This window comes from Bacteroides sp. NSJ-39 (assembly GCF_014287315.1).
GTDB lineage: Bacteria > Bacteroidota > Bacteroidia > Bacteroidales > Bacteroidaceae > Bacteroides > Bacteroides finegoldii.
Window position 1 is genome coordinate 173,015 of record NZ_JACOOB010000006.1, and the last position, 57,671, is coordinate 230,685.

The 57,671-nt window shown below is 47.8% G+C and carries 56 protein-coding genes, 1 tRNA gene, 1 pseudogene and 1 riboswitch (2 of these 59 running past the window's edge); of the genes and pseudogenes, 32 read left to right on the forward strand and 26 right to left on the reverse strand.

The window, feature by feature from the left end:
* Positions 1–629 carry the 5' portion of a DUF3843 family protein gene (locus tag H8S63_RS09250; protein ID WP_186926651.1) on the reverse strand. The gene continues 373 nt to the left of window position 1, outside the view, so the window shows 629 of its 1,002 coding nt (coding positions 1–629); it begins with the start codon at positions 627–629; its stop codon lies beyond the left edge, outside the window.
* A gap of 2 nt (positions 630–631) precedes the next feature.
* Positions 632–1,237: a Holliday junction branch migration protein RuvA gene (gene ruvA, locus H8S63_RS09255; protein WP_186926588.1), complete on the reverse strand. Its 606-nt coding sequence runs from the start codon at positions 1,235–1,237 to the stop codon at positions 632–634.
* 218 nt (positions 1,238–1,455) lie between these two features.
* Here ruvA and H8S63_RS09260 point away from each other — a divergent pair, with 218 nt between their 5' ends.
* The 4 genes from H8S63_RS09260 to nrdG all read left to right on the forward strand — a co-directional run bounded on the left by H8S63_RS09260 (position 1,456) and on the right by nrdG (position 6,539).
* Complete coding sequence (locus tag H8S63_RS09260) at positions 1,456–2,355, forward strand: diaminopimelate dehydrogenase (protein WP_186926590.1); 900 nt, start codon at positions 1,456–1,458, stop codon at positions 2,353–2,355.
* A 20-nt stretch (positions 2,356–2,375) separates the two neighbouring features.
* A complete protein-coding gene (locus H8S63_RS09265) occupies positions 2,376–3,026 on the forward strand; it encodes a hemolysin III family protein (RefSeq protein WP_186926592.1) in 651 nt (216 codons plus the stop codon).
* 218 nt (positions 3,027–3,244) lie between these two features.
* Positions 3,245–3,435, forward strand: a riboswitch (cobalamin riboswitch).
* A 28-nt stretch (positions 3,436–3,463) separates the two neighbouring features.
* Positions 3,464–5,857 (forward strand): anaerobic ribonucleoside triphosphate reductase, encoded by a 2,394-nt coding sequence (locus H8S63_RS09270; protein WP_186926594.1) that lies wholly within the window; start codon positions 3,464–3,466, stop codon positions 5,855–5,857.
* Positions 5,858–6,047: 190 nt separating this feature from the next.
* Positions 6,048–6,539: an anaerobic ribonucleoside-triphosphate reductase activating protein gene (gene nrdG, locus H8S63_RS09275; protein WP_186926596.1), complete on the forward strand. Its 492-nt coding sequence runs from the start codon at positions 6,048–6,050 to the stop codon at positions 6,537–6,539.
* Positions 6,540–6,835: 296 nt separating this feature from the next.
* On the opposite strand, the gene rseP is transcribed toward nrdG, so the two are convergent.
* The 7 genes from rseP to tsaB form a co-directional block, all read right to left on the reverse strand.
* Positions 6,836–8,191: an RIP metalloprotease RseP gene (gene rseP, locus H8S63_RS09280; RefSeq protein WP_007751456.1), complete on the reverse strand. Its 1,356-nt coding sequence runs from the start codon at positions 8,189–8,191 to the stop codon at positions 6,836–6,838.
* An 87-nt stretch (positions 8,192–8,278) separates the two neighbouring features.
* On the reverse strand, positions 8,279–9,463 hold the full coding sequence (locus tag H8S63_RS09285) for a 1-deoxy-D-xylulose-5-phosphate reductoisomerase (RefSeq protein WP_186926598.1): 1,185 nt from the start codon (positions 9,461–9,463) through the stop codon (positions 8,279–8,281).
* A 19-nt stretch (positions 9,464–9,482) separates the two neighbouring features.
* Positions 9,483–10,343 (reverse strand): M23 family metallopeptidase, encoded by an 861-nt coding sequence (locus H8S63_RS09290; protein WP_186926600.1) that lies wholly within the window; start codon positions 10,341–10,343, stop codon positions 9,483–9,485.
* A 70-nt stretch (positions 10,344–10,413) separates the two neighbouring features.
* The gene (rimM, locus tag H8S63_RS09295) at positions 10,414–10,968 is read right to left on the reverse strand and encodes a ribosome maturation factor RimM (protein ID WP_007751464.1); all 555 of its coding nucleotides are present in this window, start codon (positions 10,966–10,968) and stop codon (positions 10,414–10,416) included.
* A complete protein-coding gene (murA, locus tag H8S63_RS09300) occupies positions 10,965–12,269 on the reverse strand; it encodes a UDP-N-acetylglucosamine 1-carboxyvinyltransferase (protein WP_186926602.1) in 1,305 nt (434 codons plus the stop codon). The genes rimM and murA overlap by 4 nt, the downstream gene beginning before the upstream one ends.
* 23 nt (positions 12,270–12,292) lie before the next feature.
* Entirely contained in the window at positions 12,293–12,904 is a 612-nt protein-coding gene (locus H8S63_RS09305; protein WP_186926604.1) for a DUF4290 domain-containing protein, read from the reverse strand.
* A 93-nt stretch (positions 12,905–12,997) separates the two neighbouring features.
* Entirely contained in the window at positions 12,998–13,687 is a 690-nt protein-coding gene (tsaB, locus tag H8S63_RS09310; RefSeq protein WP_007766672.1) for a tRNA (adenosine(37)-N6)-threonylcarbamoyltransferase complex dimerization subunit type 1 TsaB, read from the reverse strand.
* A 90-nt stretch (positions 13,688–13,777) separates the two neighbouring features.
* On the opposite strand from tsaB, the gene H8S63_RS09315 reads away from it, so the two are divergent.
* The 3 genes from H8S63_RS09315 (at position 13,778) to nadD (ending at position 15,951) form a co-directional block, all read left to right on the forward strand.
* Positions 13,778–14,656, forward strand: coding sequence for a YicC/YloC family endoribonuclease (locus H8S63_RS09315; RefSeq protein ID WP_186926606.1), 879 nt, complete (start codon positions 13,778–13,780; stop codon positions 14,654–14,656).
* Between the two features lie 49 nt (positions 14,657–14,705).
* Positions 14,706–15,272: a guanylate kinase gene (gmk, locus tag H8S63_RS09320; RefSeq protein WP_007766676.1), complete on the forward strand. Its 567-nt coding sequence runs from the start codon at positions 14,706–14,708 to the stop codon at positions 15,270–15,272.
* 76 nt (positions 15,273–15,348) lie between these two features.
* Positions 15,349–15,951: a nicotinate (nicotinamide) nucleotide adenylyltransferase gene (gene nadD, locus H8S63_RS09325; protein ID WP_022276301.1), complete on the forward strand. Its 603-nt coding sequence runs from the start codon at positions 15,349–15,351 to the stop codon at positions 15,949–15,951.
* On the opposite strand, the gene H8S63_RS09330 is transcribed toward nadD, so the two are convergent.
* Complete coding sequence (locus tag H8S63_RS09330; protein ID WP_007751480.1) at positions 15,926–16,984, reverse strand: metallophosphoesterase; 1,059 nt, start codon at positions 16,982–16,984, stop codon at positions 15,926–15,928. The two genes, nadD and H8S63_RS09330, sit on opposite strands and share 26 nt — an antisense overlap.
* 88 nt (positions 16,985–17,072) lie before the next feature.
* Here H8S63_RS09330 and H8S63_RS09335 point away from each other — a divergent pair, with 88 nt between their 5' ends.
* Positions 17,073–17,963, forward strand: coding sequence for a 1,4-dihydroxy-2-naphthoate polyprenyltransferase (locus tag H8S63_RS09335; RefSeq protein ID WP_143865036.1), 891 nt, complete (start codon positions 17,073–17,075; stop codon positions 17,961–17,963).
* Positions 17,964–18,001: 38 nt separating this feature from the next.
* Here H8S63_RS09335 and rfbB read toward each other — a convergent pair whose 3' ends face one another.
* From rfbB to H8S63_RS09350, 3 genes are all read right to left on the reverse strand, one after another.
* Positions 18,002–19,138, reverse strand: a complete 1,137-nt coding sequence (gene rfbB, locus H8S63_RS09340; protein ID WP_007751485.1) for a dTDP-glucose 4,6-dehydratase — start codon at positions 19,136–19,138, stop codon at positions 18,002–18,004.
* Positions 19,139–19,159: 21 nt separating this feature from the next.
* Positions 19,160–20,029, reverse strand: a complete 870-nt coding sequence (gene rfbA, locus H8S63_RS09345; RefSeq protein ID WP_186926608.1) for a glucose-1-phosphate thymidylyltransferase RfbA — start codon at positions 20,027–20,029, stop codon at positions 19,160–19,162.
* Between the two features lie 74 nt (positions 20,030–20,103).
* Positions 20,104–20,598, reverse strand: a complete 495-nt coding sequence (locus H8S63_RS09350; protein WP_007751491.1) for a metallophosphoesterase — start codon at positions 20,596–20,598, stop codon at positions 20,104–20,106.
* 55 nt (positions 20,599–20,653) lie between these two features.
* Here H8S63_RS09350 and H8S63_RS09355 point away from each other — a divergent pair, with 55 nt between their 5' ends.
* The gene (locus H8S63_RS09355; protein ID WP_186926610.1) at positions 20,654–22,804 is read left to right on the forward strand and encodes an RNA degradosome polyphosphate kinase; all 2,151 of its coding nucleotides are present in this window, start codon (positions 20,654–20,656) and stop codon (positions 22,802–22,804) included.
* A gap of 325 nt (positions 22,805–23,129) precedes the next feature.
* Positions 23,130–25,373 carry an inorganic phosphate transporter gene (locus H8S63_RS09360; RefSeq protein WP_007751494.1) on the forward strand — a complete coding sequence of 748 codons (2,244 nt, stop codon included), beginning with the start codon at positions 23,130–23,132 and terminating at the stop codon, positions 25,371–25,373.
* Positions 25,374–25,665: 292 nt separating this feature from the next.
* Here H8S63_RS09360 and H8S63_RS09365 read toward each other — a convergent pair whose 3' ends face one another.
* On the reverse strand, positions 25,666–26,184 hold the full coding sequence (locus H8S63_RS09365; RefSeq protein ID WP_186926612.1) for an HU family DNA-binding protein: 519 nt from the start codon (positions 26,182–26,184) through the stop codon (positions 25,666–25,668).
* A 249-nt stretch (positions 26,185–26,433) separates the two neighbouring features.
* Between H8S63_RS09365 and H8S63_RS09370 the strand changes: the two genes are divergently transcribed.
* Positions 26,434–26,667, forward strand: a complete 234-nt coding sequence (locus H8S63_RS09370) for a DUF4248 domain-containing protein (protein WP_007751567.1) — start codon at positions 26,434–26,436, stop codon at positions 26,665–26,667.
* Between the two features lies 1 nt (position 26,668).
* Here the strand turns inward: H8S63_RS09370 and H8S63_RS09375 are convergent, their stop codons facing one another.
* Positions 26,669–27,193: a hypothetical protein gene (locus H8S63_RS09375; RefSeq protein WP_186926614.1), complete on the reverse strand. Its 525-nt coding sequence runs from the start codon at positions 27,191–27,193 to the stop codon at positions 26,669–26,671.
* Between the two features lie 171 nt (positions 27,194–27,364).
* Between H8S63_RS09375 and H8S63_RS09380 the strand changes: the two genes are divergently transcribed.
* From H8S63_RS09380 to H8S63_RS09415, 8 genes and pseudogenes are all read left to right on the forward strand, one after another.
* Positions 27,365–27,736 (forward strand): SH3 beta-barrel fold-containing protein, encoded by a 372-nt coding sequence (locus tag H8S63_RS09380; protein ID WP_186926652.1) that lies wholly within the window; start codon positions 27,365–27,367, stop codon positions 27,734–27,736.
* Positions 27,733–27,882: pseudogene (locus tag H8S63_RS20325) on the forward strand (molecular chaperone DnaJ); the annotation flags it as partial. The gene H8S63_RS09380 and the pseudogene H8S63_RS20325, both read left to right, overlap by 4 nt.
* A gap of 151 nt (positions 27,883–28,033) precedes the next feature.
* Positions 28,034–28,810: an HNH endonuclease gene (locus tag H8S63_RS09390; RefSeq protein WP_186926618.1), complete on the forward strand. Its 777-nt coding sequence runs from the start codon at positions 28,034–28,036 to the stop codon at positions 28,808–28,810.
* On the forward strand, positions 28,810–29,250 hold the full coding sequence (locus tag H8S63_RS09395; protein WP_186926620.1) for an N-acetylmuramoyl-L-alanine amidase: 441 nt from the start codon (positions 28,810–28,812) through the stop codon (positions 29,248–29,250). The genes H8S63_RS09390 and H8S63_RS09395 overlap by 1 nt, the downstream gene beginning before the upstream one ends.
* Before the next feature lie 37 nt (positions 29,251–29,287).
* Positions 29,288–30,340, forward strand: a complete 1,053-nt coding sequence (locus tag H8S63_RS09400) for a DUF4373 domain-containing protein (protein WP_186926622.1) — start codon at positions 29,288–29,290, stop codon at positions 30,338–30,340.
* Between the two features lie 276 nt (positions 30,341–30,616).
* Complete coding sequence (locus H8S63_RS09405; RefSeq protein ID WP_186926624.1) at positions 30,617–33,823, forward strand: SusC/RagA family TonB-linked outer membrane protein; 3,207 nt, start codon at positions 30,617–30,619, stop codon at positions 33,821–33,823.
* Positions 33,824–33,838: 15 nt separating this feature from the next.
* A complete protein-coding gene (locus H8S63_RS09410) occupies positions 33,839–35,329 on the forward strand; it encodes a SusD/RagB family nutrient-binding outer membrane lipoprotein (RefSeq protein WP_186926626.1) in 1,491 nt (496 codons plus the stop codon).
* A gap of 36 nt (positions 35,330–35,365) precedes the next feature.
* The gene (locus H8S63_RS09415; protein ID WP_186926628.1) at positions 35,366–35,950 is read left to right on the forward strand and encodes a lipid-binding protein; all 585 of its coding nucleotides are present in this window, start codon (positions 35,366–35,368) and stop codon (positions 35,948–35,950) included.
* 208 nt (positions 35,951–36,158) lie between these two features.
* Here the strand turns inward: H8S63_RS09415 and H8S63_RS09420 are convergent, their stop codons facing one another.
* Positions 36,159–36,557, reverse strand: a complete 399-nt coding sequence (locus H8S63_RS09420) for a response regulator (RefSeq protein ID WP_186926630.1) — start codon at positions 36,555–36,557, stop codon at positions 36,159–36,161.
* A gap of 170 nt (positions 36,558–36,727) precedes the next feature.
* Between H8S63_RS09420 and H8S63_RS09425 the strand changes: the two genes are divergently transcribed.
* From H8S63_RS09425 to H8S63_RS09445, 5 genes are all read left to right on the forward strand, one after another.
* The gene (locus H8S63_RS09425; protein WP_007751596.1) at positions 36,728–38,365 is read left to right on the forward strand and encodes an ABC-F family ATP-binding cassette domain-containing protein; all 1,638 of its coding nucleotides are present in this window, start codon (positions 36,728–36,730) and stop codon (positions 38,363–38,365) included.
* A 62-nt stretch (positions 38,366–38,427) separates the two neighbouring features.
* Entirely contained in the window at positions 38,428–38,838 is a 411-nt protein-coding gene (locus H8S63_RS09430; RefSeq protein ID WP_149923345.1) for a DUF6769 family protein, read from the forward strand.
* A gap of 137 nt (positions 38,839–38,975) precedes the next feature.
* On the forward strand, positions 38,976–40,211 hold the full coding sequence (locus tag H8S63_RS09435; RefSeq protein WP_186926632.1) for an efflux RND transporter periplasmic adaptor subunit: 1,236 nt from the start codon (positions 38,976–38,978) through the stop codon (positions 40,209–40,211).
* Positions 40,212–40,270: 59 nt separating this feature from the next.
* Positions 40,271–43,369 carry an efflux RND transporter permease subunit gene (locus H8S63_RS09440; protein WP_055278391.1) on the forward strand — a complete coding sequence of 1,033 codons (3,099 nt, stop codon included), beginning with the start codon at positions 40,271–40,273 and terminating at the stop codon, positions 43,367–43,369.
* 31 nt (positions 43,370–43,400) lie between these two features.
* Complete coding sequence (locus tag H8S63_RS09445; RefSeq protein ID WP_022276319.1) at positions 43,401–44,585, forward strand: TolC family protein; 1,185 nt, start codon at positions 43,401–43,403, stop codon at positions 44,583–44,585.
* Positions 44,586–44,716: 131 nt separating this feature from the next.
* Here the strand turns inward: H8S63_RS09445 and H8S63_RS09450 are convergent, their stop codons facing one another.
* Positions 44,717–46,234 carry an rRNA cytosine-C5-methyltransferase gene (locus H8S63_RS09450; RefSeq protein ID WP_186926634.1) on the reverse strand — a complete coding sequence of 506 codons (1,518 nt, stop codon included), beginning with the start codon at positions 46,232–46,234 and terminating at the stop codon, positions 44,717–44,719.
* A 110-nt stretch (positions 46,235–46,344) separates the two neighbouring features.
* Between H8S63_RS09450 and H8S63_RS09455 the strand changes: the two genes are divergently transcribed.
* The 6 genes from H8S63_RS09455 to H8S63_RS09480 all read left to right on the forward strand — a co-directional run bounded on the left by H8S63_RS09455 (position 46,345) and on the right by H8S63_RS09480 (position 50,566).
* Entirely contained in the window at positions 46,345–46,920 is a 576-nt protein-coding gene (locus H8S63_RS09455; RefSeq protein WP_186926635.1) for a DUF6249 domain-containing protein, read from the forward strand.
* Positions 46,917–47,462 (forward strand): RNA polymerase sigma factor, encoded by a 546-nt coding sequence (locus H8S63_RS09460; RefSeq protein ID WP_007751611.1) that lies wholly within the window; start codon positions 46,917–46,919, stop codon positions 47,460–47,462. Before H8S63_RS09455 ends, H8S63_RS09460 begins: the two co-directional genes overlap by 4 nt.
* Positions 47,449–47,781 (forward strand): DUF5056 domain-containing protein, encoded by a 333-nt coding sequence (locus tag H8S63_RS09465; RefSeq protein WP_186926636.1) that lies wholly within the window; start codon positions 47,449–47,451, stop codon positions 47,779–47,781. The genes H8S63_RS09460 and H8S63_RS09465 overlap by 14 nt, the downstream gene beginning before the upstream one ends.
* Positions 47,782–47,917: 136 nt before the next feature.
* Complete coding sequence (gene cls / locus H8S63_RS09470) at positions 47,918–49,189, forward strand: cardiolipin synthase (protein ID WP_007766774.1); 1,272 nt, start codon at positions 47,918–47,920, stop codon at positions 49,187–49,189.
* 83 nt (positions 49,190–49,272) lie between these two features.
* Positions 49,273–50,067: a thymidylate synthase gene (locus H8S63_RS09475; RefSeq protein WP_007751620.1), complete on the forward strand. Its 795-nt coding sequence runs from the start codon at positions 49,273–49,275 to the stop codon at positions 50,065–50,067.
* 4 nt (positions 50,068–50,071) lie between these two features.
* Positions 50,072–50,566, forward strand: coding sequence for a dihydrofolate reductase (locus H8S63_RS09480; RefSeq protein WP_186926637.1), 495 nt, complete (start codon positions 50,072–50,074; stop codon positions 50,564–50,566).
* A 64-nt stretch (positions 50,567–50,630) separates the two neighbouring features.
* Here the strand turns inward: H8S63_RS09480 and H8S63_RS09485 are convergent, their stop codons facing one another.
* A complete protein-coding gene (locus H8S63_RS09485; RefSeq protein ID WP_055278388.1) occupies positions 50,631–51,110 on the reverse strand; it encodes an Lrp/AsnC family transcriptional regulator in 480 nt (159 codons plus the stop codon).
* A gap of 151 nt (positions 51,111–51,261) precedes the next feature.
* Between H8S63_RS09485 and H8S63_RS09490 the strand changes: the two genes are divergently transcribed.
* On the forward strand, positions 51,262–52,539 hold the full coding sequence (locus H8S63_RS09490; RefSeq protein WP_186926638.1) for an IgA Peptidase M64: 1,278 nt from the start codon (positions 51,262–51,264) through the stop codon (positions 52,537–52,539).
* Between the two features lie 61 nt (positions 52,540–52,600).
* Complete coding sequence (locus H8S63_RS09495; RefSeq protein WP_007751628.1) at positions 52,601–53,137, forward strand: GNAT family N-acetyltransferase; 537 nt, start codon at positions 52,601–52,603, stop codon at positions 53,135–53,137.
* Positions 53,138–53,215: 78 nt separating this feature from the next.
* Here H8S63_RS09495 and H8S63_RS09500 read toward each other — a convergent pair whose 3' ends face one another.
* From H8S63_RS09500 to H8S63_RS09535, 8 genes are all read right to left on the reverse strand, one after another.
* Positions 53,216–53,686: a biopolymer transporter ExbD gene (locus H8S63_RS09500; RefSeq protein ID WP_055278386.1), complete on the reverse strand. Its 471-nt coding sequence runs from the start codon at positions 53,684–53,686 to the stop codon at positions 53,216–53,218.
* A 3-nt stretch (positions 53,687–53,689) separates the two neighbouring features.
* Positions 53,690–54,283 (reverse strand): biopolymer transporter ExbD, encoded by a 594-nt coding sequence (locus tag H8S63_RS09505; RefSeq protein ID WP_055278385.1) that lies wholly within the window; start codon positions 54,281–54,283, stop codon positions 53,690–53,692.
* A 34-nt stretch (positions 54,284–54,317) separates the two neighbouring features.
* On the reverse strand, positions 54,318–54,803 hold the full coding sequence (locus H8S63_RS09510; protein WP_007766780.1) for a hypothetical protein: 486 nt from the start codon (positions 54,801–54,803) through the stop codon (positions 54,318–54,320).
* 6 nt (positions 54,804–54,809) lie between these two features.
* Positions 54,810–55,613, reverse strand: coding sequence for a MotA/TolQ/ExbB proton channel family protein (locus H8S63_RS09515; protein ID WP_007751637.1), 804 nt, complete (start codon positions 55,611–55,613; stop codon positions 54,810–54,812).
* 75 nt (positions 55,614–55,688) lie between these two features.
* Positions 55,689–55,776: transfer RNA gene (locus H8S63_RS09520), tRNA-Ser, on the reverse strand.
* Between the two features lie 120 nt (positions 55,777–55,896).
* A complete protein-coding gene (locus H8S63_RS09525) occupies positions 55,897–56,673 on the reverse strand; it encodes a TatD family hydrolase (protein WP_149923348.1) in 777 nt (258 codons plus the stop codon).
* Positions 56,674–56,678: 5 nt separating this feature from the next.
* Positions 56,679–57,383: a hypothetical protein gene (locus H8S63_RS09530; protein WP_007751639.1), complete on the reverse strand. Its 705-nt coding sequence runs from the start codon at positions 57,381–57,383 to the stop codon at positions 56,679–56,681.
* 15 nt (positions 57,384–57,398) lie between these two features.
* Positions 57,399–57,671: the final stretch of a polyprenyl synthetase family protein gene (locus H8S63_RS09535; RefSeq protein WP_186926639.1), read on the reverse strand. Its footprint extends 702 nt past the window's final position; 273 of the gene's 975 nt are visible here — the last part of the coding sequence; its start codon lies off the right edge, out of view — the gene reads right to left on this strand; its stop codon occupies positions 57,399–57,401.

Consider the following 57,671-nt stretch of genomic DNA (forward strand, 5'->3'; position numbering starts at 1 on the left):
TACGAGTCAAAGAACATGAGCGGTTCGCCTTTACCGGCTTCCAGAAAAAGTTCCACATCCGTCGGCAATGCCGCTCCCGGCACAATCTCAGGCAGAGGTTCACGTTCCTTTTCCATCAGCCTCCTGTCCATCATCCAGTTCGAAGCCAGCTCATCACTGATAGGAGCCGACTCGAAAGCCGCATCCAGACGTTCGTAAAGTACGTCCGCCAACTCAAGCAACGTCTCACCCAACGGATTCTCCACGTCGTTGAACGGGCAACTGTCACTGCTCTTCGAACTGAGCGTCCACAGAAGAAAAGCGATATCCTCACGGTTAATCTCGTCCGGCAAGTAATCCTCCGTCAACGAATAGAACGGCAGATAACGACCATAACTCCTCTTATGCCAATGGATAAATTCCCGCCAGTTTCCCGCATCCGCCACGCAGTCCTCCAGATACAAAGCGCACGTCAGAGCCAACCGGCGCTGGTCTTCCGCTACGTCCGGGTTTCCTTCATACAAAGGGAAAGTCATCACCAACGGCAACAGCTCATTGGCCAACCCCATGTACCACTCGTCCGTATCCGTTTTCTTCGTCCGGTGATGAATCTCAAGCCACGGGCGCATATAAATCTTTGATTGCTTCATCATTATAATCGTTTCAAAGCCAGTTTAATAACCTTTTCCACCGGAGCTTCCGGCTCTTCCTTCAAGATAGCCAGCACCACCTTCTGCGAAGGCGCAGCAGCAAAGCCAAGCATCGTCAATGCAGCCACAGCTTCCTCCTGCACTTCCGCGTTGGCAGTCTGCAGCAGCATACCACCAACGGCACTTCCACCAGCAGCGGACGCTCCCATTGTTTTTATCTTATCTTTCAGGTCGACAATCACCCGTTGCGCAGTCTTCAGCCCGATTCCCTTCACCGTCTTCAACAAGTTCGCATTCTCGGTACTGATGACGTTTACCAGCTCGGCAGGCGAAAGGGCGGAGAGGATCATACGCGCCGTATTCCCGCCAATGCCCGACACGGAAATCAGCAACAGGAAAATCTCCCTCTCCTGCTTCTCGGCAAATCCGTAGAGCACATAAGCGTCCTCACGAATGGCTTCATATATATACAACTTACAGGTTTTCTTTCCCTGAATGGCCGAATAGGTGTTCAGAGATATATTGGCGGCATAGCCCACCCCGTTACAGTCGATCACTGCGGTTGCCGGACTAAGTTCGGCAAGCTCGCCTCTAATGTATTCTATCATAACGGGTACAAAGATAAAACAATTTCACCACAGAGGACACAGGGGCCACAGAGTTTTTTCGATGCAGCACATCACACCCTGATTTGCTTTCATGCGGACCGGTATTGCCTGCTAGTGAAAAAAAATAAAATATTAAAGCTGATGAACCAAAGTTAGTAGTAATTTGTTTACTTTTGCAGGTAAAAGAAAGAAATTTGTTCATTAAAACCAAGAAAAGAATGAAAAAAGTAAGAGCTGTCATCGTTGGTTATGGCAACATCGGGCATTATGTACTTGAAGCGCTTCAGGCAGCACCTGATTTCGAAATAGCCGGAGTCGTTCGCCGTGCCGGAGCAGAGAACAAACCGGAAGAGTTAGCAAACTACGCAGTAGTGAAGGACATAAAAGAGCTGGGAGAGGTAGACGTAGCTATTCTTTGCACGCCGACCCGCAGCGTAGAGAAATATGCCAAAGAATACCTGGCGATGGGCATTAATACAGTGGACAGTTTCGATATCCATACCGGCATCGTAGACTTGCGCCGTACACTAAACGCTACCGCCAAAGAGCATAAAGCCGTATCGATCATCTCTGCCGGATGGGATCCGGGAAGTGACTCCATCGTACGCACCATGCTGGAAGCAATCGCTCCGAAAGGTATCACGTACACGAACTTCGGTCCGGGTATGAGCATGGGACACACCGTAGCCGTGAAAGCGATTGACGGAGTGAAGGCTGCCCTTTCCATGACTATTCCGACCGGAACGGGAATCCACCGCCGCATGGTATACATCGAACTGAAAGACGGATATAAATTCGAAGAAGTAGCTGCTGCCATCAAAGCAGATCCTTACTTTGTGAACGATGAAACACACGTGAAACTCGTTCCGAGCGTAGACGCCCTGCTCGACATGGGACACGGCGTGAACCTGACCCGCAAGGGCGTATCCGGCAAAACCCAGAACCAGTTGTTCGAATTCAATATGCGTATCAACAACCCCGCACTGACCGCACAGGTATTGGTGTGCGTGGCACGCGCTTCCATGAAACAGCAACCGGGATGTTACACAATGGTAGAAATTCCGGTAATCGACCTCCTTCCGGGCGACCGCGAAGAGTGGATCGGACATTTGGTTTAGTCGGGTTTAGTCGAGGGACATTGAAAAACAAACGATATAGCAACCGGGAAGAATGGGCGAACACCCTCAGTCATGGGGCAGGCATTCTTCTCGGAATCGTAGCAGGATATTTCTTACTGCGAAAAGCTTCCGTTGCTGCTGATCCGCAATGGGCAGTGCCCTGCGTGATTGTCTATCTGGCGGGGATGCTTTCTTCTTACGTCAGTTCTACCTGGTATCACGGCAGTCGTCCGGGAGCGCTGAAAGAACAGCTCCGTAAATTTGACCACGGAGCTATTTATCTGCACATAGCAGGCACTTATACTCCGTTCACACTACTCGTCTTGCGCCATGCAGGCGGTTGGGGATGGGGTATTTTCACATTTGTCTGGCTGTCCGCCATTGCCGGTTTCATCCTTAGTTTCAAAAAGCTGAAAGAGCATAGCAATCTCGAAACGGTTTGTTATGTGGGTATGGGGGCATGTATACTGGTGGCAATGAAGCCTCTTCTCGATCAGTTGGAAATGGCCGGTGCCTCCCCCGCTTTCTGGTGGCTGATAGGCGGAGGTATTTCATACATTACAGGAGCTGTATTCTATTCGCTGCGCAAGCCTTATATGCACGCCGCTTTCCATCTGTTCTGTCTCGGCGGAAGCGTAGGACACATCGTGGCGATCTGGCTGGTTTTATAGATATCAGACATCCGTTAACATTCAACGCAGTTAAATCTGAAAATTAACAAATAACCCATCATAATATAGACAAGAAGAACAACGGAGAGTTTCACACAACTTTTAAAGAATAACTTAAAGAAAAGTTTCCCAAAACGGAAAACTTTCTGTATCAGCAAGAAAGAAAAGTTTCCCAAAATTTAATGTTAAAAGCGAACCAAGCTATTGGATTATCTTCTATCTTTGTATCCGGTTTCGGAACTAAAAAGAGGTTTAGTCAATGAGGGAACGCTGTGCAAATCGGCGACAGTACCCGCTGCTGTAATTCTCTAAGAATCCGCACGGTAAGCCACTGCATCGGCAACGGATGTGGGAAGGTGTTGCGGGGGAGAGATAAGTCAGAAGACCTGCCGGAATCAGAATCAACTTATTATTAATCACTTTCGGGAGTTAAAGTTATGAACTACGCGGAAATTTGTATCATCAAACGTGATGGTAAAAGAGAAGATTTCTCTATCAGTAAGATCAAGAATGCGATCAGTAAGGCATTCAATGCAACCGGTATCCAAGATGAACAGCAGTTGGTGGCTGACATCACGATGAACGTAATCAGCCAATTTGCCACCCCTACTATTACCGTAGAGGAGATTCAGGACCTGGTGGAAAAAGCATTGATGAAGGTGCGCCCTGAAGTAGCGAAGAAGTACATTATCTATCGCGAATGGCGGAACACGGAACGGGACAAGAAAACCCAGATGAAGCACGTGATGGACGGTATCGTCGCCATCGACAAGAACGATGTCAATCTGAGCAACGCCAACATGAGCAGCCACACGCCCGCCGGACAAATGATGACTTTCGCCTCCGAAGTGACCAAAGATTATACCTATAAATACCTGTTGCCGAAACGTTTTGCGGAAGCACACCAACTGGGCGACATCCACATCCACGACTTGGATTACTATCCGACAAAGACGACGACCTGCATCCAGTATGACTTGGACGACCTCTTTGAACGCGGATTCCGTACCAAGAACGGAAGTATCCGCACGCCACAGAGCATTCAGAGCTACGCCACGCTGGCAACCATCATTTTCCAAACCAACCAGAACGAGCAACACGGAGGACAGGCAATCCCCGCCTTCGATTTCTTCATGGCGAAAGGAGTAGCGAAGTCATTCCGCAAACACTTGGCTTCGTTCATCAACTTCTACGTGGCGATGGAAAACGGAAGCCAGGCGGACGAAAAGACTATCCGCACGTTGATCGAGGAATATCTTCCCTCCATCAAGTCCACCGAAACCGAACGCGAGACATTACGCATCGCTCTGATAGCCTTGCAGATCATCATAGACAAGGAGCACCTCGCAAGAATTGTGGAAAAGGCTTATCAGCAGACCCGCAAGGACACGCATCAGGCGATGGAGGGATTTATCCACAACCTGAACACGATGCACTCTCGTGGAGGTAACCAGGTGGTATTCAGCTCGATAAACTACGGCACGGACACTTCCGCCGAAGGCCGCATGGTGATTGAAGAGTTACTGAAAGCCACAATCGAGGGACTGGGCACACGAGGTGAAGTGCCCGTTTTCCCCATTCAGATTTTCAAGGTGAAGGACGGGGTGTCTTACTCGAAAAAGGATTTTGAAAAGGCTATGAAAGCGGAGAATATAGAAGAGGCCATGAACGACCGTTACGAAGCTCCCAACTTCGACTTGCTGCTGAAAGCCTGCCAGACAACCGCAAAAGCGTTGTTCCCGAACTTCATGTTCCTCGACACGCCTTTCAACACGAACGAGAAATGGAAAGCGGATGATCCGAAACGGTACATCTACGAGTTGGCAACGATGGGTTGCCGCACCCGTGTGTTTGAAAACGTGGCAGGAGAAAAGTCATCATTGGGGCGAGGCAATCTGTCTTTCACCACGCTCAATATGCCGAGACTCGCCATCGAAGCCCGCATCAAGGCGGAGAATCTGATAGAGGACGAACGCAACACGGCTGCCATAGAACAGAAAGCTAAGGAGATTTTCATTGAATCCGTGCACTCTATGGCTGCTTTGGTGGCAGACCAGCTTTACGAACGTTATCAGTACCAACGTACAGCTCTTGCACGCCAGTTCCCTTTCATGATGGGAAATAATGTATGGAAAGGCGGTGCGGACTTGAACCCGAACGAGCAGGTGGGCGACGTATTGCGCAGCGGAACGCTGGGAATCGGATTCATCGGCGGACACAACGCGATGGTGGCACTCTACGGAGAGGGGCACGGACACAGCCGGAAGGCATGGGACACGTTGTACGAAGCGGTGATGGAAATGAATAAGGTAGTAGACGAATACAAAGCGAAATACAACTTGAATTACTCTGTTCTGGCTACTCCCGCCGAAGGACTCTCCGGACGTTTCACCAAAATGGACAGACGGAAGTACGGGAAGATTCCCGGAGTGACGGACCGGGATTATTATGTCAACTCTTTCCACGTGGATGTAAAAGAGCCAATCAGCATTGTAGAGAAAATCAAGTGCGAAGCTCCTTTCCACGCCATCACACGCGGTGGACATATCACGTATGTAGAACTGGACGGCGAAGCACAGAAAAATGTACGCGCCATCGCCAAAATCGTGAAAGTGATGCACGACGAGGGAATCGGCTACGGCTCGATCAATCATCCGGTGGATACGTGCCACAACTGCGGTTACAAAGGGGTGATTTTTGATAAATGCCCGGTTTGCCAAAGCGAAAGCATCCTCCGTATGCGTCGCATCACAGGCTATCTGACCGGTGATTTAAGCTCGTGGAACTCTGCCAAACGAGCAGAAGAAAAGGACCGGGTAAAGCACTTGTAGAAGTTGAGAGTTGAGAAGGGAGAGTTGAGAAGGGAGAGTTGAGAGTGAAGGGAGATGATGTTTTAACTCTTAACTCTCAACTCTTAATTCTTAACTCTCAACTCCCAATTCTTAATTCCCAACTTTTAATTCCCAATTCTTAACTCCTAGCTCTTATTTTTTTACTTAAATCACTTTATCTCAATCAGTTATGGAAGCTCTCAACTCTCAACTCTCAACTCTCAACTTATTAACGGCCTATCCGGAGACGATAGTAGATGGTGAGGGGATCCGGTACTCTATTTACCTTGCCGGATGTTCTCATCACTGTCCCGGTTGCCACAATCCGGAAAGCTGGAATCCGGAAGCGGGGGAACGGTTGACAGAGGAGAAGATTCAAAGCATTATCAAGGAGATTAAAGCCAATCCGCTGCTGGATGGGGTGACATTCTCCGGTGGAGATCCGTTCTATAATCCGGAAGCATTCCTGTCGCTCGTCAGGCGGGTGAAGGAGGAAACCGGGATGAACGTGTGGTGCTACACTGGTTATACTTACGAAGAGATTCAGGAACAACCCCGCTTGAAGGCAATACTAACCTATATCGACGTACTGGTGGACGGACGTTTTGAGCAGTCGCTTTTCTCTCCCTATCTGGAGTTCAGAGGAAGCAGTAATCAAAGGATTCTGAAGCTGAACCGTTAAATTTTAACATAGAGTCCGGCTTCTTGCGGGACAAGGCGGGAAGGGAAATGGAGAAAGGGCGGTTCTTGGTAGAGAGAAAAGGCGGTTCCTTGAATACAAAAAAGGCGTTTTAACACAGTGTTAAAACGCCCTTTTTGTATTCAAGAGAACGGGGATGTTAGTTTGTTGATTATAAGCTATTTGCTATACAAATACGCTCTTGCTTCCCTGTAATCGGAAGGTCTTTCTACTTTTATAAAGTTTCATGAAGTTGCTGAAATCGCAACTTCATGAAAACAGGATTTCCTTCAAGAGATTCAGAAGAAGAACCTCAAAATATCATTGAAATTCGCCCATATAAGAAGACCGAAGAGCAGGACCATACCGGTCATCTGGGCATACTCCATAAACTTGTCGCTCGGTTTGCGGCGGGCTATCATCTCGTAGAAGAGGAAGAGCACATGACCACCGTCCAATGCGGGAATAGGCAGTATATTCATGAAAGCCAGAATAATGGACAGGAAAGCTGTCATGTACCAGAACTGATGCCAATCCCACGTTGCGGGGAAAATACTGCCAATCGTTCCGAAGCCACCCAGCTGCTTGGCTCCTTCTTTAGAGAAGAGGTACTTCATATTTCCGACATAGCCTTCCAACGTCTTGACACCGAGCGAGATACCTGCGGGGAAAGATTCGAGGAAAGCATACTCCTTTTTCACCATCGGCAACAAACGGTCGGTCAACACGCAAGCGGTCACACCCATCAGGTAAGCGGAATCCACACGCATACTCAGCGTGTCCTCCACGCCACCACGTACATAAGTGAGGGTGATCAAACGCGGGTCGATACTGTCATTGAGAAGCGCAGCCTCGTTTTTCTTACGTTCCGCCATCATTTCCTTGAAATCGGAGAAAGAGATAGGCGTTCCGTTCAGGGCAATGATACTATCGCCCGGCAAAATACCCGCTTGCGCGGCAGGAGAGTTGACCATGACGCTATCTACAACGTACGGAAAACGATAGGAGGCAAAACGGACACTGTCCACCAGGAGGCGTTGCATAAAGTCTTCGGGAATGTAGACTGAGGCTTTCGCACCGTTGCGCAGTACGCTTACTTCGCGGGCGTCGGCAATCTGGCTCAACATATCACCGTCATATCGCTCGAAAGGAACACCATCGGCAGAAAGCAGTATGTCACCGTCTTTGAAGCCGACAGACTTGGCGGTCTCGTTGAAATCCATGCCGAGAGGAGCTTCCTGTACCTTTATATACTGGTCGCCCCATGCAAAAAGAATCATCGAATAGATGAACAGCGCCAACAGGAAGTTGAACAGCACCCCGCCAACCATAATGAGCAGGCGTTGCCAAGCGGGTTTGGAACGAAACTCCCACGGTTGCTCAGGCTGCTTCATCTGTTCGGTATCCATCGACTCGTCAATCATACCGGCAATCTTCACATAACCGCCCAACGGCAGCCAGCCTACGGCATATTCCGTTTCGCTTTTCTTGGGTTTGAACTTAAACAGAGTGAACCAGGGGTCGAAGAATAAGCAGAATTTTTCTACACGCACCTTAAACAGACGGGCAAAAAGGAAATGCCCGCCTTCATGAATGATAACGAGCAAAGACAAGCTCATAATCAATTGGAGGGCACGAATCAAAAATGTTTCCATGTTTATTATATTACAATTTATATTTTACGAATTACTATTTACTTTTTACTATCCACACGAATGAATAGTTTTTTTTGGGGGGAGGAACTAAAGACTTTGCCGACCCACCAGTCCGGAAGCAATTCGCCGCGCTTCCGCATCGGTAGCTACATAGTCATCGTACGTGGGGTTGGCTATAAACGTAGCCTGCTCCATCGTCTTCTCTATCACATCACTCATGCCGAGAAAGCTGATACCGTCTTTCAGGAAAGAAGCGACTACCACTTCGTTGGCCGCATTGACGATGCAAGGCATATTCCCTCCCCGATACATCGCTTCGTAAGCGAGAGCGAGGTTGCGAAACCGTTTCGTGTCGGGCTGTTCAAACGTCAGGTTCGTGCATTTGGAGAAATCAAGCCTGTCGAAAGAGGCACTGATACGGTCCGGATAGGAGAAGGCGTATTGGATAGGCAGACGCATATCAGGCATACCGAGCTGCGCTTTCACCGCCCCGTCTTCAAACTGCACCATAGAGTGGATCACGGATTGCGGATGCACCACGACTTCAATCTGGCTGGGCTGAACGCCAAACAACCACTTCGCCTCGATAACCTCAAAACCTTTGTTCATCATAGAAGCGGAGTCGATGGTAATCTTGGCCCCCATCTCCCAGTTGGGGTGTTTCAAGGCTTGCGTCTTGGTCACGGACTTAAGCTGCTCCAGCGTGCAGGTACGGAAAGGTCCCCCCGAAGCGGTCAGTATGACTTTCTCTATCGGATTGCCGACTTCTCCAGCCAAACACTGAAAAACAGCGGAATGTTCGGAGTCCACCGGCAAAATCGGTGTACGGTATTGCTGTGCCAGTTCATTAATCAGTTCTCCCGCCACGACCAACGTTTCCTTATTCGCCAATGCAATGGCTTTCTTTGCCCGAATCGCATTCATGGTAGGTTTCAGTCCGGCGTAGCCGACCATCGCCGTCAATACCATATCAATCGGCCCGGCCTCCACTATCTGGCAGATGGCGTCAGTTCCCGCGTATACCTTTATAGGCAGGTCGCTCAAAGCTTCTTTCAGTTCGGTATATTTCTCTTCGTTGGCTATCACGACAACTTCCGGCTGAAACTTCCGCGCCTGAGCTATCAGCAGCTCCACACGATTGTTGGCCGTCAGCGCGTATGCCTCGTACAGATCGGGATGTTCCTCTATCACCTGCAATGCCTGTGTGCCGATAGACCCGGTAGAGCCTAAAATGGCTATTTGTTTCTTCTTTTTATTAGTTTCTATATTCATTTCTTATATATTCTCCTCACTAAAAAACGATATACTTCTCAGGATTCACCGGATGGCCTTTGTACCAAAGCTCGAAATGCAGGTGCGGACCCGTGCTGAGAGTTCCACTGTTGCCCACCAAAGCGATGGCTTCGCCCCCTTTCACACGGTCACCCTCTTTCTTGAGCAGAGAGCCGCAATGCTTATAAACCGATATCAAATCCTGACTATGTTGCACACCGATCAGGTAGCCTGTTTCGGCGGTGTAGGTACTCAGAATAACGGTTCCGTCCATCGTTGCCAGCACACTTTCATTGGGATTGGCGGCAATATCCGTTCCGTAGTGTTTCTTTTTTGCATCGAAGCGATCGGAAACCATTCCCCGCGTCGGGCGGTACAGGATAAGTCCCGTCACATCCGGCTGGGAGGTGATGGAAGTCAGGTTGTATTTCTCTGTTTCTTCGTATTGACGGCGGAATTCCTCTTCGCGCTTGGTGCGTTCCATCAAGGTGTCTTTGCGGACGGTAGTCAGCGAGTCGAGCGTCTGCACACTGTCGACGGGTATATTGCCGCTGAAAATGTCCTGAATGTTCATAATATAGAGGTTCTGCCGGTTGAGTACCTGTTGCAGAGAGTCCACCCGCAAGGCGTTACCCACGATTTGGGAACGGACCTCACTGTTCATATAACCCGGAAGGTAGTTGCGCAAAGGGGTGAAAGCGATGATGCAGGCTGCGATCAGAAACAACACCGTCAGTACGCTGAGCAACACGGAAAGGCCATTGAGCTTGGACACACGAAGCCCGACAATCTCTTCAAGCGTGTTTTCATTGACAATCGTCAGTTTATACTTGAACTTGAAATTTTTCCAGAAAGCTTTGCTTCGTCTTCTCTTTGGCATTTGAACAATTAAAAATTAAAGATTAAAAATTAAAAAGGAGGACCGATTTATGTTCCTCTTCAGATACGGATTATACGGGACAATCCGTATCCTCCGCGTCCAAATCCTCCAAATTGAGCAACCCTTCGGGAAGCTCTACGGTGATGAGTTTCCGTCTCTGGTCTATGCCTACGATAAATTCCTCTTGGGCGGGAACCAGCAGTTCCTCACCGTCTTTCTCGACTACGAAAAGGGTGTTGACGGTAGCGGTATCCACCTCTGCCACCTCGCCCAAAAGTCCGTGACGAGTGTCCTCCATGCGGAAACCGACGAAAAAGTTCCAGGACAATTCACCGTCTCCGACTTCTTCCGCATACTTCACAGGGAAGTAGACTTCGACATTGGTAAACGCCCGGGCACGTTCGGCGGTATCGACCCCCTCCAGCTTCACCAAAGCGGTGGAGTCGGAACGGAAACGGTACTCTTCGATGAAAAAGGGTACAAAAATTCCGTCGAGCAGGCAGACCAGATAGTCGCAGTCCACACGGTCAAAAATATCATCCGTAAAGGTAAACTGCAACTCACCGTGAATTCCGTGCGGCTTATTGAACAATCCTATCTTATATACTTCTTCTTTCTTTATCATATCCGGGTGATTCTGGCTCCGATGGCGTTCAGACGTCCTTCGATGTTCTGATAACCACGGTCTATCTGTTCGATGTTACTAATGGTACTGGTTCCTTCGGCACTCATGGCAGCAATCAGCAGGGCGATACCGGCACGTATATCCGGTGAAGTCAGGCGGGCGCCGCGCAGCTTGAAGCCGTGATTGTGGCCGATGACTACGGCACGGTGAGGGTCGCAGAGAATAATCTGCGCTCCCATATCAATCAGCTTGTCTACGAAGAACAGGCGGCTTTCAAACATTTTCTGATGAATCAGCACGCTGCCTTTGGCTTGTGTCGCCACAACGAGCATGACACTCAGCAAGTCCGGAGTGAGTCCCGGCCAGGTGGCGTCGGCTATCGTCATGATGGAGCCGTCGATAAAAGATTCTATCTCGTATGTTTCCTGTGCGGGAACGTAAATATCATCGCCTCTCTGTTCGAGCTTGATGCCCAGACGGCGGAAGCTCTCGGGGATGATTCCCAGATTCTCGTAAGAAACATTCTTAATGGTGATTTCACTTTTCGTCATGGCTGCCATACCGATAAAGCTGCCGACCTCAATCATATCGGGCAGTACGGTGTGCTGTGTGCCATGCAGTCTGTCCACCCCTTCGATGGTAAGCAGGTTGGACGCGATACCGCTGATCTTCGCTCCCATCCGGTTGAGCAAGCGGCAAAGCTGCTGAACGTAAGGCTCGCAGGCTGCATTATAAATAGTGGTAGTGCCTTTGGCAAGCACGGCAGCCATCACGATATTGGCTGTTCCGGTGACGGAAGCCTCGTCCAGCAACATATAATTGCCCCGAAGTTGTTTGGCGGTAATCTCGTAGATTCCACGCTCCTCATCGTAGCGGAAGTCTGCCCCTAAATTCTGAATGCCGACAAAGTGGGTATCCAGACGACGGCGACCAATCTTGTCCCCTCCCGGTTTGGAGATCAGCGCTTTGCCGAAACGGGCAACCATCGGACCTATCAGCATGACGGAACCCCGCAGGCTGGAACATTTCTTCAGGAACTCATCGCTTTCGAGATAAGCCAAATCTACATTTTCGGCCTTAAAGCTATAAGTATCAATGCCTTTCTTTGCAACCGTCACTCCCATCTCACGCAAGAGCTGAATCAAGTTGTTGACATCCAAAATGTCAGGTATATTGTTCACCGTCACTTCCTCTTCAGTCAGCAACGTAGCGCAGATGATCTGCAAAACTTCGTTTTTGGCACCTTGCGGATGAATCTCGCCGCAGAGCCGGTGTCCTCCTTCGATTACAAATGAAGCCATTGATGTTCGGGGTATTAATTTTTTTAATATCGTCTCTTGTTATTCTGACGATTGTTATTGTAGTTCATCTTCGGGCGGTAGTTCTGGCTCAAACGCTCGGCCATCAGGCGGATGATGTCATCGGTCATCTGGAGTTTGCCGCCGGACAGTTCATAAAGGTCTTCGGCTATCTTCCGGTCGTCCACCGTGTCTTTGTTCCACGCCATGTAATCCTTCTTCATGTGGTTACAGATCAAGGCTATCAAGTTCCTCTTTTCATTTCCTTCGGGAAATTCGATGGCTTTCTTGATCAGTATCTCCAAAGTGTGACCGTAATGACGGTAACGCATACGGGCAGTAGAGTAAGGTATGTGTTCCGGACGGGTCACCAGATTGTCTTTGCGGATAATCTCGTAAGGGTAATCGATGTCCAGCTCAAAACCGGACATAATGGCCAAATGATCCCAAAGTTTATGCTTGAAATCGGGCACGTCACGCAAATGAGGGAACATATTGCCCATGATATTTATAATCGTGTTGGCACAACGCTGACGTTCCGCACGGTCTTGTATAGTCAACGCATAGTCAACCATATTTTGTATGCTGCGCCCGTATTCGGGAAGCGGCATTCTTTTCTGTTGGGTATTATATTGCATAATCTTAAAAAGTTGAAAGTTGAAAATCACTTTCGTCCATTATTAATTGTTTATTGCTAATCAAGTTACTGCTAATTGCTCATCACCAATTCATCAAAGGAGTTTCTTCGGTGTGGAAGCAACGAATTCCTTCAGGTAGAAAGGTTCGAAGTAGGCCACGTCCTTATAATCCTCTTTCGCTATTGCCTTCTCTGCAAGCGGGAACATCATTTTGGCTAACGGATGCACCTTGTCGATAAAATGCGCGTTGGGATGCGTTATCTTCTCGCGGCATTTGGCAGCCCCGTTACCGAAGAAATAAACCGGGCGTTCGTTCAGGAACTCCAGATAGGAATTTTCGTCCACTATATCGGCTGCAACGGCACGCTTCACATCTAAGGCACGGTCGTAAACGGCTGCATAAACTTCCATACGTCGGGCGTCGATCATAGGACAGAGCAAAGCGTCTTCGGGAAGATTCTCATACAGCAAGACCGGAACACACAGCACCTCAAGCGTCGGAATCCCGATCAACGGAATGTTGCGTCCGTAACAGATTCCCTTCGCCATCGAAACCCCGATCCGGAGTCCGGTGTAAGATCCCGGCCCGCAACTGACCGCAACCGCATCCAACGGGATAGCATGACTGTCGATAAATGACAATGCCTCATCGACAAAAACTCCTAAAGAAACGGCGTGTGAAGGGCCTTTCAGGTCTTCTTCCACAAACGGAACCATTCCGTCCTCACTGATTGCCACCGAGCAAACGGAGGTGGAGGTTTCAATATTCAGTATACACGACATAAAAATCAGCTTATTAAATTGTCGCAAATTTACATGATAATTTCCAATTCTTAAAATAATCGTGTAAATTTGCACAAAACTTTAAGATTTATGATACAATCGATGACAGGTTACGGCAAAGCTACAGCCGAACTCCCTGATAAAAAAATAAATGTAGAAATTAAGTCGCTCAACAGCAAGGCTATGGATCTTTCCACTCGCATCGCTCCGGCTTATCGTGAAAAAGAGATCGAAATCCGTAACGAGATTTCCAAAGTGCTGGAACGCGGCAAGGTGGATTTCAGCCTGTGGATTGAGAAGAAAGAGGGGGCGGAAAGCGCTACTCCTATCAATCAGGCTCTTGTGGAGGGCTACTACAAACAGATTTTGGCCATCTCGGAAAATCTTAATATTCCTCTTCCTGCCGACTGGTTTCAGACATTGCTCCGCATGCCGGACGTGATGACGAAGACTGAAATTCAGGAACTTACGGAGGAAGAATGGAAAGCGGTGCACGCTGCTGTAGCGGAAGCGATCGGGCATCTGGTGGATTTCCGCAAACAGGAGGGGGCTGCACTGGAAAAGAAGTTCCGCGAGAAGATTGCCAACATCACAAGCCTGCTCGAAAAGATTACTCCTTACGAGAAAGAACGTGTGGAAAAGGTGAAAGAACGTATCACAGACGCTCTCGAAAAGACGCTGAATGTGGACTACGACAAAAACCGTCTGGAGCAGGAGTTGATTTACTATATCGAAAAGCTGGATGTCAACGAGGAGAAACAACGCCTCAGCAACCATCTGAAATATTTTATCAGTACGCTGGAAAGCGGCAACGGACAAGGCAAGAAATTGGGATTTATCGCTCAGGAAATGGGACGTGAAATCAATACGCTGGGCAGCAAGTCCAATCATGCCGAAATGCAGAAAATCGTGGTTCAGATGAAAGATGAACTGGAACAGATTAAAGAACAGGTACTGAACGTGATGTAGACGAACGTCTCTCATCCTTCATTCTTAATTCTTCATTCTTAATTTAACTATGACTGGCAAATTAATTATATTCTCCGCTCCGTCGGGTTCGGGGAAATCTACAATCATCAATTATCTGCTGACGCAGAATTTGAATCTTGCGTTTTCTATCTCCGCCACCAGCCGTCCTCCACGCGGAACGGAACAGCATGGGGTGGAATATTTCTTCCTTACTCCGGAAGAGTTTCGTAGCCGCATCGAGAACAACGAATTTCTGGAATACGAGGAAGTGTATAAAGACCGTTACTATGGGACGCTGAAAGAGCAGGTGGAAAAGCAATTGGAAGCCGGACAGAATGTCGTGTTCGACGTTGATGTGGTAGGCGGATGCAATATCAAGAAATTTTACGGTGAGCGTGCGTTGTCAGTATTTATCCAGCCGCCTTCGGTGGAGGAATTGCGTTGCCGGTTGGAAGGACGAGGCACAGACACTCCCGAAGTGATAGAAAGCCGCATCGCCAAAGCGGAATATGAATTGAGCTTCGCTCCGCAATTTGACTGCATCATCGTGAATGATAACCTAGAAACGGCCAAAGCCGAAACGCTGAAAGTGATTAAGGAGTTTCTGGAGAAATAAACTAAAGTTGGAAAAGGGAGTTACCAGTTACCAATCCAATGGAAAAAGTAGCTTATAACAAGGAAGGAAGCAACCAATGAAAAAAAGCCATCGACTGAAAACCGGAATATTCAGCGGGTCTTTCAACCCGATTCATATCGGACACCTCGCATTGGCCAATTACCTTTGCGAGTACGAAGGCTTGGATGAAATCTGGTTCATGGTCACTCCTCAAAACCCTCTGAAAACGCAGGATGAGCTATGGAGTGACGAACTGCGTCTCCGGCTTGTAGAACTGTGTATCAGCGATTACCCCCATTTCCGTGCTTCGGATTTTGAATTTCATCTTCCCCGTCCTTCTTACAGTGTATATACGCTCGAAAAACTGCGCGAAGCCTATCCCGACCGTGAGTTTCACTTCATCATCGGTTCGGACAATTGGGCGCGTTTCGACCGCTGGTTTCAGCCGGAGCGCATCATTAAAGAGAACCACATCATTATTTACCCCCGTCCCGGCTTTCCCGTAGCGGCGGAAGAATTGCCGGAAACTGTCCGCCTCGTCCATTCTCCAGTGTTTGAAATCAGCTCCACATTCATTCGTGAGGCGCTGAAGGCGGGAAAGGATGTCCGGTATTTCCTGCATCCGAAGGTGTGGGAGCAAATAGAAAGTGTACTTACTCCTTCAACCGATGCAGAGTAATCATTATAACCTCCGCCGGAGCACCGATACGAATTGGTAATTGGGAGGTTCCGATCCCGTTGGTTACAATCAAAGGAATTTTAGCCGAATTACAAGCCAGTCCGGTGAGGAAACGTGTGCCGTAATTCGAGTTCAACACCGGAGCAATCCCGAACACACATACTTGTCCGCCATGCGTATGCCCTGCCAAAGCGAGATCTGTATTGACTACAGAAACATCTTCCACGTAGTCCGGAGTATGCACCAGCATGATAACGAAATCTCTGGGAGAAAGGGCTAACGTGGGGGACTTTCCGTTCTGCCCCAAGTCAAAAGGATTGCGCACACCGGCAATGATAATTTGCTGACCGTCCTTGCGGAGTGTGTCCACTTCGTGTTCCAACGGGTGCATTCCATAATGCTTCATCGTGCGGATAATCTCGTCATGACAACGCTCGTAATCGTTATTCCCCATCACCCCGTAGGTCCCCATCGGTGTCTTCACCCGTGCAAGCGCCGAAAACAAAGGATCTACATACTCACAACCTTCCTGATAATCGCCGCCCATCAAGAGTACATCCGCTTTCTGGGCAATCAGCAGGCGAACCAAATCATTCAGCCCTTTCTCTTTCAACAAACTCTTATAATGCAAATCGGAGATAAAAGCGATGCGAAAACCCTCGAAGGCTTCGGGAACGTCCCGGTGGGTAAAGTCATATTTCACGACACGATCCACCCCTGAATAGACGGAGGAAACGTCCACTTCGGAAGAAGTTATTTTCGTACCGCGAAGTACCCAGTCCTCCGATTTATATGCATCAGCAGAAGATTTATTTTTCTTGGCTCTGCGTTTCCTGCCTTTCGAAACGTTCAGATCTTTGAGTTGCGAGTGATCCGGAGCAAACAGTCCGGCTATGACGTTGGACGTATCCGCAACAATGGAGTCTGTGTTCAAAACAAGACGCGGCAAGGTTGCTACCATCCTCTTTTTCGACTTGCAGGAAACAAGTAAAAGCAGCGTCAGCAGTAGAAACGGATAAATAGATTTCTTCATCTTCTCTTAGTTTGAAGTTTTTAGGGGCGCAAAGATACGAAAAATCATGTATCTTTGTCCGTCAAAACTCTTTATAAAATATTAAAGCATGGAAGAAGTAAAGCGTAATTCACTGAAAGCATGGCTATTAGCCGCACGACCTAAGACTCTCACAGGAGCTATCACTCCGGTTTTAATCGGTACAGCCCTAGCGGCAATGGACGGACGTTTCCATTGGTTGCCTGCCCTTGTCTGCTGCCTGTTTGCCGGTCTGATGCAAATAGCCGCGAATTTCATCAACGATCTTTTCGACTTCCTCAAAGGAACCGACCGTGAAGACCGGTTGGGTCCCGAACGTGCTTGCGCACAAGGATGGATCTCACCGCAGGCAATGAAAACCGGAATTGCCGTTACCGTCACACTTGCCTGCCTGATTGGCTGCACGCTATTACTTTTTGCCGGATGGGAGTTGATCATCATAGGAGCGCTTTGTGTATTATTCGCCTTCCTTTACACTACCGGACCTTATCCCCTCTCCTACAACGGTTGGGGAGACGTGTTAGTCATCATTTTCTTCGGATTTGTTCCCGTAGGCGGAACTTACTACGTGCAGGCACTGACGTGGACACCGGATGTCACCATTGCCTCCATCATTTGCGGACTACTAATCGACACGCTGTTAGTTGTCAATAATTATCGAGACCGCGAAGCGGATGCCCGTAGCGGAAAACGGACCGTCATCGTCCGTTTCGGTGAGAAATTCGGACGCTATTTCTATCTGCTGCTAGGCATTTCGGCTTCCCTACTCTGCCTATATTTCTTACGCGAAGGACATATTTACGCTGCCCTTCTTCCACAACTTTACCTGGTTCCCCACGTCCTCACCTGGAGGCGAATGGTAAAAATACACAGCGGTAAAAAATTAAACAGCATATTAGGCGAGACCTCGCGTAATATGCTGTTTATGGGAATTCTTTTAGCTATCGGGATGATTCTTTGAAAACGAGATCATTCCCCATTTAATCACCTCTTTTTAATCTACTTTCCGTACATCTTTTCGTAATATCCCTGATAATCTCCGCTGGTCACTTCTTCCACCCAAGCTTGGTTGTTCAGATACCACTCGATGGTTTTCACGATGCCGACTTCAAATTTCGTTTCGGGATACCAGCCCAGTGCATTTGTTATCTTTGTTGGGTCAATGGCGTAACGTTGGTCGTGTCCCAGACGGTCTTTGACGAAGGTTATCAGTTCTTCGTTGATCCAATCGATGGAAATCTCCCCGTTCTCATCTTTCACCCGTTTCTTGAGCACCTGGCGATATTCCGGATGTTCCGTCATCAACCGATGAATAGTAGAGATTGTCAGCTTCACGATTTCGAGGTTTGTCTTCTCGTTATGCCCACCCACGTTGTACACCTCGCCTTCTTGTCCTTCACGCACAACAAGGTCGATAGCTTTACAGTGGTCTTCCACATAAAGCCAGTCGCGCACATTACTTCCATCGCCATAGACAGGCAGATGTTTTCCTTCAAGTATATTCTTGATAATCAATGGAATCAGTTTTTCCGGGAAATGATACGGACCGTAATTGTTGGAGCAACGGGTAATCGTTACCGGCATTTTATAAGTGTCGTGATAAGCCATCACAAACAGATCCGCACTTGTCTTGGATGCGCTGTACGGGCTATGAGGACAGAGCGGAGTTGTCTCCGTAAAATACCCTTCGGCTCCCAGCGAGCCATACACCTCGTCGGTAGACACTTGATGATAACGCACTCCTTTTCTCCAAGTGGGGTATCCTTGTTCATCCTTGCCCATCACCCATGCGCGACGTGCGCAATCCAGCAAGTTCTGTGTTCCTAAAATATTGGTTATCAGGAACAGTTGCGGATTCTCAATACTACGGTCAACATGACTTTCGGCAGCGAAATTCACCACATAATCAAAGCGATATTCAGCAAATAGGCTGTCTACCACATCGCGGCTTCCGATATCACCTTTGATAAAGACGCAACGTTCATTGTCAATGTCTTTCGCAATTGTCCCTAAGTTACCTGCATACGTCAATGCATCCAATATCACGACTTTTATATCGCTATGCTTCGCTAAGATGTATTTGATGTAATTTGCACCGATAAAACCTGCGGCACCGGTCACTAGATAAGTTTTCATATTTTACTTTTTATGTTGATTTTAGGATTGTTTCGCCAGTTCTATCAAATATTTGCCGTACTCGGTCTTTTCGAGGCGTTGTCCCAGCAGCAGCAGTTGTCCGGTCGGAATCCATCCCTGACGCCAGGCTATCTCTTCGATACAACTGACATAGAAACCTTGTCGGTTTTGGATGGTGGCAACAAAGTTGGAAGCCTCCAGCAGACTGTCACAGTTTCCCGTATCCAACCACGCGAATCCGCGTCCGAAAAGTTCCACTTTCAAAGTGCCTTCTTCCAGATACAGGCGGTTGAGGTCTGTTATTTCGTATTCTCCACGTGCTGAGGGCCGAAGAGCCGCCGCTTTTTCCGTCACGGTGGCATCATAGAAATACAATCCGGGAACGGCGTAATTGCTTTTCGGCACTGCCGGTTTCTCTTCCAGCGAAATAACCTTTCCCTGTCCGTCAAATTCCACCACGCCGTACGCGCGAGGGTCTTTCACATAATAGCCGAATATACAAGCTCCCTTCTCTATATTGGCAGCCCGGCGAAGCATGGCGGAGAAACCTTGCCCGTAAAACATATTATCTCCAAGAATCAGGCAGCCCGGTTCTCCATTCAGGAAATCGGCTCCCAACACGAAAGCCTGCGCCAACCCGTTAGGCTGCTCCTGCACTTTGTAAGAGAAAGACATACCCAATTCCTCACCCGTTCCCAGCAAATCGCGGAACATCGGCAAGTCACGCGGAGTTGAGATGATCAAAATCTCACGAATTCCCGCCAGCATCAGTGTAGACAGCGGATAATAAATCATCGGCTTGTCATAGACAGGCATTATCTGTTTGGAGATCGCTTTAGAAAGCGGATAGAGGCGAGTGGCACTGCCACCGGCAAGAATAATTCCCTTCATGTTCGTCTTTGTTATTCATAAACTGAGTGCAAAGGTCGGAAAGAAATCCGAGATGACAAAAATAATATGAAAAATTATTTATCTGCCAACTCGATAACTTCCAAGTCCTTAAACGTTCCCCGCTCGATGACAAAGCGCACCAATGTACGCACTTTATGAAATCCTGACATCCCCGCAGCTCCGGGATTGATGTGCAACATATCCAACGTCTTGTCGTACTTCACCTTTAATATATGAGAATGCCCGCTAATGAACAACTTGGGCGGGCGTGTCATCAGACTTCCAATTATCGAAGGATCATACTTTCCCGGATAGCCGCCTATGTGTTTTATCAGCACTTCGGTGTCATCCACCGTAAAACGGTTCACCTGCGGATACAGCTTCCTGATAGCCTGCCCGTCAATATTTCCGTAGACTGCCCGGAAAGGACGGAACGCCGCCAACCTCTCCGCCACTTCCACCGAACCGATATCGCCGGCATGCCAAATCTCATCGCACGGCTCAAAATACTCCAGGTATTTCTCATCCCAATAAGCATGGGTATCGGATAATAATCCAATTCTTATCATAAATTTTTTTGTTTAATCCTACAAAGATACTATATTTGGAAAAATCTTAAAGCATATGGAAAACAAATATAAATATTTCAAGCGAGATATCAGCTGGCTATCGTTCAACTACCGCGTGTTGCTGGAGGCTTTGGACGAGCGTCTCCCCCTTTACGAACGCATCAACTTTATTTCCATCTACTCTTCCAACCTCGAAGAATTTTATAAAATCCGTGTAGCAGACCACAAAGCTGTTGCTTCCGGCGCAACGGAAAGTGATGAAGAAAGCGTACAATCCGCCCGCGAACTTGTAGAGGAAATCAACAGGGAAGTCAACCGGCAACTAGATGACCGTGTGCGCATCTACGAACAAAAAATATTGCCTGCCCTACAAAAGAACCACATCATCTTTTATCAGGACAGCCATGTAGAGCCGTTCCATCAGCAGTTTATCAAAGACTTCTTCAAAGAAGAAATCTTCCCCTACCTGCAACCCGTACCCGTTTCCAAAGACAAAATCGTCTCTTTCTTACGAGATAACCGACTCTATCTCGCTATCCGACTCTATCCGAAAGAAGAAGGAGAAGAAGTAGAAGCTATAGAAGGAATAGAAGAAAAAGAATCCCCCATCCTCGAGTCCTCCCGTCCTCCTCTTTACTTCGTGATGAAGCAGCCCTACGCAAAAGTCCCCCGTTTCATCGAGTTGCCGTGTCATGAAAAAAATCATTACCTGATGTTTGTCGAAGACATCATCAAGGCGAACCTCAATCTAATTTTTCCCGGTTATGATGTCGAGTCGTGTTACAGTATAAAAATCTCCCGTGACGCCGACATATTAATTGACGACACCGCCAGCAGTGCCGACCTTGTGGCCCAGCTCAAGAAGAAAGTAAAGAAGCGTAAAATAGGAGACGTCTGCCGCTTCGTCTACGACCGTGCCATGCCGCACGACTTTCTGGATTTTCTCGTAGACGCGTTTCACATTCACCGCGACGAACTCGTTCCCGGCGACAAACACCTGAACCTGGAAGACCTGCGCCATCTCCCCAACCCCAGCAAGTCACTGCACAGCCCCGAAAAGCCGAAGCCGATGAAACTCACCATCCTCGACGAAAAAGAATCCATCTTCAACTACGTCGCCCGGAAAGACCTGCTGCTCTATTACCCCTATCACTCCTTCGAGCACTTCATCCACTTCCTTTACGAAGCCGTGCACAATCCGGAAACCCGTGAAATCATGGTGACGCAATACCGTGTGGCGGAGAACTCCGCCGTCATCAACACCCTGATAGCCGCTGCCCAGAACGGCAAGAAAGTCACAGTATTTGTAGAGTTGAAAGCTCGTTTCGACGAAGAGAACAACCTGGCCACGGCCGAAATGATGCAAGCCGCCGGTATAAAAATCATATACAGCATTCCCGGTCTGAAGGTGCACGCCAAGGTAGCCCTTATCCGCCGTCGTGGACTGAACGGTGAGAAAATCCCCAGCTACGCCTACATCAGCACCGGCAACTTCAACGAGAAAACCGCCACACTTTATGCCGACTGCGGACTATTCACCTGTCGCAAAGAAATAGTGAACGACCTTTACAACCTCTTCCGCACCCTTCAAGGCAAAGAAGATCCGAAGTTCACCACCCTCCTTGTCGCCCGTTTCAACCTCATCCCAGAGTTGAACCGCCTCATCGACCGTGAGATTGCCCTAGCCGATCAAGGCAAACCCGCCCGCATCATCCTAAAAATGAACGCCCTTCAAGACCCCGCCATGATAGACCGCCTCTACGAAGCCTCCGAACACGGTGTGCAGACAGACCTTATCATTCGCGGAATCTGCTGCCTCATCCCCGACCAGCCGTACAGCCGCAACATCCGCATCACCCGCATCGTAGACAGCTTCCTGGAACACGCCCGCATCTGGTACTTCGGCAACGGCGGCAATCCCAAAGTCTTCATGGGCTCACCCGACTGGATGCGCCGCAACCTCTACCGCCGCATCGAGGCCATCACCCCCGTCCTCGACCCCGACCTGCGCAACAGCCTGATCGAAATGCTTACCATCCAACTCGCCGACAATCAAAAAGCCTGCCGAGTAGACGCAAAGCTACAAAACATATTCAAAAAAAGAACGCCCGGAACCCCCGCCATCCGAGCGCAATACACACTATATAACCGGCTTTGTTCAAATAACACCCAGCAACCCAAAGACCAACCAGCCATGCCCCAATAACCGTCCCCAAAGACCAACCAGCCATGCTCCCCGTCTCCTCCCCACCCCATCCGCATGGTTTCCCCCGGCCTACTTTTTTCTCCGTCAAGCGAGCTCCCGTAACGGAGCGTAAAGAAGGGCAGACTGTTTGAGCGAAGCGAGTTTCTGCCCTTCAGCGGAGTGCAGGAAGCGAGTAGGAGAAAAAAGTAAGCCTTGAATTTTTCTTTGCTTCTTTCTTTTGTTTCAAGACAAAAGAAAGAAGATTGTAACACAAATGTAACATCTATGACATTTCCCTGCAACGTCAAATTCCGTCCTTTGCCGCCGAAATTACATACATACATTTATGGAGACAATTTACTTATGCATTATCATTTTTCTGTTCGTCCTCGCCGTGTTCGACCTCATCGTCGGCGTAAGCAATGACGCGGTCAACTTCCTGAACTCCGCGGTAGGCGCCAAAGCCGCATCGTTCAAGACCATCCTGTTCATAGCCGGTGTCGGCATTTTCATCGGCGCCTCCCTGTCCAACGGGATGATGGACATAGCCCGTCACGGCATCTACCAGCCCGAGCACTTCTACTTTGCCGAAATCATGTGCATCCTGCTTGCCGTCATGCTGACCGACGTTGTGCTTCTCGACGTATTCAACTCAATGGGCATGCCCACCTCCACCACCGTTTCACTAGTCTTCGAGCTACTTGGAGGAACCTTCGCCCTCGCGCTCATCAAAGTGCACAACAGCGACACCCTCGCGCTGGGCGACCTCATCAACACCGACAAAGCCCTTTCCGTCATCATGGCAATCTTCGTATCCGTAGCCATCGCCTTCTTCTTCGGAATGCTTGTGCAGTGGATCGCCCGTGTGATATTCACCTTCAACTACACTAAAAAGATGAAGTACAGCATAGCCCTCTTCGGAGGCATCGCCGCCACCTCCATCATCTACTTCATGCTCATCAAAGGGCTGAAAGACAGCTCCTTCATGACACCCGAAAACAAACACTGGATACAAGACAACACCCTGCTGCTCATCACCGTGTTCTTCGTATTCTTCACCCTGCTGATGCAAGTCCTCCACTGGCTGAAAGTCAACGTCTTCAAAGTAGTCGTGCTGATGGGCACCTTCGCCCTCGCCCTCGCTTTCGCCGGCAACGACCTCGTCAACTTCATCGGTGTTCCCCTCGCCGGTTTCTCCTCCTTCATAGACTACACCGCCAACGGATCGGGCAACCCGGACAACTTCCTGATGACCTCCCTGCTAGGACCCGCCAAAACTCCGTGGTACTTCCTGATCGGAGCCGGAGCAATCATGGTCTACGCACTCTGCACCTCCAAAAAGGCGCACGCCGTTATCAAGACCTCCGTCGACCTCTCCCGCCAAGACGAAGGCGAAGAAACCTTCGGAAGCACCCCGATAGCCCGTACAATCGTCCGTTTCAGCATGGCGCTCGCCAACGGAATCTCACGAATCACTCCGAACAGCACCAAGAAATGGCTCGACACCCGCTTCCGCAAAGACGAAGCCATCATAGCCGACGGCGCAGCGTTCGACCTTGTCCGCGCCTCCGTCAACCTCGTGCTGGCAGGCCTGCTCATCGCTTTGGGAACATCACTGAAACTTCCCCTTTCCACCACCTACGTCACCTTCATGGTAGCTATGGGAACCTCACTGGCCGACCGTGCCTGGGGACGTGACTCCGCCGTTTACCGCATCACAGGCGTACTGAGCGTCATCGGCGGCTGGTTCATCACCGCCGGAGCCGCCTTCACCTTCTGCTTCTTCGTCGCCCTCGTACTTCACTACGGAGGAAACATTTCCATCATCGTCCTCATCGGCATCGCCGTGTTCATCCTGATACGCAGCCAAGTGATGTACAAGAAACGCAAAGCGAAAGAGCAAGGCAACGAGACCCTGAAACAACTGATGCAGACCACCGACAGCGAAGAAGCTCTGCAACTGATGCGCAAGCACACCCGCGAAGAGCTCGGCAAAGTGTTGGAATACGCGGAAACGAATTTCGAACTCACCGTCACCTCCTTCCTCCACGAGAACCTGCGGGGATTGCGTCGCGCGATGGGCTCCACCAAATTCGAGAAGCAGCTCGTCAAGCAGATGAAGCGTACCGGAACCGTCGCTATGTGCCGTCTCGACAACAACACCGTGCTCGAAAAAGGGCTTTACTACTACCAGGGCAACGACTTCGCCAGCGAACTGGTGTACAGCATTTCACGTCTCTGCGAACCGTGCCTGGAGCACATCGACAACAACTTCAACCCATTGGACGCTATCCAAAAAGGCGAATTCAGCGACGCGGCCGAAGACATCACTTACCTGATCCAGCAATGTCGCAGAAAACTGGAAAACAACGATTACAATAACATGGAAGAAGAAATCCGCCGCGCCAACGACCTTAACGGACAACTCTCGCTGCTGAAACGCAAGGAACTGCAGCGCATCCAAAGCCAGTCGGGAAGTATCCGCGTCAGCATGGTATACCTGACGATGGTTCAGGAAGCCCAAAACGTGGTGACTTACACCATCAATCTAATGAAAGTAAGCCGTAAGTTCCAGATCGAGACCGACTGATCTGATTTCCCCACAAAAAAATCCCCCCTTACCATTCCTTAATATCACAACGGACTAAGGCAATAGTAAGGGGGATTTTTCATCTCTTCACTTACAAATAATAAGCGAGCCAGCTTCATTTTTCCACAATTTCCACAAACAGCAATCTACTCTTTACGGCGTCTGCGGAAACGCAATATTGCCTCAAGAATGTCAAGCAATTTTTCCAACAACAATTTCATAAGCTTCTGTTTTTAATTTTTTTTTTAAATCCGGTCTCTTAAAATCCAGTCTCTTAAAGTCCGTTTCCTCATTATTCAGACGGATCCGGAGCTTCTCCGCCACCGTTTCCGCCATCCGGATTCTTTCCGTCGTCCGGATCTTCACCTGAATCATCGGCAGCGACAAACGAGCCCGCCACATCCTTGACGTGTACAAATTCCACTCCGGAAGTCAGCGCACGGGTAGCGCTTCCGTTCGCCTCACGTGTATACTCCGGTGTAAACTGACAACGCAACGAAGTAATCTGCGCGCTGCTGACTTTACTTTCAAGCTCCACCCCTTTCCCGTTCGCCTTAGCGATCATGGTAAACGTTCCCAAGCCTTCGAGGCGTACCGTGCGGCTATTAAGCAGCTGTTCCCGCATCACGGACATCAGATTACGAATCACATTATGGACATCACCCGCCGTCAGCGAGGCTTTTTCCGCAATCAATTCCGCCATTTTCTGCGTATTGACTGCCTTCCCGAATTTCACCAGACGGGGATAATACAATTTCTGTCCTTCCTTGTTGGCAAGCGTTGCCTGATAAGGTTTGTAAATTAATGGCATACTGTTTCCTTTTTTTAATGATTGATAAATTAAATTCCTCTCTGTAACCGATTACGAAAGCAAAGGTAACCGGAAGGAAAAAAAACGTGAACCATAACGTACCGACCTGTCACAAGAGACAGCAACCCGGCACGAGTCCGCACAAACCATGCCCACAACCGCTTCTGCACAACACATCACCAATCAGCCTAAAAAGCCTTACCTTTACAAACATAGAATCTGATAACCCCCCTTAAAAGACAACCGACAATGAAAGCAGAAACATCCCCTTCCATCCGCATCCGGACTTATAGCAAAAGCCAGTTAGCGTCCTTCTACCTGCCCGATATACAAACCGCCTCAGCACGCCGCACCCTGCGGGGGTGGATAGCCAAAAATACAGAATTGCAGGCTGCACTCGCCCAAACGGGATACAGCGAGAAATCCATCCTGCTTACTCCGGCGCAAGTAGGGTTGTTTTTCCGTTTTTTAGGAGAACCTTGATTCACTTTTTCTTATTTGTTTTTTTCTTATCTGTTTTATTCCTATCTGTTTTATTCTTTTCCGCCTCTTCCTTCTTCATCTCCTCCCAATCTTCAACAGATATAATTTTATCCTCAAAGAGTTCGATATCCATTACCAGATGGTGCCGGTTTATAGCCCGGCACTTCACTTTCGCCGAATCTTTCAGTAAAAGGCATACAACCGCACACAGTAATCCGGGAAGGGCTACAACGATTTTAGCCTTTTTGAGGACACACGCGCTAATATTAAATAACGTCGTAAAATCGGGTATTGAAGTACTGCCATCCCAGACGCAACTGAACACACGTCTCACCGAAGAAGTCGAACTATTTGAATTATTTACAATATAACATTCCGGTATATCATTCTGCTTATCTATTTTCACCAAATAGTCCACAATCTCTTTTTTTGTGCTATCATCGCAATGCCGAAGTCCGGTTACCTTACAGATTGCATCACTATTACTTGTCACTTCCGACCCTCTTTTTACCAATTTCTTTGCCATTTTCCTATTGTATTAATTAAAAATTTCCACAAAGAACGGCTATTTCTCTTAACAATCATGTTCACGCTTGACACATTCTTCTTTAATTCCTCATTTATGTGTCAAGCTCGGACAATCTTTCCCCTTTCCATTCCCTACTTTTGCCTCATAATCAAAATAAACCGAAGAACAATGACCAAGATTAAAGAAGAGCATTCTTTTCAACGGGTGCGGCTCATGAAACAGGCAGCCGCCATCCGGCAAAACAATGGTATGAACCGGCACGACGCACTCGTCACCGCCCACCGGATAGGCGCCCTCATCCGGCAGATGCATCACGGAAATGTCCGCTTCCACTACACCAAACAAGACGGCAGCGTCCGCCACGCCATCGGCACACTCACCGGATACGAACACAGTTTCCACCAACCTTATATTCCACGACCGGAAAACACGTTCGTCGTCTACTACGACATCGAGGCAAAAGGATGGCGCACGTTCCATGCGGAAAACTTTCTGGACATCGACGCCGAGGACGAACCCGAAAAGACGAGAACAGAATGAACCGGCAGGAACGAGAAGAATGGGAAATCCTTTGCAGGCAGTACAATGTAGACTCCCTGCAAGAAGCCATTCAAGGCTGCCGGGAAGAATTGGAGTTTCTTATCCATTGCGCCGAAAGGCTCGAACCCCGCACGGAGGAGGAAGAAACGCCGTTTAACATATCCAGTCCACGCCGTTTCTATACACCGGGAAACGCCGTTCCTGGAATGCAGGAAACGCCGTTTCTCCACGCGGAGACAAAAGAACAGACCGTTTTTTAACAGAATATAATTTTATTAACGTTTACCAATATCAAGTATGGAAAATTGGAGATTTATCGAAGAAAATCCCGACTACATGGTCTCGGACCATGGACGGGTGTTGAGTTTTAAAGGCAAGTCGAAACTGATTCTCTGCACCACGATCGCAGGAGAAGGCTACGAGCAGACAGAGCTCATGCAAAAAGGAATCTACACCAAATACTACACGCATCGTCTGGTAGCTAAGGCGTTCATTCCCAACCCGAAACATCTGCCGCAAGTAAACCACCTCGACGGAAACACGCTGAACAACCACGTGTCGAACCTCGAATGGTGTGACGCGCATGACAACATAATGCACGCCATCCGAATGGGATTGCGGCCTCCCGGAAAAACGGGTTCAAAGTATTCGGGTGTTCCCTGCGCCGTAACGGACGCAAGTGGGAATACACTCCGCGCCTACCCGTCCATGCAGGCGATGAGCAAAGGAGAACACATGAATCCCGCATTCATAAACTGGCTCAGACTACAGTTGCGCTATCCGGAACGACTACTCCTCCACAACTTACGCGTCCGCCAGCACAGAGGAGACGCTTTTATCATGAAAGAACCCTTACCGTTGTCTCCCGCTCAGGCTGTTCCGCAGACTTCTCCCGCTCAGGCTGTTCCGCAGTCATCCCATCATCGGCCTGTCCCGCCTGTACAATCTCCCTGCATCCCGGTCCAGCATCCGGTGAACCGGCAATATTACCGCCAACTGTCGGAAGACGAAGCCATCGCTTTCGGATTCGCCATCTACACAAGCCGCAACCAACAAGAAAGGGGGACGCTGTAATGAGAGACACGATTATCATCCACTGTTCCGCCACCCGTGCGGGACAGGATTTCACAGCCGCCGACATCGACCGCTGGCACCGTGCGCGCGGTTTCCGTTCCATCGGCTATCATTTCGTAATCCGGCCCGACGGAACCATCGAACCGGGAAGGGATGTCTCCCTCGACGGAGCGCATTGCACGGGCTGGAACCGCCGAAGCATAGGTATCTGCTACGTGGGCGGGCTGGACAAGGAAGGCCGTCCCGCCGACACCCGGACGGAAGCCCAACGCGAAGCGCTCATCCGCCTGGTGGAAGACCTGCGGCTCGTTTACCCCGACATCAGACAAGTGATAGGCCACCGGGACACCAGCCCCGACCGCAACGGTGACGGCATTATCTCGCCCAACGAGTTTATCAAGATGTGCCCCTGCTTCGACGTACGCAACGAGTTCCGATAAACCGCACAATGTATCACTTTTTAAAACTTAATTTATCATGGCACGCATTTCCAAACCCGGATTAGATTATTTCCCCCTAGATGTCAATTTCCTGCAAGACCGGAAAGTGCGCCGCATCTCCTGCCGCCATCACGCGGCAGGAATTGCCGCGCTCACTTCCCTGCTTTGTCTTATCTACAAAGAAAAAGGCTATTATGTCCTTTGGAACAAGGACACACTGTTCGACATCGCTCAGGAAGCCTGTTGCGAGGAGGAGGAAATGCAAGCCATCATCGACGATTGTCTGTCGGTGGGATTGTTCGACACCTATATATATAAGGAGTACGGGGTGCTGACCTCGCAAGCCATCCAAGAGCAGTATCACAAAATCATCATCGACAGCCGGAGGAAATACAAATTGCCTTTGGAAAACTTCTGGATGATCAAGGAGGAGAAAGAAGCGAATGATAACGAGGAGGAGACAAAGGAAACAAAGGAGAGAAAGGAGACAAAGGAGACAAAGGGGGAAAACGGAGAACAGACAAATGAATCCGCAACAAATCCGGGCAAATTCGCAGTAAATCCGGGCAAATTTGCAGCAGATCCGGGCAAATCCGCAGCAACAATGCCACAAACAAAACAAGAAACGGATACAGATATTAAAAGCAAACAGGAAATGGAGAGGGAAAATGAAAGCAAATCGGAAACCCAAAAAGACAAAGAGACAGAGAGGGAAGGGAAAATGAGAAAGGAGAGCGAGAAGCCGCCCGTTCCGCCAAACGGCGTTTCTCAGGCTTCGCCTGTTGCTGTAAGGGGTTTGTCTTTAGAGGATTCGTCCGGAGGGGACTTCGAAGCTATACTACGACTAAATATGGAAGCTATCGGCATCCGGAACGAACAGACCGCCAAAGCCATTTTCGCCCTTGCCCGACGAAAAGAACTGGGAGGAATCAACGGCACGCTATGGAAAATCCTCAGTCCCGGATACCGCCCTACCCTGCTCAAAAAGAACGAACCGGGAGATTACATCCTTTGGGCACTCAATCACCCGGCCGAATTTGAAAGCACTTACAACGGAATGCTACAGAAAATGGTGAGGGGAAGAAGCTGAAATAATAAAAAGTCACCCATTTAGCGGAATCAATGATATTTTATTATCAAAATAAACACTTACAACACTTTCCTTATGACACACCAAATAATCTAAAAGCAAGCAAATAATCCATATAACATTTCAAAATCCCATATCAATACCGAAATCCACTTTCAATATGACAGTATTTAGTTAAAAACGCATTACTTTTCTTAGTTTATTATAATTTATATTATCTTTGCAGCCTGTTAGAGAGAAATGATGTGTTTTTAGGTTAAAATTAAGAGAGAATTTATGAAAAGAAAATTGATGTTCTTCATGACCTTCCTATTTATAGGCATAGGTCTGGCGACAGCGCAGACATCCAAAGTGACCGGATTGGTAACATCCGAAGAAGATGGACAGCCTGTCGTAGGTGCTTCAGTATTAGTCAATGGCACCACTCTTGGTACAATCACCGATATTGACGGTAAATTTACAATCAGCAACGTACCAAGCTCCTCCAAAACCTTACGTGTTTCTTATGTGGGAATGATCCCCCAGGAAGTGACAATCAAGGAAGGGATTTTAAAAATCGTGCTGCGTTCGGACGCGAAGGCGCTGGACGAGGTGGTCGTTACCGCCTTAGGTATCAAAAGAAGCGAGAAAATACTAGGTTATGCCGCTTCTACAGTGAAAAATGACGATTTGGTCGCAGCCAAGTCAGGTTCCGTGATGTCCGGACTTTCCGGAAAAATAGCCGGTGTAAACATTTCCAGCTCCGGAACGGCCGGTAGCTCACAGAAAGTAATCGTGCGCGGTTATTCCTCTTTCTCCAGCAACCAGCCGCTATACGTCATCGACGGCGTGCCGATGTCCAACAACACCAGCCTCTCCAACGACCAGGGCAACGGTGTCATTGCCGCCAGCGACGCTATCGACTTCGGTAACGGGGCAAACGACATCAACCCCGACGACGTGGAATCCGTCACCGTGCTGAAAGGCGCCTCAGCCACCGCCCTCTACGGCTCGCGCGCTGCCAACGGTGTAGTGATGATCACCACCAAACGCGCCAAACAAGAGAAACTGACCGTTTCGTACGACGGCTCTTTCATGGCTTCCAACGTGCTCCGCGTGCCGCAGGAACAGGACAAGTTCGGACAAGGATGGGGAACGTGGAACAGAGGCGAGAACGGATCGTGGGGACCGGCATTGGACGGCCGGCTCAACGAATGGGGCTCCAGCAAACTGACTACCCCGATGAAAAAGCACTACTCGTTCGTGAAAGACAATCTCCGCAACTTCTACACCACCGGATTCGAGATGAACAACAACATCAGCGTCCGCACCGGCAACGAAAAGATGGGCTTGATGCTTTCTTACGGCAACACCTCCTCTAACGGCGTGCTGCCCAACAATGCCGACAAATACGAACGTAACACCCTGTCGTTCCGTGGCAACATGAAATTCGGCAAGTTCGCCGCCGACGCCAGCATCACGTATATCCGCAAAGACATGACGAAAGCCGCCGCCGGACAAGGAAACGCGGGAGCCACCATGCAGCAGGAACTGATACAGCACCCGGTGGACATCGACTATTCTGTCATGAAGGATTTCAACGACGAACGGTTCAACGGAGACAACTATTACACGTGGTACGCGCAGAACCCTTACTGGGTACTCGCCAACAATAAGAACAACTATCAGGACGACCGCATCTACGGTAAACTGGAATTGTCTTACGAGGTCATTCCCGGTCTGAAGGCCGTAGGACGTCTCGGAGGTGACTTCACCAACGCCCGCCAGAAGTTGCGCACGGCGAAACTGACGTACGCCGACAATTCCTACAGCAGCATCGGAGGCAAATCCGAAGAAAAGGGTACTTATACCGAACGTACCGATAATTACGACCAGATCGACGCAACCCTCTTCCTGAGCGCCAACTACAATATCGGCACAGACATCACTCTCGGAGGTACGGCAGGATGGAACCTCAACCAACGGAAATCGTCTTATCTGAAGTCGTTTCTCGAAGGGCTGTTCATGGAAGGATGGTACAATCTGCAGAACGGGACCGACAAGCCCGTCAGCACCAATTACAGCGATTTGCGCAGAACAATCGGAGCCTTCGCACAGGTGGAATTCGGGTATAAGAATTTCTGGTTTGTCAACCTTTCCGGACGCAACGACTGGTCGTCTACACTGCCCATCCACCACAACAGTTTCTTCTACGGAGGAATCAACACGTCCGTCATCCTGACCGATATGTTCCCCTCGCTGAAAAACAACGTGATAGACTTCCTGAAAGTGCGCGCCGCATGGGGACAGACGGGTAACGACGCCGACGTGTACAGAACGCTGGCATACTACATCCCCGATCATATTTCATCCGGCTACGGCTATCTGGACACTCCGCTGAACGGGGCGCTGGGACTGACCGAATACAACCGCCAGCCCAACAACAACCTGAAACCGGAGAAGACTTCCGAATGGGAATTGGGCTTGACCGCCAACTTCCTCAGCAACCGCATCGGCATTGACTTCGCCTACTACGACAAGCTGACCAAAAACCAGATCATCGCGGCAGACGTCGCCCCGGAAACACGCTACACCAGTGCCGTGCGCAACGTTGGCGAAATTTCCAACAAAGGTATCGAAATCGCCCTCAACCTGACTCCGATCCGCACCAAAGAGGTGGAATGGGACTTGGGAGTCACCTTCAGCAAGAACTGGAGCAAGGTGAACAAGTTGTGGAACGAGGGGGACAAGCCTGTGACCGAATACGTATTGAAAACGGCTTACAGCGCCAACTTCGTTGCCAAAGTCGGCGAACCGCTCGGAATCTTCCAAGTGCCCGCCCTCGCTACCGTACAGGACGAGAACAGCCCTTACTACGGCAAAGTGATTGTCGACGCCAACGGTATCCCGACTACCAGCAACAGCGAAATGAAGACGATCGGTTCGTCCGCTCCCGACTTCAATATGGGTTTCAACACCCGCGTGAGCTACAAAGGATTCACCCTTTCCGCTGTGGCCGACTGGCGTAAAGGCGGTTATATGTACTCCTACACCGCACAGCTGATGCACTTCGTCGGCAACACTACCCGCTCGCTGTTCAACAACCGCGAACCGTTCGTCGTGCCCAACTCCGTAATCGCCCTCAAGGACGGAGGCTACGCCGAAAACAACCGTCCCGTGACCAGCGACAACATGAGCAGTTATTACAGCGACTCTTACTCAGACAGCCAGTTCGAGAACTTCATCATCCCGAAAGGTTATGTGAAACTGAGGGAACTGGTCTTGTCTTACTCATTCCCGAAAGCATGGATTTCCAAACTGGGTATCCAGCAGCTAGACCTGAGCCTGATCGGACGCAACCTCTTTATGTGGACTCCGAAAGCTAACAATTACGTAGACCCGGAAACCACAACTTTCGGTAACGATATCGCTTCCGAACTGGGAGAATTTGCCGCCTTGCCTTCTACGCGCAATATAGGTGGAGGTATTAAAGTTGTATTCTAAAAAAAACGATCGAAGATGAAAAAATTCAAGTATTTATATATAGGTGTATTAAGCGCCATCCTGTCCGGCACGTTCACCTCTTGCGAGGACTATCTGGACGTCAACAAAAATCCGAATTATCCGGACGAATCACAAGTGACGGTAACGACGTTACTGCCGTCCGCATTCACCGGCTCGGCTGCCGCAATGGGGTATTTGTACCAACTCTACGGTTCTATGTGGTCACAGCACTACACGCAGAATCCGTCATCCAGCCAATATATCACGCTGGTCAACTATGCGATGACTTCTTCCAGCGACCTCCGTCTGTGGAGAATTCCGTACGCGGACGTTTTGCCTGATCTCGATCTCGTCATCAAGAAATCGGAAGAGGAAGGTGCGTGGAACTATTGGGTGGTCGGAAAAATCATGACCGCGTTTACTTATCACGTGCTCACCGACGCTTATGGAGATATTCCTTTCACCGAAGCCCTGAAAGGTCAGAACTGCAAATACGACGATAGTAAAACGGTGGTTTATCCCGGCATTATCAAAATGCTGAACGACGCAATCGACAAGGAAGCGGAAGCCTCTGCCAAAGGTCTGAAAACCATGAACGTGGAAGATTATATCTATGACGGGGATATCGCGAAATGGATCAGATTTGCCAAAACTTTAAAGTTGAAGTTGCTCATGAGAGACTTTGACACGAACAAGGCGGAGATACAAACAATGCTCGCTGCCGGTGATTTTCTGAAAGACGACGCAACGGTACACTGTTTCGAGGATGTCGTAAATAAGTCCAATCCGTTCTATGAAAATGACCGCCGACAGTTGAATACGACAAATAATGTACGCGCCTGTACGACGTTGTATAACTATCTAGCCGAATATGAAGATCCGCGCATCGGAGACTTTTACGAAAAGACTGCCGCATCTGATAGAACCGAATACAGAGCGATTCCTTATGGGAACAGAACTTCCAGCACATATAGCATTTCAACAACTTCGCGTGCCGTAATCGGTGCTACCGATCCTGTTTATTATATGTCAGCGGCCGAAGCCGAATACCTGTTGGCGGAATGCTACGCACGGTTGGGAGACAAAGGCAGTGCCAAGACTCATTATGACAAAGCCGTTGAATTTTCTTTCGCCAGATGGAACCATGACGATGAAATCGATGAATTTATTGCAGCAGGAAAACCTTACGAATTCCAAGACACCGACGAAGAAAGTATGCTGAAATGTATCCTTACCCAGAAATGGATTGCCAGCACCCGTTGCCAGGCTTGGGATGCATGGTTCGATATCAACCGCACCGGTATTCCGGAAGTCAGCGAGTATACAACAGACGGTGATCCGGATGATTACGTTTTGGGTACGCTGGCATATAACCCCAACAGTTCGTTAGCTAAGGGTCAGTTTGCTCACCGCTTCATCTACTCAAAAGAGTCGTTGGATTATAATACGAATGCGCCTACGAAAGTTCCGGCAATTACCGAACCGCTGTGGTGGCATAAAAAATAATAAGGATATTGAACAATAGAAAGAAAGGATATATACATGAAACCTATTAATTATTTATTAGTCCTGATGTTCGCAATGGTCACTTTCGTGTCATGCGACACTTATGGAGACTATGAGCAGGAGTTTGCACCTATATACCCGCTGAGCGGACAATATTACGTCAAAGTGCTGGACGAGAACAATGAGGAACTGCTTATAAGCACAATAGAGGACGATGACGAATCATACAACGTCTACGGAACTTATCTGTATCTGTACAATACAGCGGATAATGATAAGGACAAGTTGTGGATCAAGTTGCCGAACGGTAATAAATTCCAAAGTGGTATTCTAGGCAAAATCAGTTGTAATGTGGAAGAACTCACCTTTAACGGAACAGCAGGCAATATGGTTGCCGACGGAACGACTCCCGTAGGGGAATTTACAGTCACTTCCGGAAAAGTCACTTTAGAAAGCGTTACGACTCCGACAAACGGGAAAGCGGACGGCATCGAAGTGAAATATACGCTGGAAGGCAAAACGTACACCATCAAAGGCTTCCGCCGCACCGGATGGGATGACGATGAAACGTGGGTTGAGCCTATTACTACTCCCGACGATGCATCCGGTTCTCAACCATAAGAACTAATTTCTCCTCCCTCCCCCAAAAGGGGGGGGGATATATCAAAACGCAGATTAACGCAAGTTAGCATAGATTATTTAAACAGGCTCCAAGTCTTGACTAATCCATTTCAATTGATATTCCATTGATATTCAATTGACATATTAATCAATGACTTATAGAATCTTTTCTATGATAATTTGCGTTAATCTGCGTTTTATTATTCATTTACCACTGCAAGTCGGGCAGATATTTACTTAGTGTACCGCGAAGAACCCCTAGCGTAATCGGCTTCACCAGCACTTCCGTAGCTCCCGCCTTCATCGCATTTTCCTTATCCGAACTGAAAGCGTAGGCAGTCTGCATGATAATGGGAATCGTAGTGTTGGACTCACGAATAATTTTCGTCGCTTCCAACCCATTCATCAGCGGCATTTTAATGTCCATCAACATCGCTTTGGCATTTTCCCCGTGTGTTTGAAATAAATTTACCATTTCTTCTCCGTTCCGTGCCCACATGATATCACATTTTTTACCTATGATCGCTTTAATCAGTTTAAAGTTGCTGTCGTCGTCTTCAGCCACAAGTATAAGCGGTCTGAATTCAGATGTTTGCGTACTTTCCATATTATTTAGTATATTATTTTCCATCTACATCCTTCTATATACTTAAGTTAATATCCAGTCTCAACAAGTTAATATCCTATTCCAACAAGTTAATATCCTATTTCAGCCCGCAAGATATAAAAAATATTCATATATTTCGCTATCTTTGCGCCTCAATTTAAAAGAATAATATGATTTCTGTAGACGGACTGGCCGTAGAATTTGGCGGCACGACTTTATTTAGTGATATCTCTTTCGTTATTAATGAAAAAGACCGCATCGCCCTGATGGGGAAAAACGGGGCGGGAAAAAGTACACTGCTCAAGATTCTGGCAGGCGTGAGGCAACCTACACGCGGCAAGGTCTCTGCACCGAAAGAGTGCGTGGTGGCCTATCTGCCCCAACACTTGATGACGGAGGACGGACGCACGGTGTTCGACGAAACGGCACAGGCTTTCGCGCATCTGCACGAGATGGAAGCGCAAATCGAGAAACTGAACAAGGAGTTGGAGACACGGACGGACTACGAAAGCGACAGTTATATGGCTCTGATCGAGGAAGTATCCTCCCTGAGCGAGAAGTATTATTCAATCGACGCCACGAACTACGAGGAGGATGTAGAGAAAGCGTTGCTCGGACTCGGTTTCCGCCGGGAAGACTTCGGACGTCAGACGAGTGATTTCAGTGGCGGATGGCGGATGCGCATCGAGTTGGCGAAGTTACTGTTGCAGAAACCGGACGTGCTGCTGCTCGACGAGCCGACGAACCATCTCGACATCGAGTCTATCCAATGGCTGGAAGATTTCCTGATCAATAACGGCAAGGCGGTGATTGTCATCAGCCACGACCGCAAGTTTGTCGACAACATCACGACCCGCACCATCGAAGTGACGATGGGGCGCATCTACGACTACAAAGTAAACTACTCACAATATCTCCAACTGCGCAAGGAACGCCGCGAACAGCAACAGAAGGCGTACGATGAGCAGCAGAAGTTCATCGCCGAGACGAAGGAGTTCATCGAACGTTTCAAGGGGACGTACTCGAAGACCTTGCAGGTACAGAGCCGTGTGAAAATGCTGGAGAAACTGGAACTGCTGGAGGTGGACGAAGAGGACACTTCCGCTTTGCGTCTGAAATTTCCGCCTTCCCCCCGTTCGGGCAGTTATCCGGTCATCATGGAGAATGTTGGGAAAACGTATGGAGAGAAGGTGGTGTTCAAGGGCGCCAATCTGACGATTGAGCGCGGAGACAAGGTGGCGTTCGTCGGCAAGAACGGCGAGGGTAAGTCTACGCTTGTCAAATGTATCATGCGGGAAATAGAGCACGATGGCACGCTGACGCTGGGACATAATGTACAAATCGGGTATTTTGCACAGAATCAGGCTTCACTGATGGACGAGAATCTAACTGTGTTCCAGACGATTGACGACGTAGCGAAAGGGGAAATCCGGAACAAGATCCGCGACTTGCTGGGTGCTTTCATGTTTGGCGGTCCGGAGGAGTCGATGAAGAAAGTGAAAGTGCTTTCGGGTGGAGAACGTACCCGCCTGGCAATGATCAAGCTATTGCTGGAGCCGGTCAACCTTCTCATCCTGGACGAGCCGACGAATCACCTCGACATGAAAACAAAGGACATCCTGAAACAGGCGTTGCTCGATTTTGACGGCACGCTGATTGTCGTTTCGCACGACCGTGATTTCCTCGACGGACTGGTATCAAAGGTTTATGAGTTTGGCAATCAGAAGGTGACGGAACACCTATGCGGTATCTATGAATTCCTCGAAAAGAAAAAGATGGATTCGTTGCAAGAGCTGGAAAAGAAATAATAAATAATAAAAAGAAGGGGCGGATTCCGGGAGAAGATAAAGAATTTGTATCTTTGCGCAGGATGAAAGGGAAAAAAAGAATCATAGTAACTCTGCTGTTTTTCATCAACATTATCATGTTGGTGGCAGCCGTTATTCCCCATCATCACCACCCTAACGGAATGATTTGCATGAAGCAGGACTTGCCCGTAGAGCAACAATGCCCCAAGCACCATCATCATCCGGAGAGCGACGCCTGTTGCAACAGCGAGTGTCTGACACGCTTTCAGTCGTCCATCCCATCCATACACAGCTATAGCAATCCGGATTATGTATTTATCGCTACGCTGTTCACCGATGTCATTATCGAACACTTACTACGCCCGCAGGAGAAACGGGTAAAGAACTATTACGTCTTCCGAGACTCTCTGCATAGCACGGATTTCTACCGTGCCACCTCGCTTCGCGCACCTCCCTACTCTGTTTTCGCTTAAAAACGCTCTTGCAAGCCAGTTGCAAAGGCGTTGTAGCTAATCTTTGCAAGCCAGTTGCAAGAACCTTGCCGTATTTTTGCAGTATGAATCTGCAACAACAAAAAGAAAACAAAAAACTTAAGTAGGAAATATCATTTATGAAGAAACTTATTTTTTTCGGAGTGCTGGGTTTATTTATCCTCGCCTCTTGTAATAGTACCGTCACACATACACACAACGAGCATGATCATGAGGCGGAAGGACATAATCATGCCACAGAAGATCACGACCACAGCGCCCACGGGGATGAATCCGGTGAAGGGCACAGTCACGAAACAGCAGACAGCCACCTCGAAACGGCCGAAGCGCATAGTGACGAGATCGTCCTTCCGAAAGTGAAAGCCGAAGCAGCCGGAGTAAAGGCTAGTATCATCGAGCCCGCTCCTTTCCAACAGGTCATTAAAACCAGCGGACAAGTACTTGCTGCTCAGGGGGACGAATCGGTTGCCGTAGCTACCGTAGCCGGCGTTGTTTCTTTTCGTGGAAAAGTGACAGAAGGAATGAGCGTCGGCAGCGGCACACCGTTGGTCACCATTTCTTCAAACAATATAGCCGACGGTGACCCGGTGCAACGTGCCCGCATCGCCTACGAGGTGTCGAAGAAAGAGTACGAACGGATGAAAGCCCTTGTCAAAAACAAAATCGTATCCGACAAGGAGTTTGCACAGGCGGAGCAGAATTACGAGAACGCCCGCATCAGCTACGAGGCCCTTTCGAAGAACCATTCGGCTATCGGACAAAATATCACAGCTCCCATCGCAGGCTATGTGAAAAGCATACTGGTGAAAGAGGGGGACTACGTGACCATCGGACAACCGCTGGTTAGCGTGACGCAGAACCGCCGTCTGTTCCTCCGCGCCGAAGTGTCGGAAAAGTACTACCCGTACCTCCGCACAATCAGCTCCGCCAATTTCCAGACTCCTTATAATAATAAGGTATACGAACTGCAAGCGCTCAACGGCAAACTCCTCTCTTTCGGGAAAACTGCCGGAGACAATTCTTTCTACGTACCTGTCACCTTCGAGTTCGATAACAAAGGTGAAGTGATTCCCGGCTCATTCGTAGAGGTTTTCCTGCTCTCGTCGCCAATGGAAAACGTAATTTCCCTTCCACGCACCGCATTGACGGAGGAACAAGGGAGCTACTTTGTATATCTGCAACTGGATGAGGAAGGGTACAAGAAACAGGAAGTGACCGTAGGAGCCGACAACGGAAAAAATGTCCAGATCCTGTCCGGCGTGAAAGCGGGCGACCGCGTTGTGACCGAAGGAGCGTACCAGGTAAGACTGGCCAGTGCAAGCAATGCCATCCCCGCACACAGCCATGAACACTGATTAAATGAAGAATGAATCTTCATCCTTAATTCCTCATTCATAATTCTTAATTTAAAAAGATGCTTAATAAAATCATACATTATTCCCTGCACAACCGGTTGCTGGTGCTCTGCGCTTCCATTCTTCTGCTCATTGCGGGGAGCTACACTGCCATGCACACGGAAGTAGACGTGTTTCCCGACCTCAACGCGCCTACGGTTGTCATCATGACCGAAGCCAATGGTATGGCCGCCGAAGAGGTTGAACAACTCGTGACTTTCCCTGTGGAAACTGCCGTAAACGGAGCTACCGGCGTACGCCGTGTCCGTTCTTCTTCCACCAATGGTTTTTCTGTTGTCTGGGTGGAATTCGACTGGGGAACAGATATTTATCTTGCCCGACAGATTGTGAGTGAAAAGCTCGCTGTAGTCAGTGAATCGCTTCCGGTCAACGTTGGAAAACCGACACTCGGCCCGCAATCTTCTATTCTGGGCGAAATGCTCATTGTCGGGCTGACGGCCGACTCTACCTCCATGCTCGACCTCCGTACGATTGCCGACTGGACTATCCGTCCGCGTCTGCTGTCTACCGGAGGAGTGGCGCAAGTGGCGGTGCTCGGAGGAGACATCAAAGAGTACCAGATTCAGCTTGATCCCGAGCGGATGCGCCACTACGGCGTTTCGATGGGTGAGGTGATGGCGGTGACGCAAGACATGAACCTGAACGCCAACGGCGGAGTGCTTTACGAGTTCGGAAATGAATATATAGTGCGAGGCGTGCTTTCCACCACTCAGACGGAACAGCTCGGCAAGGCGGTGGTAAAGACGGTGAACAACTTTCCTGTCACTCTGGAAGATATAGCAGACGTGGCGATAGGCCCCAAAGCGCCGAAATTGGGTACGGCTTCGGAACGGGGAAAACCTGCCGTCCTGCTGACTGTGACCAAGCAGCCCGCCACCAGTACACTGGAACTGACGGACAAGCTGGAGGCTTCGCTAAAAGACCTTCAGAAGAACCTGCCACCGGATGTAAAGGTTTCTACGGACATTTTCCGCCAAAGCCGCTTCATCGAAAGTTCTATCGGCAACGTGAAGAAATCGCTCTTTGAAGGAGGTATCTTTGTCGTTATCGTTCTGTTCTTGTTTCTGGCAAATGTGCGCACTACGCTTATTTCGCTGGTGACACTGCCTCTCTCACTGCTCGTTTCGATCCTGACACTGCATTATATGGGACTGACTATCAACACTATGAGTCTCGGAGGTATGGCAATCGCCATCGGTTCGCTGGTGGACGATGCCATAGTTGATGTGGAGAACGTATACAAGCGCTTGCGTGAAAACCGGCTGAAAGCGGAAGCGGAAAGATTGAGCACGCTCGAAGTGGTGTTCAACGCCTCGAAGGAGGTTCGTATGCCGATTTTGAACTCAACTTTAATTATCGTAGTCAGTTTCGTCCCCTTATTTTTCCTGAGTGGCATGGAAGGTCGAATGCTGGTCCCGCTGGGCATTGCTTTCATCGTGGCGTTATTCGCCTCGACGGTGGTAGCATTGACACTGACTCCGGTGCTCTGCTCTTATCTGTTGGGAAGCAACAAGACGAACAAGGAACTGAAAGAGTCTTTCGTAGCCCGCTGGATGAAAGGGATTTATGAAAAGGCACTGTCTTGGGTGCTGGCGCACAAACGGGTGACACTGGGTGGAACTATCGCTCTCTTCATCGTGGCGCTCGGTGTGTTCTTCACGCTGGGACGTAGCTTCCTCCCTTCTTTCAACGAAGGTTCGTTCACAATCAATATCAGTTCTCTGCCGGGTATCTCGCTGGAAGAGAGCAACAAAATGGGACAGCGCGCGGAAGAGTTGCTGTTGACCATTCCGGAGATACAAACCGTTGCCCGCAAAACGGGACGTGCCGAACTGGATGAGCACGCATTGGGTGTGAACGTGTCCGAAATTGAGGCTCCGTTTGAACTGGGCGACCGCTCGCGCAGCGAACTGGTGGCGGATGTACGTGAAAAGCTGGGCACAATTACAGGAGCAAACATTGAAATCGGACAGCCGATCAGCCACCGGATTGACGCCATGTTGTCCGGTACGAAAGCAAATATTGCCATCAAGCTATTCGGCGACGACCTGAACAAGATGTTTTCCATCGGCAATCAGATCAAAGAGGCGATCGGCGCAATTCCCGGCATCGCCGACCTGAATGTGGAACAGCAGATCGAACGTCCGCAGTTAAAAATACAGCCCAAACGCGAAATGCTGGCCAAGTTCGGAATCACACTGCCGGAGTTTTCCGAGTACGTGAATGTCGCTCTGGCGGGAAAAGTGATCTCGCAGGTGTACGAACAAGGCAAGAGTTTCGACCTGATTGTGAAGGTGAAGAACGACGCCCGTGACGAGATGGAGAAAATCCGCAACTTGATGGTGGACACGAACGACGGACGCAAAGTCCCCCTAAGCTATGTGGCGGAAGTGACATCGGCTATGGGGCCTAACACCATCAACCGTGAGAACGTGAAACGGAAAATCGTGATTTCCGCCAACGTTGCCGACCGCGACTTGCGCAGTGTGGTAAACGACATCCGGAAGCAGATCGACGCATCCGTGCAATTGCCCGAAGGCTACCACATCGAATACGGCGGGCAGTTTGAGAGCGAGCAGGCGGCGAGCAGGACATTAGCGCTGACTTCATTTATCAGCATCGTTGTGATTTTTCTATTGCTTTATCATGAGTTCCGCAGCGTCAAGGAGTCGGGAGTTATCCTGCTGAACCTGCCGCTCGCGTTGATCGGTGGCGTTTTCGCATTGGTACTTACAACGGGGGAAGTTAGTATACCCGCTATCATCGGATTCATCTCTCTGTTCGGAATTGCTACCCGTAACGGTATGCTGCTCATCAGCCATTACAATCATCTCCAACAAGTGGAGGGGCTGAACGTGTACGACAGCGTGATGCAAGGCTCGCTCGACCGTCTGAACCCGATCCTGATGACGGCTTTGTCTTCTGCTCTGGCATTGATTCCGCTGGCTCTGGGAGGTGATCTTCCGGGCAACGAGATTCAGAGTCCGATGGCAAAAGTGATTCTGGGAGGCTTGTTAACTTCTACTTTCCTGAACGGATTCATCGTCCCGATTGTTTATCTGATGATGCACCGCAAGAAGGCTTCAGCAAGTCTGTAATTGCAATTTACAACCAATAAAGAAGATGAAAATGAAACAAATCATAACTATCGGCGCGGCACTTCTGCTCCTGAACGCAGGCAGTGCACAAGCCCAGAACAGCATTGAGCAGGTTTTGAGAAATATCGAAACGAACAACAAGGAGCTGCAGGCTAACAAGCAGCTGATTCAGTCGCAAAAGCTGGAGGCTAGAACGGACAACAATCTGCCCGATCCTACGCTTTCCTATGCACACCTCTGGGGCTCGAAAGATAAAAGTGAAACAATCGGTGAGCTGGTGGTTTCGCAGAGCTTCGACTTCCCCAGCTTATACGCCACGCGCAACAAGCTGAACCGTCTGAAAATCGGAGCTTACGACAGCCAGGCGGATGTCTTCCGGCAGGAGAAGCTATTGCAGGCAAAGGAGCTTTGCCTGGACATCATTATGCTTCGCCAGCAGAAGCAGATTTTAGAAGAACGCCTGCGCAATGCGGAAGAACTTGCTAAAATGTACGCCAAACGCCTGCAGACAGGAGATGCCAATGCGCTCGAAACGAACAAGATCAATCTGGAGTTGCTGAATGTCAAGACGGAAGTGTCTCTGAACGAAACGGCGCTGCGCAATAAATTGCAGGAATTGAGTACGTTGAACGGAAATCTTCCAGTTGTTTTCGAGGAGAGCCAATACCCGGCCGTGCCTTTCCCGACTGATTATCAGATACTGAAATCGGAGGTGTTATCGGCAGACCGCACGTTGATGGCGCTTGGCAACGAGAGCCTCGTCGCCCGCAAACAAATTGCTGTCAACAAGTCGCAATGGTTGCCGAAACTGGAGCTGGGCTACCGCCGGAACACGGAATCGGGTACTCCTTTCAACGGCCTAGTGGTGGGATTCTCTTTCCCTCTTTTTGAAAACCGGAACAAGGTGAAGATTGCCAAAGCACAGGCTCTGAACATAGATCTGCAAAGGGATAATGCCGCCTTGCAGGTAGAATCCGAACTGGCACAGCTTTACCGGGAAGCCAAAACGCTTCATGCTTCTATGGAGGAGTACACGAGGACTTTCCGGTCGCAACAAGATCTTGCCTTGCTCAAACAGGCCTTGACCGGAGGACAAATCAGCATGATTGAGTACTTTGTGGAGGTGTCCGTGCTCTATCAGAGCCACCAGAATTATCTGCAACTGGAAAATCAATACCAGAAGGCAATGGCGCGGATCTACAAGAGCAAATTATAAATATAAAAGGGATTTATCTACTTATGGAGGTATTTATCTACTTATGAAAGTATTTATCTACTTATGAAAGTAAACAGGATAAGATTTATCGAGCTGATCTTATCCTGTTTTTTTTAATTGTGCCGAGAAATTTACAGTATCCGAAGTTCCTCCGGCAGATAGCCGCTACGAATGCGCCATTCCTGCGGATAAAGATTGTTAGCCCGGTTGCCGATATTTTTCACGAAGCCCAACGGGACGCCTCTATAAGTAAGCAACACGAACCCGCGAGCCACCGCAGCAGGAAGTACAATAGCTTCTTTGCGCAAATAAGCTATCGCCTGCTCATAGCTAATGTCCTCAACGGCAAAAGCGCCGTCACGCAACAGCACAGGGCACAGTGCCAGCGCATGAGCGGGAACCAAATCTCGCCCTTTCACTTCACCCACCGACACACCGGACTGGATCACTTTCAAATTCTGTCGAAGTGCTTCCAACTCTTCCAGACGAGCATTGGGAAAGGCGTAAACGGTTTCCGCATCGGTCAGAAGAGAATAGTTGCCGATGTCCCTCACCCAACTCCGGGCTACGTCCATCAACTCTTTAGCGACAGACGGGACTCCTTTCCCAGCGTGTTTCCCTTTTTTCTTTGCAGCTCGCGCTATCGTAGATTTTGAGATTGCAGACTTCTGTGAATTGATGGTTTCCCATGCCTTCTTCGTTTCGTTTTCATCTGTTTCTATGCACGGTTTCCGAAGAACAGCCAGAAAGAATCCCTCTCCTTTCGTTTTATGAGGGAAGAAGTGATAGACGGGAATGCCCTCCAAATGAACGGTCCCGGTCGATTCATCTTTCAACAGATTTCCTGTTATATTCCATTCTTCCCGAACTTCCAACGGCAGCAGTTCCGCCCCGAACTCTTGCTGAATCCAGCGTACGTTTTCTTCATCTTCTTTTGTATTAAAGGTACAGGTACTATATATAAGAATGCCTCCGGGCTTCAGACAAGGCCAAATATCAGCAATAATCCTCCGCTGTCTCTGCCAGCAAATCTCTACATTCTCCGGGGTCCATTCTTCTATCGCCACAGGGTCTTTGCGGAACATTCCTTCACCGGAACAAGGAACGTCGGTGAGAATTACATCAAAAAAAGACGGTAAAGCCGAGAAATCCGCCGGATCATTATTGGTAACCACCACATCCGGATGTCCCCACTTCGCAAGATTTTCCGCCAAAACCTGTGAACGGTTTCGTATGACTTCATTAGCCACCAGCAGGCTTCCTTCGGGCAGCACGCTACGGGCATGGGTAGACTTTCCACCGGGAGCGGCGCAAAGATCCAACATTATTGCCGGTTCTTTGATGTATTGGCGTAATGCCTGCTCTACAAACATCGAGGAGGCCTCCTGAACATAGAAACAACCGGCATGAAACAACGGATCGAATGTAAAAGTCAGGCGTTCGTCCAGATAAACCCCTTCGGACGACCAAGGAACTCGGTCGAAAGGAGAATGGACAGCAGATAACCCTTCATCCTGCATTTTCCATTTTTCATTGTTAAAGCGGATACTGACAGGTGGTTCTTGCTGCAGGGCAACGGCCAGTTTTTCATATTCTTCTTCACCTAATAAAGAGCGGGTATAGTCTACAAAAGAAGCGGGTAATTCCATTTTTCATTTATTAATTTCCGCAAATATCAAAAATATTTCGTCTCTTTGCAACTTTCTAAGTCATTAACTACGTCTAACAAACAAAGAAACAAATTTAAAAAATGATCTATATGAAAAATTTTCTACTTGCTTTGATGGTTGTATTGACCACTTGCACACTGGCTGTCGCTCAAAATCAGAATCCTGTTGCCCACGACTCCATCAGTCAGGCGGAACCGACTCTGGTAGTTGACACAGACACAACCGACTCTATCGCCAAAGAGAATGTTACTGCTACGGACACAAGTAATCATGGCGTTCTGTACAGCCTATCCAATGCGATGGAGGATGTTCTGATTCCTATCATCGCAATCATTGCAGTCTTCGGTTTTCCGGTGTTTATCCTATTCATCATTTTCTTCTTCCGCTACAAGAACCGGAAAGCCCGCTATCGCCTTGTCGAACAGGCTCTTGCTGCCGGACAACCGCTTCCGGAAGATTTCCTCAAGGAGGACAAGCCGAATGATCCGCGTACGCAAGGCATCAAAAACATCTTTACGGGAATCGGACTTTTCATCTTCCTCTGGGCTATTACCGGTGAATTTTCAATCGGCACTATCGGTCTGCTAATCACTTTCATGGGAATCGGGAAGTGGATCATCGGTAGAAAGAAAGATGAAAATCAAGAAAATGACAGTCAAAGATGAATCAACTCAATGATATATCGCTAGTCGCGCAGGTCGTGGTGTTCAGAAACACTAAGGCCTTCGACCAGCTGGTGAAGAAGTACCAATCACCGGTCCGGCGGTTCTTCCTGAATCTGACTTGCGGAGACAGCGAATTGAGTGACGACCTGGCACAAGACACGTTTATCAAAGCGTATACAAATATTGCTTCTTTCAGAAATTTGTCCAGTTTCTCCACGTGGCTGTATCGAATTGCTTACAATATATTTTATGATTATATTCGCAGCCGCAAAGAAACAGCAGACCTTGACGCCAGAGAAATAGACGCCGCCAACAGTGCCGAACAGGAAAACATCGGTCAAAAGATGGATATCTACCGATCGCTCAAGACGCTTAAAGAAATAGAAAGAACCTGCATCACGCTTTTTTATATGGAAGATTTAAGTATCGAAAAGATTGCGGGAATTACAGGAATACCGACAGGAACGGTGAAAAGCCATCTGTCGCGTGGAAAAGAAAAGTTAGCAACGTATTTAAAACAAAACGGTTATGACAAAAATTGAAAATGACGAGAAGCTTTTGAAGGATTTCTTCACGGCTAACAAACAGGAAATAGCTGATAATGGCTTCAGCCGCCGTGTCATGCATCGCTTGCCCGATCGTAGCAATTGGTTGGCACGCATCTGGAACGCTGCCGTGATGGTTGCGGGCGCTGTGCTTTTCATTTGGATGGGCGGCTTGGAAGCTGCTTGGGGAACAATCAGAGAAGTGTTCATAAGCATGATTAATCAAGGCACTGCGGAGCTGGATCCGAAATCGATTATTATCGCCTCTGTCGTCCTGGTATTTATGGCAACACGAAAAGTTGCATCGATGGCATAAAAGTTATCAACAGCATAAGAGTTATAAAAGCACTTCGTCTGTTAAACAATAATAAATATACCCTTTCTCTCAAACAAGCCCAAACATAGATGTCGTATCTTTGTTGAACTGTAAAACTAAAATAGAGAGAAAAGTTTTGAAATTACGTATATTTATTTTATTCCTGTTCCTGTCTTTATTACACGCTCAGGCAGACATCATAGACAGTCTAAAAACACAACCCAGAGACTCGATCGGACTTACAAGTGACTCACTTGTATTACGTTTTCTGGAAGAGTCCGGCATACCCATTTCCGACAACAATAAAGTAAAGTTACTGAAAAGCGGACGGGAAAAGTTTATCGATTTATTCGAAGCTATCCGGGAAGCCAAACATCATATTCATCTGGAATACTTTAACTTCCGCAACGATTCCATCGCCAATGCCCTATTCGACTTGCTGGCTCAGAAAGTGAAAGAGGGGGTTGAGGTACGTGCTATGTTCGATGCTTTTGGCAACTGGTCTAACAACAAACCTCTGAAAAAGAAACATCTCAAGAAAATACGTGAACAGGGCATTGAAATTGTAAAGTTCGATCCGTTCACATTCCCTTATATCAACCACGCTGCCCACCGCGACCATCGGAAAATAGCTGTCATTGATGGGAAAATAGCTTATACGGGAGGCATGAATATAGCAGATTACTATATCAACGGTCTGCCTAAAATAGGGACCTGGCGTGATATGCATATGCGCATAGAGGGAGACGCGGTCAATGACTTACAGGAAATCTTCCTGACAATCTGGAACAAAGAGACCAAACAAAATGTAGGAGGAGCTGCCTACTTTCCACTCCACGAGAGCAAGACGGATAGTACCGACATCATTGTCGCAATCGTTGACCGTACTCCGAAAAAGAACAGCCGAATGCTGAGCCACGCGTATGCGATGAGTATTTATTCGGCACAAAAAAACGTTCACATCGTAAATCCTTACTTCGTGCCGACCTCTTCAATCAAAAAGGCGCTTTACCGAACTATTGATCGGGGGGTGGATGTGACAATCATGGTTTCCTCCGCTTCCGATATTCCATTTACCCCAGACGCCGCACTCTACAAACTTCACAAACTGATGAAAAGAGGGGCAACGGTCTATATGTATAACGGCGGGTTCCATCACTCTAAAATCATGATGGTCGATGATCTGTTTTGCACAGTGGGGACTGCCAATCTGAATAGCCGCAGCCTGCGGTATGACTACGAAACCAATGCTTTTATTTTTGATAAACGGATAACGGGCGAACTGAACACGATGTTTCACGAAGACATCCGGGATTGCACCCAACTGACTCCCGAATTCTGGAAAAAGCGTTCGCCCTGGAAGAAGTTCGTAGGATGGTTTGCTAATTTATTCACTCCATTTTTGTAATTTTGCATAAGCGTATATAGTCTTGAGCGAACGTATATATAATTTTGCGCAAGCGTACGTATAGTATTTGAAATTTATTCATTATGAAACAATATTTGGATTTATTAAATCGTGTATTAACCGAAGGCACAGAGAAAAGTGACCGTACCGGAACCGGAACCATCAGCGTCTTCGGTCATCAAATGCGTTTTAACCTTGAGGACGGTTTCCCTTGCCTGACGACCAAGAAATTGCATTTAAAATCAATTATATATGAATTACTCTGGTTCTTGCAAGGAGATACCAATGTGAAGTATCTGCAAGAGCATGGAGTACGCATCTGGAACGAATGGGCGGATGCAAACGGTGATTTAGGGCATATTTATGGGTATCAGTGGCGTTCGTGGCCTGACTACAACGGGGGATTCATCGACCAAATCAGTGAAACGGTGGAAACGATCAAACACAATCCGGACTCACGCCGTATCATTGTTAGCGCCTGGAATGTAGCGGACTTAGACAACATGAACTTGCCGCCTTGCCATGCCTTTTTCCAATTTTATGTGGCGAATGGCCGATTGAGCCTGCAACTTTATCAACGCAGCGCCGATATTTTTCTAGGTGTTCCTTTCAATATCGCGTCGTATGCATTATTGTTGCAGATGATGGCGCAAGTGACGGGACTGAAAGCAGGAGATTTCATCCATACTTTAGGGGACGCTCATATATACCTGAATCATCTGGAACAAGTGAAACTACAACTTACACGCGAGCCTCGTCCGTTACCGCAAATGAACATCAATCCGGATGTAAAAAGCATTTTCGATTTCAAATTCGAGGACTTTGAGTTAGTAAATTATGACCCGCATCCTCACATAGCGGGTGCAGTAGCTGTATGACAATATGAGTAAAATATCAATAATTGCCGCCGTAGACCGCCGTAGAGCAATAGGTTTCCAAAATAAACTCTTGTTCTGGCTGCCCAACGACTTGAAACGTTTTAAGGCATTGACTACCGGAAATACCATAGTTATGGGACGGAAAACTTTTGAGTCACTTCCGAAAGGTGCATTACCGAATCGCAGAAATGTGGTTATCTCTTCCAATCCGGCATTGCAATGTCCCGGTGCGGAAGTGTTCCCTTCGCTCACCGCCGCTTTGCAGAGTTGCAAAGAAGATGAACACATATATATCATAGGAGGAGCAAGTATCTATCAACAAGCGTTGCCATTCGCCGACGAACTTTGTCTGACGGAAATAGACAGTACAGCTCCCGAAGCGGATGTGTACTTTCCGGAGGTTTCTCCGGCTGTGTGGCAAGAAAAAAGCAGAGAGACTCACCCTGCGGACGAGAAACATCTCTGCTCGTATGCTTTTGTCGATTACACAAGGAAATAACTGACTTCCGCTTAGCGCAATCTTATCATCTCATCTGTCACTATCGGTTGATGAGATGATTTGACTAATCTTCATCATCAAAGTCTATATCTATCGGCATCTGTCGCTTGATGGCTTCATGGAAAGATATTAATGTTTCAGTACGAGCCAGACCAAGCGGCTGTAATTTATCATGAATAATGCTCAACAGATGATGATTGTTTTTAGCGTAAATCTTGATAAACATATCATATTTTCCGGTAGTGAAATGACACTCGACTACTTCGGGTATAGCTTCCAAAGCCTTCGTCACCGAATCAAAAGATTCAGGATCTTTCAGATATATACCGATGTAGGCGCAAGTCTCATACCCTACTTTCTCAGGATCAATAATATATTCTGAACCTTTCAGGATTCCAAGATTTGTCAACTTCTGAATACGTTGATGAATGGCAGCACCGGAAACACTACACGCTCTTGCTACTTCAAGAAAAGGAATACGCGCATTTCCTGCAATCAGTTTCAGGATTTGCTCATCCAAAATATCTATTTGATGATGTCCCATTTTCAAATCAAATTGTTTAAAACGATGAATCTTTTGTGCAAAGTTAGCGATTTTTCGGCAACAAATACTATAAACTATTACTTTTATTTATAGAAGGCGGATAAGTCGCTAATAGTTTGTACCTTTGTAAAAACATAAATATACTATTTATATGAAACAAATTTGCTGTACCATCCTACTATTTTTCGCTTTTGCAGGAAGCCATGCGCAAGATTTTGCGGATTACTTTCAGAACAAAACTTTACGAGTAGATTATATCTTTACCGGAAATGCGGAAAGACAAAATATTTACCTGGATGAATTATCGCAACTACCGTCTTGGGCAGGACGGCAACACCGCCTTTCGGAACTTCCATTGGAGGGCAACGGACAAATCATCGTTAAAGATCTCGCTACTCAACAAACTATTTATAAGACTTCTTTCTCTTCACTGTTCCATGAATGGCTGAGCACAGACGAAGCAAAAGAGACTGCTAAGGGCTTCGAAAATACATTTCTCCTGCCATTTCCCAAACAGCCTGCTGAAGTGGAGATTTCTTTGTATTCTCCCCGCAAAGAGGTTATGGCACGCTACAAACACCTTGTCCGTCCGGATGATATACTGATTCATCAACGAGGCGTGTCCCACGTCACTCCGCACCGGTATCTGCTCCGGAACGGAAACGAGAAAGACTGCATTGACGTTGCCATACTTGCTGAAGGCTATACGGATAAAGAGATGGATCTGTTTTACCAAGATGCGGAAAGTGCCTGCGAAAGCCTGTTTTCGCATGAGCCGTTCCGCTCAATGAAGGACAAATTCAATATTGTTGCCGTAGCCAGCCCGTCCACTGATAGCGGTGTTAGTGTTCCTCGCGAGAATCAATGGAAACAGACGGCTGTCCACTCACACTTCGACACTTTCTATTCAGACCGCTATCTGACTACCAGCCGAATAAAGTCTATCCATAACGCTTTGGCGGGTATCCCCTACGAGCACATTATTATCCTTGCCAACACGGACGTCTACGGCGGAGGAGGAATCTATAACTCCTACACACTGACCACCGCCCATCATCCCATGTTTAAACCAGTGGTAGTCCATGAGTTCGGCCACAGTTTTGCCGGGTTGGCTGATGAATATTTTTACGAAAACGATACCATGACGGATACTTATCCATTGGATGTCGAACCGTGGGAGCAAAATATATCAACACGGGTGAATTTTTCCTCCAAATGGGAAGATTTGCTTCCGGCAGGCACTCCGATACCTACTCCTGCCAACAAATGGGAGAAGTTTCCTATCGGGGTATACGAAGGTGGGGGTTACTCTGCCAAAGGTATTTATCGCCCTGCCCATAATTGCCGCATGAAAACAAACGAATACAAGGAATTTTGTCCGGTTTGCCAACGTGCCATCCGGCGTATAATCGAATTCTACGTTCCTTGATGTAAGGATAAGAATGAAATTGTAAAACAGAAATATTATCTAATTTTAAAACCCGAACCTCATGATCAGACTTCAACCAATCAGTACATCTGACCTGCAACATTACAAATTTATGGAAGAACTGCTGGTAGATTCTTTTCCACCGGAAGAGTACCGGCAATTAGAACAGTTACGTGAATTCACCGACCGGACAGGCAATTTCCATAATAACATTATTTTTGATGACGACTTGCCGATAGGCTTCATCACCTATTGGGACTTCGGTAACTTCTATTACGTAGAGCACTTTGCAACCAATCCCGCTTTGCGCAACGGAGGGTACGGCAAACGTACGCTGGAATATCTATGCGACTACTTAAAACTCCCCATTGTACTCGAAGTGGAGCGTCCGGTAGAAGAGATGGCAAAGAGACGTATCGGCTTCTACCAACGTCAAGGATTTGTCTTATGGAAGAAAGACTACCGCCAGCCTCCTTACAAGCCCGGTGATCACTTCCTCCCAATGTATCTGATGGTACACGGCAACCTTGATCCGGAAAAAGACTACGAAGATATAAAGCATAAACTGCACACGGTCGTCTACGGAGCAAAAGAGTGAAGTAGAAAGAAAACAGAACAAAGAAAAGGCTTCCAAATCATTTTGGAAGCCTTTTCTTTATATAATAGAATTAACTAATTATTTCTCACCACGTTTAGTAGCAGAATAGTTAATCTTCAAAGCATAAGATTTTCTGAGAGCATTTTTTACGTCAGTAACAATACCCATCTTTGTCTTTTGGTCTACTTTCAGAGACACAGTCATCTTAGCGGCGTCCCCTTCACTCATACTAGCGCGTTCCTGGAAAATGAAGTCCTGCACCTCGCCCACTTCAGCATAGCTGTCGTTGAGCTGAATACGACTTTCAGTACCCATTTTCGCACGGTATTCTTGTGTAGGTTCACCTATATAAATGAATGTCACCAATGATTTCTTCTCCAGTTTTTCGAGCTCAGTACCTTGCGGAAGCGTAAACTGCACCTTTAATGTTACCTCACGCATTGTTGTTACAATCATAAAGAAGAACAACAAGGTAAAGATAAGGTCAGGCAACGAAGAAGTATTCAATGCCGGCATTTCACGTTTACCAGTCTTATTAAATTTTCCCATTACTTACTTCTTTTTTTCTCCGTATTTTTTAGGTTCTGCCTCAGAAATACGTTGCGGATAAATCTCACGGACTGCTTTCTGTTGTAGATCGTTCAGTTCCGAATAAGTAACCCCAAATTTTTCTTTAGCCAACTCATCTCTCAATTCATTGTATGCAGCAACCAATTCATTCTGCACACTGATATATGCCTGATAAGAAGATCCACGGTCATTCTGCAAAGAAATTACGTGCTTGTCGTTAACCATGCATGTGCCGAAGAACTCTACATTCTTCTGTGTTTTTTCAGGCATATTTTCTGCGTTAGCAACGTTAGCGATAAATTCTTTGGCCTTTTGTCTCAACTGATCAACACCGATATAATCATTTCCGCACATCAAAGCATCATCCTTATTCAGATACACCTGCAAGATGTTACGTTCTTTGATTTTATCCGTATTCTCGTTCTTTTCATCTTCGGGAGGTGGAGGCAAAAGTCTTGCCAAACCACGGTCCGTATCCATTGATGTTGTAATCAAGAAGAAGATCAGCAACAAGAAAGCGATATCCGCCGTAGAACTTGAGTTAATATCAGGAACTTTTCTTTTTCCTTTTGCCATTGTAATTACTTTTTAATTGAGTACTCTCAATTGATTATGATAATTTTTTCTTTATACCACTTGCAATGATTGCAACAATTGTTACAAACAACAGGATGTAAATAGAATAAAGGAACATATCAGTCAGCTTCAACCAGAAAGGAACGTTGTCAGTACCATCATAACCCGGAATCTGCATAGGTGTACCGTCACCCATAGCCCAAGCTACAACTAAAACAACAACCAAAAGAACCAGACCAAGCAAAGACTTAATAGCGGCTGCCGGGCTGTCTTTCAAAGCTGCACCAAATTGGAATACTGCGGCAACTAAAGTAGCGGCAATAGCAATACCAAACAAAGCATACATCAAATAGAGTAAGGCATCTGTCTGGGCCGGTTGCCACATTTCGGGATCTACTCCCGGGATCACTGCCGCTCCAGTAGCGTCTCCTCCGAAGAAGAAGAGCCCCATCACGATCAGGATAATAGCAAACATCGCATACAATGCGTAATACGATATTCTATATGTTAACTTACTCATTTCGAATTATTTTTTATATTTCAGGTTATATTTGATCACCATGTCAAGCAAAGAGATAGAAGAATCTTCCATTTCACTTGTAAGAGCTTCAATCTTAGAAAGTACGTAGTTGTAGAATACCTGAAGGATCAATGCTACGATCAAACCGAAGATTGTTGTAATCAAGGCCACTTTCATACCACCTGCAACAACTGTCGGAGAGATATCACCTACCTGCTGGATTTTATCAAATGCCTGCACCATACCGATTACAGTACCCAAGAATCCGAGTGACGGAGCCATTGCGATAAACAGTGTGATCCAAGAACATCCTTTTTCAAGGTAACCAGCCTGTACACCACCGTAAGATACAACTGACTTCTCAACTACGTCAATACCTTGATCGATTCTCATCAAACCTTGGTAGTAGATAGAAGCAACAGGACCTCTAGTGTTACGAGCAATGTCTTTTGCAGCTTCAACGTCACCTTTTTCCAAAGCAGCTTCGATAGATGCCATGAATTTTTTTGTGTTGATTTCAGCCAAGCTCAAATAGATGATACGTTCGATACAGAAAGCCAAACCAATCACCAAAGCGATAGCTACCAAACTCATGAAAGATGCAGTACCTTCGATGAATTTAACTTTGATTTCCTTGTGAATACCACCTTCTTCTGCAGCAGGAGCAGCAGCAGTTGTAGCTTCAGCAGCAGGAGCAACAGCTTGTTGTTCAGTTTGTTCTGCTGCAGGAGCGTCTTGAGCCTGAGCAAGTTGAGTTGAGCCAAATGTCAAGGCCCCAATCACAGCAACAATTGCGAATAACTTTTTCATTGTGTGTCTAATTTTTAAGATTAATTAATTGATTATTATTATTGTTTTTACTTCTCGTTTCACATTCAATTTCTGCGGAGAGACGGGGATTCGAACCCCGGATACACTTTTGGCGTATACACGCTTTCCAGGCGTGCCTCTTCAACCACTCGAGCACCTCTCCCTATGGGTTTTCTGTATTTTCAGCTACAAATGTATCCTTTTTTTTCTTTTCTTGAAGCATTATCCCTTTTTTATCTCGAATAAATACTGCAAATTAATATAATTTAAAACCTTTCGTGCCTTATTTGCGGAATCCGAACACTTTTAGCGCATTTTCAGAAGTGACCTGAGCCACGTATTCAAGGCTCTTCTGATAAATTTCCGCTACTTTGGCAAGGGTATCTTTCACGTTGGCGCTTTCATTTCTCTTCCCGCGATTCGGAACGGGGGTCAAATAAGGAGAGTCGGTTTCGAGCACAATACGCTCCAAAGGAACGGTCAACAGGGTTTCCGGCAACGTCGACTTTTTGAAAGTGACCACTCCGTTAATGCCCAGCATGAAACCATCGAACTCCAGCAGTCTAGCCGCTTCTTCCGGCGTTCCGGTAAAGCTATGGAAAATCCCTCTTAATGCGGTTTTCTTATAGGGTTCCATTACCTTATATATATAATCAAATGCTTCTCTCGTATGAATAACAACCGGCAATTCATATTCAAGCGCCCATTCGATCTGTCTTTCAAAGACCAAAAGCTGTTCTTTCAGAAAAGTCCGGTCCCAATAGAGATCCAGACCGATCTCACCGATAGCCACAAAATAATTGGGAGCCGACAAACGTTCACGTACAATTGCCAATTCCTGCTCATATGTTTCATTCACCGAAGTAGGGTGCAATCCAATCATCGGATAACAAAGATCCGGATATTTCGCACAAACGGATAATAAAGCGTCAATCGTCGTACTGTCAATATTGGGCATAAAAATAGACGAGACACCGGCATTGCGCGCACGCTCCATAACTTGCGGCAAGTCTTCGGCAAATTCTTCTAAAAAAAGGTGTGAATGGGTGTCTATCAACATGATAACTAATTTTCTTCTTTTACTTTCTCGCTGGAACGGTAATAATATATCAGTCCATAATCACGGCACTTATCCAAACGATCCTCGTTTGGAGTAACGTCTTGATATTTCGCTTCTACCTGATTCCAGATATCCAGAATCAGTTCATCGGCACGCTCACGCATAGAGGACAGCTCATCAAGACTACGGTTGGTCAATGCCTGATAATTCTTTTGCCGTTCATAACTGTCCAGAAAAATATCGTAATGCACTTTTACACGTGCAATGGTCGGGTTATAAATAGGTATACCGCCCTGTCCTGTCCGGCGTTGCTCGCCTTCGATGATTTTCTTCCCCCACTCCACCAACGAAGCCTCACTCAACAGATCGGGCACGACATTGGCATCGGGCAAATCGTACAGTTTTTTGTGTACCGCTTTTATCTCGTCACGAAGCACAGCCAAATTGAGCACTTGGATAAAATGAGAAATATACAACCGGGCGGTTTTCACATTTGCCTGGTGCTTGCGACTAGCCCGAGACTGATTCTCGTAACATTGCGTATAGTAAATTTGCGCAGCCTCGAACCTCTGCAGGAAGTTACGTGCCTCGAACAGCGTCTTTAATGAAATAGCCAAATCGCGTACATTATATACATCCCCTTTTTCGACCGCCGCTTTCAGCGCCCGAACTCTCGCTTGATCTGTATTTGGTAATCGTCTATAAGGCATGCTTCAAGGACTTAGCTACATTTCACGGTACATTAACAATTTCACCAGGTTCTTCAGTTCTTTTTTTCTTTCCTCAGCCACTCCCACTGCGGCAAGGCTTTCCATAGCAAGCGTGTAATAGCCGCGCATTTTGTTTTCGCAGACACTGCGAATGTCCAGTTGGTTATACAGTTCAGTCACCGCTTTTATTTTCTCGGCCGGCTGACAAGTTTCCGCATCCAGCCAACGGTTCAGTTCCTCCCTCTGTTTCGCATCCGCACGATCCAATGCCTTGATGAGCATATATGT

Coding starts and splice junctions, on each gene's coding strand:
- H8S63_RS09465 (WP_186926636.1), top strand. CDS start 47,449: ATGACAAAAATTGAAAATGACGAGAAGCTTTTGAAGGATTTCTTCACG.
- H8S63_RS09420 (WP_186926630.1), bottom strand. CDS start 36,557: ATGGAAAGTACGCAAACATCTGAATTCAGACCGCTTATACTTGTGGCT.
- H8S63_RS09460 (WP_007751611.1), top strand. CDS start 46,917: ATGAATCAACTCAATGATATATCGCTAGTCGCGCAGGTCGTGGTGTTC.
- H8S63_RS09410 (WP_186926626.1), top strand. CDS start 33,839: ATGAAAAAATTCAAGTATTTATATATAGGTGTATTAAGCGCCATCCTG.
- H8S63_RS09490 (WP_186926638.1), top strand. CDS start 51,262: ATGAAACAAATTTGCTGTACCATCCTACTATTTTTCGCTTTTGCAGGA.
- nrdG (WP_186926596.1), top strand. CDS start 6,048: ATGGAAGCTCTCAACTCTCAACTCTCAACTCTCAACTTATTAACGGCC.
- H8S63_RS09500 (WP_055278386.1), bottom strand. CDS start 53,686: ATGGGAAAATTTAATAAGACTGGTAAACGTGAAATGCCGGCATTGAAT.
- H8S63_RS09450 (WP_186926634.1), bottom strand. CDS start 46,234: ATGGAATTACCCGCTTCTTTTGTAGACTATACCCGCTCTTTATTAGGT.
- H8S63_RS09370 (WP_007751567.1), top strand. CDS start 26,434: ATGAAAGCAGAAACATCCCCTTCCATCCGCATCCGGACTTATAGCAAA.
- H8S63_RS09260 (WP_186926590.1), top strand. CDS start 1,456: ATGAAAAAAGTAAGAGCTGTCATCGTTGGTTATGGCAACATCGGGCAT.
- H8S63_RS09380 (WP_186926652.1), top strand. CDS start 27,365: ATGACCAAGATTAAAGAAGAGCATTCTTTTCAACGGGTGCGGCTCATG.
- H8S63_RS09355 (WP_186926610.1), top strand. CDS start 20,654: ATGGAAAACAAATATAAATATTTCAAGCGAGATATCAGCTGGCTATCG.
- H8S63_RS09390 (WP_186926618.1), top strand. CDS start 28,034: ATGGAAAATTGGAGATTTATCGAAGAAAATCCCGACTACATGGTCTCG.
- H8S63_RS09335 (WP_143865036.1), top strand. CDS start 17,073: ATGGAAGAAGTAAAGCGTAATTCACTGAAAGCATGGCTATTAGCCGCA.
- H8S63_RS09445 (WP_022276319.1), top strand. CDS start 43,401: ATGAAACAAATCATAACTATCGGCGCGGCACTTCTGCTCCTGAACGCA.
- murA (WP_186926602.1), bottom strand. CDS start 12,269: ATGGCTTCATTTGTAATCGAAGGAGGACACCGGCTCTGCGGCGAGATT.
- H8S63_RS09330 (WP_007751480.1), bottom strand. CDS start 16,984: ATGAAGAAATCTATTTATCCGTTTCTACTGCTGACGCTGCTTTTACTT.
- H8S63_RS09530 (WP_007751639.1), bottom strand. CDS start 57,383: ATGCCTTATAGACGATTACCAAATACAGATCAAGCGAGAGTTCGGGCG.
- rfbA (WP_186926608.1), bottom strand. CDS start 20,029: ATGAAGGGAATTATTCTTGCCGGTGGCAGTGCCACTCGCCTCTATCCG.
- H8S63_RS09510 (WP_007766780.1), bottom strand. CDS start 54,803: ATGAGTAAGTTAACATATAGAATATCGTATTACGCATTGTATGCGATG.
- H8S63_RS09525 (WP_149923348.1), bottom strand. CDS start 56,673: ATGTTGATAGACACCCATTCACACCTTTTTTTAGAAGAATTTGCCGAA.
- H8S63_RS09435 (WP_186926632.1), top strand. CDS start 38,976: ATGAAGAAACTTATTTTTTTCGGAGTGCTGGGTTTATTTATCCTCGCC.
- H8S63_RS09515 (WP_007751637.1), bottom strand. CDS start 55,613: ATGAAAAAGTTATTCGCAATTGTTGCTGTGATTGGGGCCTTGACATTT.
- H8S63_RS09290 (WP_186926600.1), bottom strand. CDS start 10,343: ATGCCAAAGAGAAGACGAAGCAAAGCTTTCTGGAAAAATTTCAAGTTC.
- H8S63_RS09350 (WP_007751491.1), bottom strand. CDS start 20,598: ATGATAAGAATTGGATTATTATCCGATACCCATGCTTATTGGGATGAG.
- H8S63_RS09315 (WP_186926606.1), top strand. CDS start 13,778: ATGATACAATCGATGACAGGTTACGGCAAAGCTACAGCCGAACTCCCT.
- nadD (WP_022276301.1), top strand. CDS start 15,349: ATGAAAAAAAGCCATCGACTGAAAACCGGAATATTCAGCGGGTCTTTC.
- H8S63_RS09375 (WP_186926614.1), bottom strand. CDS start 27,193: ATGGCAAAGAAATTGGTAAAAAGAGGGTCGGAAGTGACAAGTAATAGT.
- H8S63_RS09475 (WP_007751620.1), top strand. CDS start 49,273: ATGAAACAATATTTGGATTTATTAAATCGTGTATTAACCGAAGGCACA.
- tsaB (WP_007766672.1), bottom strand. CDS start 13,687: ATGTCGTGTATACTGAATATTGAAACCTCCACCTCCGTTTGCTCGGTG.
- H8S63_RS09365 (WP_186926612.1), bottom strand. CDS start 26,184: ATGCCATTAATTTACAAACCTTATCAGGCAACGCTTGCCAACAAGGAA.
- H8S63_RS09425 (WP_007751596.1), top strand. CDS start 36,728: ATGATTTCTGTAGACGGACTGGCCGTAGAATTTGGCGGCACGACTTTA.
- rfbB (WP_007751485.1), bottom strand. CDS start 19,138: ATGAAAACTTATCTAGTGACCGGTGCCGCAGGTTTTATCGGTGCAAAT.
- rimM (WP_007751464.1), bottom strand. CDS start 10,968: ATGATAAAGAAAGAAGAAGTATATAAGATAGGATTGTTCAATAAGCCG.
- rseP (WP_007751456.1), bottom strand. CDS start 8,191: ATGGAAACATTTTTGATTCGTGCCCTCCAATTGATTATGAGCTTGTCT.
- gmk (WP_007766676.1), top strand. CDS start 14,706: ATGACTGGCAAATTAATTATATTCTCCGCTCCGTCGGGTTCGGGGAAA.
- H8S63_RS09440 (WP_055278391.1), top strand. CDS start 40,271: ATGCTTAATAAAATCATACATTATTCCCTGCACAACCGGTTGCTGGTG.
- H8S63_RS09455 (WP_186926635.1), top strand. CDS start 46,345: ATGAAAAATTTTCTACTTGCTTTGATGGTTGTATTGACCACTTGCACA.
- H8S63_RS09415 (WP_186926628.1), top strand. CDS start 35,366: ATGAAACCTATTAATTATTTATTAGTCCTGATGTTCGCAATGGTCACT.
- H8S63_RS09485 (WP_055278388.1), bottom strand. CDS start 51,110: ATGGGACATCATCAAATAGATATTTTGGATGAGCAAATCCTGAAACTG.
- ruvA (WP_186926588.1), bottom strand. CDS start 1,237: ATGATAGAATACATTAGAGGCGAGCTTGCCGAACTTAGTCCGGCAACC.
- H8S63_RS09400 (WP_186926622.1), top strand. CDS start 29,288: ATGGCACGCATTTCCAAACCCGGATTAGATTATTTCCCCCTAGATGTC.
- H8S63_RS09480 (WP_186926637.1), top strand. CDS start 50,072: ATGAGTAAAATATCAATAATTGCCGCCGTAGACCGCCGTAGAGCAATA.
- H8S63_RS09360 (WP_007751494.1), top strand. CDS start 23,130: ATGGAGACAATTTACTTATGCATTATCATTTTTCTGTTCGTCCTCGCC.
- H8S63_RS09395 (WP_186926620.1), top strand. CDS start 28,810: ATGAGAGACACGATTATCATCCACTGTTCCGCCACCCGTGCGGGACAG.
- H8S63_RS09495 (WP_007751628.1), top strand. CDS start 52,601: ATGATCAGACTTCAACCAATCAGTACATCTGACCTGCAACATTACAAA.
- H8S63_RS09270 (WP_186926594.1), top strand. CDS start 3,464: ATGAACTACGCGGAAATTTGTATCATCAAACGTGATGGTAAAAGAGAA.
- H8S63_RS09505 (WP_055278385.1), bottom strand. CDS start 54,283: ATGGCAAAAGGAAAAAGAAAAGTTCCTGATATTAACTCAAGTTCTACG.
- H8S63_RS09405 (WP_186926624.1), top strand. CDS start 30,617: ATGAAAAGAAAATTGATGTTCTTCATGACCTTCCTATTTATAGGCATA.
- H8S63_RS09430 (WP_149923345.1), top strand. CDS start 38,428: ATGAAAGGGAAAAAAAGAATCATAGTAACTCTGCTGTTTTTCATCAAC.
- H8S63_RS09285 (WP_186926598.1), bottom strand. CDS start 9,463: ATGAATATAGAAACTAATAAAAAGAAGAAACAAATAGCCATTTTAGGC.
- H8S63_RS09305 (WP_186926604.1), bottom strand. CDS start 12,904: ATGCAATATAATACCCAACAGAAAAGAATGCCGCTTCCCGAATACGGG.